Origin of the sequence: Algoriphagus sediminis (assembly GCF_030403435.1) — a bacterium.
Lineage (GTDB): Bacteria > Bacteroidota > Bacteroidia > Cytophagales > Cyclobacteriaceae > Algoriphagus > Algoriphagus sediminis.
The window spans coordinates 1-56,551 of the sequence record NZ_JAUEPH010000009.1 but is presented as its reverse complement, the minus strand read 5'-3'; the positions used below and the strand labels follow the sequence as shown (position 1 = coordinate 56,551).

Below are 56,551 nucleotides of genomic sequence, written 5' to 3'. Positions count from 1 at the left end.
TCAGCATTCGTCTGCTAAGGTAAGGAAAATCAAACTCCTTTCCATTATGAGCGCAGAGGGTCCAGTTTTTCTTTTCCAGCAAGGCTTTGAAATCTTCCAACAATTCTCGTTCAGAAGGAGCTGAAAAAACTTTGGTTCGTAGGGTAAGCAGTTCATTTTCTCTGTCTAGCAAAATATAACCCACACCCACGCTGATCACCTGTCCAAATTCAGCATAGATTCCAGCTCTTTCGAAATATTGAGAACCGGGTTCGTAATCCGCATCGGTCTTGGATAAAAGCTCTTCTTTTTTCAGCCATTCTTCCCGAACTCTTTCCGGTACTTCATCAATGGACTCATAACCTGAGGCCGTTTCGATGTCTAAAAAAAGAATCTCGCTTAAGCTTTCAAAAAAATCTACCATAGACAAAAAATTAGGAATGCAGCACTCCTTTCATACCTAATTCAGGAATCATCCGAATTAAAGAAGGATCAAAACTGCCTGGTGTAAAGATAAACTTTTTATCAAAAATCTGATCCATAATGTAGTAGCTCACCCAAAACTCATTTGTAAGTTCAAAGACTGCAGGATCTAAAGGCTCGATTCTGGCATACTCCTGGGCTCCAAGTTCTTTCAAGTGGTGGCGGAGGACGGAAGTTTTTCTTGGTTCTCCATTGATTTCTCCATATCCTTTTGAGTTGATCAGAATAGTATTCAGCTCGATTAGATTTAGGTTTAGAATATACAAAGCCCAATTAGCCTCGCCCTGTTCTTCCTCTTTTACTATAGCCAGCTTGACCCCTTTGACCTCAGGGAATTCGATGTCTTTCTTCATTTATTTTCTGATAATGATTGGTCAACAAATTTATTGGTTCCTCGAGTTCATATTTTTTATTTGACATTCTTTCAGGGCAAATACTTAATCATGTGCTTGTGGCTGGCTAAAATGAAATACGATCTGAATTCTCTTTCAACTGACTATTCTTTTTCAAGGGTAATTCTATCTGCTTTTGCTCTCACCAGTTATCAAAAAAACTCCTTGGGTATTAGATTAGACTCTTAATTTCGGATTCAGAAATAAAGAAAAATAAATATGAAAAAGCTTCTGACTTTATCTTTTTGTCTCAGTTTATCCCTTCAGCTCTTCGCTCAAAAGAAGGTTCTGGACCATGCAGATTTTGATATCTGGAATTCCATTGAGAATGAGACCATTTCAAGGGATGGAAACTATATCATGTACTCCCTAGAGAGGGGAGAGGAAGATAATTTTCTTGAAATCAGAAACCTTCAAGGGGATTTGGTTTTTACCCATGAACGCGGGTATGATGGAGAATTCACCTTTGACAGTCAGTTCGCTATTTTTACCATTAAGGCCTGGGAAGAAGATATTCGTGAGCTGAAGAGGGCCAAGACTAAAAAGGAAGATATGCCCAAGGATACCCTGGCCATTTATCACCTTAATTCTGAGGAACTGGTAAAAATACCAATGGTCAGTTCTTATCAAATTCCCAAAAAATGGGCAGGAGTATTAGCTTATCAGCTGGACTCTGAGGCAGTGCCGTATGAAGAGAAGGAAGAAAAGCCTGGGAAGGAAAATGGCTATCACACCATCATTAGAAATCTCAATAGTGGAGATCAGGATAGCCTAAAGTATGTCATGAAATATGCCTTTGCTGAAGAAGGAGAGGTTATTACTTATGTCCTTTCGGACAAAGCTGAACAAGGTGCTGGAGTGTATGTATACGAGTTGTCAATTGGTGATCCTCTGCAAATATTTTCAGCTGAAAAAGCAAAGTACCCTCAGATGAATATAAGTAAGTCGGGAGGTCGTATCGCTTTTGTAGCTGACCTTGACACAACAAAGGCCTTGATCAGACCAAATGAACTTTACACTTGGTCAAAAGGAATGAACAGAGCAGAGAAAGTAGTGGACGAAACTTCTGCTCCTGATGGCTACCTAGTTTCTGCCGATGGAAGAATTTCCTTCTCGAAGGATGAAACCAAACTGTTTTTTGGTCTAGCCACCCCACCTATTTTACAGGATACCTCTCTCCTGGAGGAGGAAATTGTCAATGTGGAAGTTTGGACTTATGATGAACCAAGACTTTACACTGTTCAAGAGATGCAGGTGGAAAACGATCTCAAAAGGTCATTTCTTTCAGTAATTCATTTGGATGAGGGGAACAAACTGGTACAACTCGAAACTACCGAGCTACCGAATGCTGAATTGGGGAATGAAGGGAATGCTGACTTTGCCCTGGCAAATACTTCCCTTCCTTACGAATTACAAGGACAGTGGGAAGGTGGATTATACAGGGATTATTTTATTGTGAATGTTTCAAATGGTGAGGTGAAACCTGCATTTGAAAAAGTGAGGGGGCGGGTTAGTCTGAGTCCTGCTGGGAACTATGCCTATGGATATAGCTCCGCGGATAGTACCTGGTTTACATTTAATATTTCAAATGGCTCAAGAGTCGACCTTACCAAAGGAGAAGTCTTCTTTGACGAGCTTAACGACTCTCCAAACTTCCCAAGTGCGTATGGTTCTGCCGGCTGGACTGAGGGTGATAATGCCCTATTGATTTATGACCGATATGACATCTGGAAGTTTGATCCAGACTCTGGGGAAGGTCTAAGGTTAACCGAAGGAAGAAAAAAGACATTAGCTTATCGGTATGTAAAACTGGACGATGAGGCTCGGTTTATCTCTGAGGAAGAACCCTGGCTTTTGTCCACATTTAATGAGAAAAATAAGTATGGAGGCTTCTCTGAGTACAACCCAAAAAGCGGAAGCATCAATCAATTAATTGAGGGGCCTTATAGCTTTGGTCGTCCTAGGATGGCTCAGGCAAGTGATGAAATAATGCTTACCAGAGAGTCTTTTGAGGAATTTCCTAATATTCATGCCACCGACATGAGTTTCAGTAATCTTACTCAAGTTTCGGATGCAAATCCACAGCAATCTGAATATAATTGGGGGACGGCAGAATTAGTGAATTGGATCTCTTTGGATGGAAAAGAGCTGCAGGGAATGCTGATCAAACCGGAGAACTTCGATCCGAATAAGAAATATCCGATGATCGTTAATTTCTATGAGAAAAGCTCTGATGGATTATTTTCTCATAGACCACCGACTGCAGGCCGTTCTACGATTAGCTATAGCTTTTATACCAGTAGGGGCTATGTCATCTTTAACCCAGACGTGCATTACCGAATTGGTTATCCAGGTGAAAGTGCCTACAATTCTGTGATACCTGGGATCACTTCCCTTATTGAAGAGGGTTTTATCGATAAGGATAATATTGGCGTCCAAGGTCACAGTTGGGGTGGATATCAGATAGCTTATCTGGTGACCAAAACAGATATTTTCAAGGCTGCTGAGTCAGGAGCTCCTGTTCCAAATATGATTTCTGCCTATGGAGGTATTCGTTGGTGGACGGGCCTAAGCCGTCAGTTTCAATATGAGCATACCCAAAGTAGAATAGGCGGCACCCCTTGGGAATATCCGGCCAGATACGTGGAAAATTCTCCCATTTTCAATATTGATAAAATCAACACTCCGCTTTTGATCATGCATAATGATGAGGATGGTCATGTGCCCTGGTATCAAGGGATTGAGTTTTTCGTGGCCTTGAGAAGATTGCAAAAACCATCATGGTTCCTGAATTACAACGGTGAACCACACTGGCCACTAAAAAGACAAAACCGGAAAGATTTTAACGTTAGAATGGCGCAATTCTTCGATCATTACCTGAAGGGAGCTCCTAAACCAGTTTGGATGGAAAGGGGAGTTCCAGCCTTGGAGAAGGGAATTAATCAAGGCCTGGAGCTGACTGATAGCAAGTAATTGTCAAATGAATAAAAAACCTCTGTCATTGAAACGACAGAGGTTTTTTTGAAATTGAAAGAATCACTCTTCGATCAGTTCCATTTCAAAAAGATTTACCAGATGCCTCTTCATTTTTTCCTTTACTTCTGCAAGTGGTATCTCCTTACCGATTTCCTTTTGAAGAGAAGTAACGGCTTTGTCATCAATTCCGCATGGAATGATGGACTCAAAATAACTCAAATCAGAATTGATATTAAAGGCAAAGCCATGCATGGTTACCCAGCGGCTAGCTTTTACCCCTAGTGCGCAAATCTTTCTCGGATTTTTCTGCTCAATGTGATCTAGCCAGACTCCTGTGAGGCCTTCGATTCTTCCCGATCCGATCCCGTATTCTAGTAAGGTCAGAATCACAGATTCCTCCAAAAGTCTCAAATACTTATGAATGTCTGTGAAGAAATTATCAAGGTCGAGGATAGGATAACCCACCAATTGACCTGGTCCATGGTAAGTTATATCACCGCCTCGATTTATTTTGTAAAAAGTAGCATCCCTCTGCTTGAGTCCTTTTTCATCCAGAAGTAAATTTTTTTCATCTCCACTTTTACCTAAAGTGTAAACGTGAGGATGCTCAACAAAAATCAAGTAATTCGGGGTGAGTACTTTCTCCTCTTTACTAGCTTTTCGATTTCTGATTTTGAGGTCAACAGTTTTCCCAAAAATTTCCTCCTGATAATCCCAGGCTTTTTGGTAGTCCATTTTACCTAAATCTAGAAAAACTACTTTTTTATTTATAAATTCATTCATTGCGTTAAAGCTTGGAAGTAAACCCATCCGAAAAGGATATCGTTCCTCCGGGCCAAATTTAACTAATACTCATGGCCGAACACAATGAAAAAGGAAGACGAGCCGAGGAACTGGCGGCAAATTGGCTGGTAGGACAAGGCTATCAGCTTCGTGATAAAAACTACAGGTATCGGCATGCAGAAATAGACCTAATAATGGAGCATGAGGGCTTACTTATTTTTGTAGAGGTGAAGTTTCGGTCAGGTACAGGTTACGGTTATTCTGAGGAGTTTGTAGACTTCACAAAAAAACGACTGATCATTAAAGCAGCTGAAAATTATATCTATGAGATCGATTGGAAAAGGGATATCCGATTTGATATTTTGGGGGTTTATAAAGATCGAGATGGAAACTTTAATTACCGTCACTTCAAAGATGCTTTTTATTAAACCTTGAATTCATGAAAAAACTAACCTTAACTTTTTTGACCTTAACCATTTGCCTGGGAATAGCCTTGGCTCAAAACTCAAAAAAAGATCAAAAAATCATTGAAGACACTGCTGAAGCCAAAGCTGAATTTCTTGAAGCTGACCCTGATATGGCTTCTATTTTTAGTAGTTCCTATTGCTACATCATTTTACCCAATGTAGGTAAAGGTGGACTTGGAGTGGGAGCTGCATCGGGTAATGGAGTTGCTTATGAAAAAGGGTCTATGATCGGCTTTGCATCCATGAAGCAGCTAAGTATCGGTTTTCAAGCTGGAGGACAGGCCTAAAGAGAAGTCGTATTTTTCGAAGATGAAGAATCCTTCACTCGATTCAAGACGGGACAGATAGAAATGTTAGCTCAGGTTTCAGCTGTTGCTGCTACCGCTGGAGTTTCAGCTGATGCCAAATATGTGGACGGAGTTATGGTATTCACTATGGCAAAAGGAGGGCTGATGTATGAAGCCTCGGTAGGAGGTCAGCAATTTAAGTTCAGAGCAGATTAATCAGCTGTCGTTTCTGTAAAGTAATTTTCCGTCTTTATCCCATTCTGCTCGGATGTAGGGCCTGAAATTATCTGAGTAGGGTTCTTCCTGATATTGGATTTCGCGTTTACGGACCGCTTTGGTATTTCCTGTGTTCCAGTATTCAGTCCATAGCCCTACTTTCTCTCCATACTTGAATTCACCGGTTACGGCCACTTGACCATTTTCGTAAAAGTAAAAGTAATTCCCCTCCTTGGTTCCAAACTGAATCGGAGTGATCTGCTCTATCGTTTTCGAGCTTCTATCATAATAAGTGATTCGTGACTCTCTAGGCCAACCTTCTTCGAAGTGGTCTTTATCCTGCAGGACGTTTCGTTGGTCGTAAAGCATCCAGGTTTTATGCTTTGTACCATAAAAGTACATACCGGTTTCTACGGTAACTTCATTGAGAAGTCGCTCGTAAGGGCCATGTAATAGGTAACCCTCACCTGCCACGTATCCCTGATTTTTTATGGATTTATCCCCTGGATCATACCAATATACATCACGGATATAAGGGTCTGGTCGGTATTCGGCATCGGTATAATTGAACAGCTGAACGATTTCCTGACCGCGAATTTCATCCACCAAAACACCCTTACGAACTTTAATTCCGAACCACTCGTTTTTCCTGGCTTTCTTCTTTTTCTCTTTTTTCTCTTCCCTTTTACTTTCCTCATCAAAAAGCAATAAGGGCATGGTAGTGGGAAGTAGGGCTGAACTTACCTCACCCACCGAATCTGGATCGGATATCTCTGTATCTGATTTTTTATCATTTTGGCCGTAGGCCAAAGCAGAAATGAATAATAAAGAAAGAAGAGTTAGAATCTTCGTCCGCATAAACTTAGAACGTATTTTTTTACGGGCTATTTTCTTCAAAAATAACAATTCAGAATCAAATCTATCAGATCGTTTAGATTTATAAATCTTCTCTCTATTTTTGAGGAATTTGTAAAAAAATCAAACAAAAAATGAATTCTATTCTATCAGATCGGATAATCAATATGGAGGAGTCAGCTACGCTGGCTATGGCAAAAAAAGCGAGAGAGCTGAAAGCAAAAGGTACAGATATCATTAGCTTGAGCCTTGGTGAGCCAGATTTTAAAACTCCTAAGTTTATCCAGGAAGCAGCTAAGGAGGCAATAGATTCGGGGAATTACTTTTCCTATCCACCAGTTGCTGGCTATCAGGATCTGAGAGAAGCAATTGCTAAAAAACTTAGAGAAGAGAATAATATCTCTGAGGCTAAAGCCGAAAATATCGTTGTCTCTACAGGTGCGAAGCATTCCATCGCCAATACATTCATGTGTCTTTTGAACGAGGGTGATGAGGTAGTGATTTTTTCTCCATACTGGGTGAGCTATGCAGAAATTATCAAGTTGGCCGGTGGTGTTCCTGTTCTGATTGAGGGTACTTTGGAAAATAACTTTAAAGCAACTGCTTCCCAACTGGAGGCAGCTATCACTGATAAAACCAAAGCAGTCATCTATTCTTCTCCTTGTAATCCTACAGGTTCGGTTTTTAGTAAAGAAGAATTGGAAGCTATCGCTGAGGTCATAAAAAAGCATGATAGAATTCGGGTCGTAGCTGATGAGATCTATGAGCTCATCAACTTTGCCGGAGGCAATCATAGTATCGCATCCTTTCCTGGAATGTTCGAAAGAACAGTTACCGTAAATGGATTTTCAAAAGGTTTCGCCATGACAGGATGGAGGGTAGGATACATTTGTGCGCCATTGGAAATCGCCAAAGCTTGCGAAAAAATTCAAGGACAATTCACTTCTGGAAATACCGGAATTGCTCAAAGAGCAGCTTTTGCTGGGATCACTGGTCCGTCTACTGATTCAGAAAAGATGGCTGAGGCCTATTTAAGAAGAAGAGGCTTGGTTCTAGACTTACTTAGAGATATTCCCGGAATAAAGACTCATGTGCCAGAAGGTGCCTTTTATTTCTTTCCAGATGTTTCAGCTTTCTTCGGGAAGTCTATAAATGGAAAAACTATCAAGAATGCTGATGATCTTTGCATTTACCTTCTGGAAGAAGCACACGTTTCTTTAGTAACTGGTTCTGCGTTTGGAGCGCCAAGTTGTGTGAGGCTTTCCTATGCAGCATCTGATGAGCAGCTAAAAGAAGCTCTGAGCAGAATCAAAGCAGCACTTGCTGAACTCAGCTAATTCATAATAAAAGAAGCTCCGAAAGGAGCTTTTTTTGTACTTTCGATTCTGATACTTTTAGAATAAGATTGAAGATGGACTCAACGGTTTTGGTCATTACACCTGTTAAGGATTCGATAGATACTACCTTAGATACGGCCAAGGCTATTGCTGAATCCAGGGTTCCACACCATCACATTATATTCAATGATTTCAGTTCGGATGAGTCTACGAAAGAACTGGAGTCGAATAAGGGGAAAATAGGTTATGAGCTCATAAATCTTGCCGAAATCACTGATACGCCATCTCCTAATTACAAACTCGTGCTTCAACTTTCTCAAAAGAAAGCTTTGAAAATGGGAGTACCCTTGCTCGTAATAGAATCAGATGTAGTGGTTAAGCCTGAGACTATTTCAGGTTTATTGGATTTTACCTCAAAGAATGAAAAATCAGGTTTGGTAGGAGCCGTAACAGTGGATGAAGCAGGAGTGGTTAATTTCCCTTATCTGAAATTCAAGGGAAGAAAGGAAGAAGTGATAAGAACGGAACGTAGTCTAAGTTTTTGCTGTACACTTTTTAGCTCAGACTTTCTTCAGTCTTTTGATTTTCAAGAGTTAGACGATGCGAAGGATTGGTATGATACCTTTATCTCTAAGAAATCTCTGGAGTTAGGTTTTGAGAATTTCGTGCTCATGAATTCTCCAGTTTGGCATAGGCCACATGGAAGTCGACCCTGGAAACAGTTGAAATACAAAAACCCGATCAAATATTACTTCTTAAAGTACTGGAAGGGATTAGATAAGATTTAATCAGAGTTTCCCAAGAAACTTCATCAAGGTATTGTAAGGCTTTGACCAGGTCCTTTGAAATCTCAGAGGACCATTCAACTCCCGTTCGAAAAAGTCCTTGTGCTTACTATTTAGGTAGGCAATCCTTTCTCTTTTCAATTGGCTTGTTCCGGACTTTTTTCTTTTACTCTCAGGAGTTAGTCTATAATGGAAACCCACAAAAGGTAACCGAATTACTTCTCCACCATTTTTGAGCATTTTAATCCAAAACTCCCAATCTTCCCTCCCCATGGTCATATCTTCCGAAAATCCTCCCACCTCTTCCCAGTCCTTTCTTCGAAAAAGTGCTGATACAAAAATCATATTATCTCTAGCCAGGGCATTTATCGAGAAGGGCTTTAAGTTCCAGGGTTTGGTTCCATTTTCATTGAACTTGTCCGCCTGGCAATACACGACTTTGACCTGTGGTTGCTCTTCCAAAACCTTGACTGCCTCAGATATATAGTTAGGTTCGATTAAATCATCTCCATCCAGTGGAAGGATGTACTTTCCTGAGGCTTTTTTGATCCCGGTATTTCTAGCGGAAGTTACTCCGCCATTTTCCTGATCTACGATTTCAAGATTAGGGTATTTTGCCAAAAGCTTCATTGCTACCTGAAGACTGTTGTCTGTTGAGCCATCATTCACAACGATAACCTCTAAAGGTTTAAAGTCCGAGGAGAATGCGGAATGGATGGTTTCTTCAAGATACTTTTGGCCGTTGTAAACGGGAATGATGACTGATACTGAAGGATTCAAAGTGGAAAGTAAACTGAAAACTCAAGACTGAATTTCTAAATTAGATAAATCTTAGCAAATCATTTTGCATGTCAAAAATTCGATTTGTTTTATGTTGAATAAAAATTCAGGATATTTTTATTCTAATTTCACCATCTGGATGGGTCAAAAGAAACTTTTTTTACTTCTTATTTACTTTGGATTGAACTTTGGTTCTTTGGCTCAGGATATCACTTCTGACTTTGATAAAATTGATACGGCCTATTTAACTCCACATCCGGAAAAATTTAATCTTAGACTATATGTTTCGAGGAAGTATACTGATATCGTTTTCAATGGTCCTGAACGTCGTTATAGGTTTGAGCCAAATTCAGGATTGAATCTAGGGCTAGGTTTCACTTATCAAACGTTTACTTTGAATCTGGCGGCTCCTTTAGGTTTTATGAATCCAAACCGTATTGATGACTGGCCATCATTCCTAGACTTACAGTCTCATATTTATCCTAAAAACTGGATAATCGACTTATTCGGTCAATTTTATAGGGGTTATCGATTAGATGAACGCTTTTTGGCGAATTCTGAAGAAGAATATCTCCGGGAAGATATGCGAGTAATGCTACTTGGGGTCAATGCTAATTATGTATTCAATGGAGATAGAATAGCTCTCAGTGCAGCTTATAATCAATCTTCTATTCAGAAGAAATCAGCATTTTCCCCTTTCATTGGATTCGAGGCCTATGGGGGATTTATGAAGGGTGACTCCCTGTTTCTACCTTCCAATGAGGACCTACCCATTAATTATCGGCAGGTTGATTACTTTCAATTTGGGCCAAACGCTGGGTTTTCCAGTACCCTGGTTTTTTTAGGAGGATTTTACCTTACTGCGGTTGCCTCTGCTAATTTAAGTTTTGGGTATTCGGCTTGGGCAAATGATGATAAATTCAGTCGATGGGGATTTGCTCCTACCTATTTTCTGAGAGGTTTTCTGGGGTATAATGGCGAGAAGTTTTCAATCAATGGGAATTATGTCTGGAAAAACCTGAATCTTGTAAAGAACCAGGGTTTTGATCAGGAGCTCAATACAGGAAATTTTAGAATCAACCTGATTTATAAATTGAATCCATCTGAAAACTTTCGAAGGAAATTCAATAAGATTAATCCGGTGGTCTGGATTCCTAGATTATTCGGCAATAAGGGAGAGTCCTAGTATGGTACTTTAAGGCTGAAATCAAACCACCATTACTTTGCGTAAGAGCATAAATTAGTAGCTTTGGCTTAGTCAAAAAACTCAATTAGCATGTCAAAAGAATTCGGAATTGCTCAATCACTTGAGCGACTGGGAATTAAATCTGAAAATCTCGGTACCTCTACGGGAACCCGCTGGATAGATTCAGAAGGTCAATCTTTTTCTTCTTCTTCACCTGCAGACGGAGAGCTTATTGGAAGCGTACAGGCTACGGATAAGGACGGATACGAGCGTGTCATCTCTCAAGCGCAGATCGCTTTTGAAAGCTGGAGATTGGTTCCAGCTCCGCAAAGAGGTGAGATAGTCCGGGAGATAGGTAATGCACTACGAGAAGTCAAAGAAGATCTCGGTAAGCTTGTTTCATACGAAATGGGGAAATCCTACCAAGAGGGGCTAGGCGAGGTTCAGGAGATGATTGATATCTGCGATTTTGCAGTTGGGCTTTCACGTCAACTTTATGGGTTAACCATGCATTCGGAAAGACCTGGTCATAGAATGTATGAGCAGTGGCATGCCCTAGGTGTGGTAGGAATTATTTCTGCCTTTAATTTCCCAGTAGCTGTTTGGTCATGGAATTCAGCATTGGCCTGGGTATGTGGGGATGTTTGTGTTTGGAAACCTTCAGAAAAGGCACCTATGTCGGGGATTGCCTGTCAGCATATCGTTGGGAAAATTTTTGCGAAGCATGGACTCCCTGAGGGGATTTCCTGTCTGGTTAATGGAGATTATAAAGTAGGAGAGATGCTCTCGAATGACTCACGAGTACCTTTAGTTTCAGCTACAGGATCTACCAGAATGGGAAAATTGGTAGGTGAAGCAGTGGGCAGAAGATTGGGTAGATCTCTTCTTGAGTTAGGAGGGAACAATGCGATAATCATTACTCCTGATGCAGATTTGGATATGGCTATTCGAGGAGCATTATTCGGAGCGGTAGGAACCGCCGGTCAGAGATGTACAAGTACTCGAAGGCTAATCATTCACTCGAAGGTTTTTGATGAGGTGAAGAAAAGATTGGCTTTGGCTTATTCAAAGCTTGTGATTGGGAATCCACTGGACGAATCAAATCATGTGGGTCCGCTTATCGATAAAGATGCTGTAGACATGTACCAGAATGCCATAAAAAAGGCAGAATCGGAAGGAGCGATCAAAGTGGTAGAAGGAGGAGTCCTTTCTGGTGAAGGCTACGAATCGGGCTGTTATGTGAAGCCTTGTATTTATGAAGCGGAAAATCACTTTGAAATAGTTCAACATGAGACTTTTGCCCCAATTTTATACCTGATAAAGTATGAAGACTTGAATGAGGCTATTGCACTTCAAAATGGTGTTCCCCAGGGGCTTTCTTCAGCAATTATGACCACTAACATGAGAGAGGCTGAAGCATTCCTATCTGTGGCAGGCTCAGACTGCGGCATAGCCAATGTAAATATTGGTACTTCTGGAGCGGAAATCGGAGGAGCTTTCGGTGGTGAAAAAGAGACCGGTGGAGGAAGAGAGTCAGGTTCTGATGCCTGGAAAGCATACATGAGAAGGCAGACAAATACCATAAACTATTCCTCTGAGCTGCCATTGGCACAAGGAATAAAATTTGATATCTAGATTAGGTCTAATCATCTTTTCATATCGAATTCGTTTCGCAGTTAATTCTTGTTTTAACCTGCAAGCTTGTGAATCAAGTCAATTACTCGAAAAATTTTGGGCTCAGTATCAATAATTTAGAAGGAAGGCTGAGTTAATTGTTTGCCGATTAAGAAATAGCACTTACATTTGCAATCCGTTTCAAGAACACTGGGAGCTTAGCTCAGTTGGTTCAGAGCATCTGCCTTACAAGCAGAGGGTCGGGGGTTCGAATCCCTCAGCTCCCACTTTTCTTTAAACGACACGAATTTTCTTTCGGGAGCTTAGCTCAGTTGGTTCAGAGCATCTGCCTTACAAGCAGAGGGTCGGGGGTTCGAATCCCTCAGCTCCCACATTAAAAAAGCCTCCCATCAGGGAGGCTTTTTATTTTTCTAATTTTTGGGTTACTGAAAATTTATGGAGAATCCAGCTCTAAACCATCTGCCTGGCATTTCTACAAATCCAGCCTCTATGTACTCGGTATTAGTGATGTTTGAAGCTTCTGCGAAGAAACCTATTTTACCGATTCTGTTATAATCAACTCTCATATCTAGGATAAAATATGGATCTTGGGCCATCCTTTCCACTTGTCTCATTTTGATGTTCCACTCGATCTTTTTTCCAATGCCCAATAACACCCCTGCAATGAATTGATGCTTCAGAGCGGTTAAAGAGTATCTTGTTTCCAGCTCGGAAGATTCGTCCTGAATATTAGCATCGATATAGTTATATGATAGCATTAGCTCTTTAACCTGAACAAATTTTCCCGTCGGGTTAACTCTATAATTAAAGGATACCTCAGTTCCCTGAAAACTAACTTGATTGAAGTTTTGAGGCTGCCAGGGGTCCTCCTCATTAAGCCTCGCCCATTCGATCAGGTTATCGGTGTCTCGAACGAAATAAACCAATTCAGCTCGGAAGGGTCCTTTATTCCATTTTGCTCCGATCTCAAAGTTTTGAGCCTCCTCGGGCTGTAAATTTTCATTTCCAATGTTGGTGGGGCCTATGTAGTAAAGGTCGGTGTAGGTTGGAATTCTAAAGCTTTTGCCATATCCCGCGTAAAGTCTCAAATTTTGATTGGCTTGAAAGCCCAATTCTGCTCCTGGGAAATGCTTCCAATCGTATTCTGAATAATAAGTTGAGTAAATTCCTGCCCTTAAATCAACTTTGTCTCCAAACTGAAACAAATGCTCCAAGAATAACCCAAAAAGGGTTCTGTCATGATTCCCCAAATTTGAACTTTCTATGCTCTCCTCACGAAGTTCCAATCCAAATCCAGTGGTCCCCAGGCTATTTTCTATGGATCCATTGGTTTCGATAGCCATCACATCTGTGGTGTGATTATTCTGAAAGAATTCCGGTTCCTCTCTTCTCAATCTGAATTCATCCACATTTCTCCTCCAATAAGCTCTTGTATTCAACGAAAATCCTCCCGCATTATAGATGTGGGAAAGAGAAGCTAAAGTGGTCTGAATACTTTCCCATTGATCTGGGAAAGAACTGGTGTAAAATCCATTTGCTCCAAAAGTTCTATCGGTGTAGGCAATCATTCCTCTCAGGCTATTATTTTCATTTAAATCCAGTCCTCCCTCATAGAAGATATTGCCTACCTGATAGTCAGAATTATACCAATGTCCATTTGAGTCATCATGTGAGATGGCTAGGTTCTGTTTATAACTTCCTACGGGTAAGGATCCAGCGAATGAGATTCCTTTCATCCCAAAGTCTCCGGCATAACCTTGAAGATTTAATCTTTTTTCATCGGATAGCTTCGTAATAACGTTGATTGCTCCGGCATATGCATTTTGTCCGAAAATTCTTGAAGCAGGACCTTTTAATACCTCAACCCTGTCAATTTCCAACATCGGAACCGGAATATTCATCATATGATGCCCAGTCTGAGGATCGCTTAGTTTGATCCCATTGAGAAGCATTAGCGTTTGCTCAAACGAACCACCTCTAATTCCGATGTCAGCTTGCACCCCGGTAACACCCCTTTGACGGACATCCACTCCAGGAACGAAGGTCAAAACCTCCTGAAGGCTTCGGGCTGGGGTGGTTTCCAAGACCATTCTATCGACCACAGAGATATTTCGGTTTTGCTTCGAAAAAGGAATTTGAATTCTGTTCTCCTGAATGATTACCTCGCTTAGGTTCATTTGGATGCTATCTTCCTGTGAGAAAACAGGTGACACTAAAAAAAGCCAAAAAACAAATAGGAAGTTAGATTTCATTTGGTTTAGTCATTTGCTGAGCAAAGTAATCGCAAAATGCTCCTAATTCCAATCTCTTGTATTTCTAAAAAAATGTGAACACCACACCGTTCAGCCTTACTTTGCATTTGTCAGCAAAAGCAATTGATTATTTTCGCAAAAAAACAACACATCGAATGAGGAAGTATCTCGCGGCCATACTTGGGTCTGCTATCATGAGTTTAGTTGCATTTGACGGATTTAGTCAAGAAACACGTGAAACTAATCAGAGTAAATTTGGGGAATTTAGAGACAGAACCAGCTCATATTACAGATCTGCTTCTGGAAAGCCTGGAGAAGGATATTGGCAAAACAAAGCTGATTATGTCATAGAGGCTACTCTGGATGATGAGGCGCATAGATTGAGTGGTACAATCACCATGAACTATACCAATAATAGTCCGGAGGAGCTTGAATTTGTATGGATGCAAATGGAGCAAAATAGATTCACCGAGGAATCCAGGGGAACTCTAACCACACCCATTCAAGGAAATCGATACAATGGAGATGTAGATGGCGGATATGAGATCAGTAACCTTACATCGAAGGTAGGCAAGAAAGGCGACAGCTCTTCTGAATATTTGATTGATGATACCAGAATGCAGGTTTGGTTTGCAGAACCTATTCCGGCAAGAGGAGGAACGGCTACTGTATCCATGGATTTCAGTTACAAAATCCCTACCGATGGAATGGACAGAATGGGAAAACTGGAGGTTCAAGATGGATACATTTATGCCATGGCCCAATGGTATCCCAAGGTGGCTGTTTTTGATGATGTAGAAGGGTGGAATGTGGAGCCTTATTTGGGGGCTGGAGAGTTTTATCTTGAGTATGGAAATTTTGACTATAAGATCACCGTTCCTTATGACCATATTGTCGTTGGGTCCGGAAAGCTTATGAACCCAAAAGAGGTCTTAAGTTCCGAGCTAATGGATCGATATGAAAAGGCCATGAACTCAAAAGAGACGGTTTACCTGATTTCTCCTGATGAAATTAAAAATCATGAATTGACCAGACCTAAGCAGGAGGGAATGATTACCTGGCATTTCAGCATTGAAAATAGCCGAGACGTGGCCTTCTCCTCTTCTGATGCGTTTATTTGGGATGCAGCCAGAATTAATTTGCCTTCCGGCAAAACAGCTTTGGCACAGTCTGTTTACCCAAAAGAAAGTGATGGTCAAGACGCCTGGTCAAGGTCAACAGAATACAGCAAAGCTTCCATTGAGCACTATTCAGAGAAATGGTTTGAATTTCCATATGCCACTGCTACCAATGTTGCGGCAGACATAGGAGGGATGGAATACCCAGGTTTGAACTTTTGTAGTTATCGCTCAAAAGGTTCAGGGCTATGGGGAGTTACGGATCATGAATTTGGGCACAATTGGTTTCCGATGATCGTAGGCAGTAACGAAAGAAGGTATGCCTGGATGGATGAAGGATTCAATACATTTATTAATCATTACAGCTCAAATGAGTTCAATAATGGAGAGTATCCTTCCAGCCTTAATGAGACCAGAAGATATCTAAATTGGTTTACAAATGAGGGAAGAGAAGGTATAGACACCTATCCAGATGTATCAAACCTTAGTAACCTTGGAATGATCGCCTACAACAAACCCGCAATGGGTCTATTAGTACTTCGGGAATACATTCTGGGACCAGAGCGATTTGACAATGCATTCAAGTCCTATATCAATACCTGGGCTTATAAGCATCCTACGCCTGATGATTTCTTTAATCATATGGAAAATGTAGCGGGTGAAAATTTATCATGGTTCTTTCAGGGTTGGTTTTACGGCACGGGAAATATTGATATTGGTCTGGCCACAGTGGCTCCGTATGCTGGGAATTATGTGGCTGTGTTGACAAATGAGGGAGAAATTCCGATGCCTGTTCTTCTGGAAATCACCTATGATGATGGAAGTACAGAACGGCAAATGGTTCCTGTGGAGGTTTGGCAGAGAGGAAATACCTGGAATCACATGATCCGTACTGATAAAACGGTAACTAAGGTAGTTATAGACCCAGATAAGATTCTTCCAGATATTCAAATAGGGAATGACAGCTGGCCTACTGTGATTTACGAAAAGAAATAACTAAAAAATGCTCGAAGAAATTCGAGCATTTTTTTTAATAATCGTCATTGATTTCAAGCCAATATCCGTCGGGATCCTGAATATAAATTTGTTGGACTCCATCGACTCTATTTGTAATTTTCCCTTTTTCACCCTCCCAGCTTTCAAATGGATATTTGGTGGAATTTAGGCTCTCAATAAAGGTATCCATATCCTGCATGCTAAAGCAGAGGTGATTCACCTTAGATAAATCTTCAGGTCGTTCAGCACTTTCTATCAAATGTAGAGCAGCTCCTCCGCCGATATCATACCAGGCATGCAGCCCATCTTTGAAGGGCTCTTCAATCTCCTGGAGTTTAAGAATTTCATCATAGAAAGCCATGCTGGCTTCTAAATCTGAAACATGTACAGCAATGTGATTTACTTTAATCTGTGCATGCGACTGAGTGAGGAAAAGGATTAATACAAAGGAGGTAAATACGTGTTTCTGCATGGTTTTAAATCTAAATTATTTGAAAAGATAGGAACTTGAGCAAAAAAAAGAGCAACCAGTCGGCTGCTCTTTTCATATAGTTTTTAACTTTTAATCGATGTCTTCGGTACTGAGGTCCTCGGCCATTGCGATTCGATTGGCTTCATCAAATAAATTTAAGGCTTGTAGATATACTTCATTGATATCATTTACCACTTTATAGAAAGCACTGTCATCATATAGCTGTCTTCCCAAATGGGCCTTCATAAGGACCTTTAAGTAGTCTTTAGATTTAGTGAAATCTGCTTCATCAAATTCTACAGAATTTTTCTCGCCTACCTTCACTAGATCATTTAGCATTGCATCCGAAACCTCATAGTCTTCATAATAATCCAGCATACTCATCGATGCGAAATCATCCTTATTCTCATTTACAAAGTCGAGAATGTATTCTCTTGAGGCAGAAGAATTAAATAGTCGGGTAACATATGCGCTGGCATTTGTGGTGTCCAGCGGAACGAAATAATCCGGCATAATTCCACCCCCACCATACACAGTCCGACCTTTCTTAGTCTCGTATTTCAGGCTATCGTTGAATTGGATGCTGTCTGCTGAGAAAAATTCTCCATGCTCGTATCGCTCTAGCCAATCTCTTTCATAGGCCTCATAATCATCCCCATATGGTTTTTGGATGGATCGGCCTGATGGAGTGTAATATCTGGCAATGGTTAATCTTAATTCGGCACCGTCAGAAAGGTCGATTGGGAGTTGCACCAGTCCTTTACCAAATGATCTTCTTCCTACGATCAGTCCTCTATCGTTATCCTGAACAGCTCCTGCTAAAATTTCAGATGCAGAGGCAGATCCCTCATTCACCAGAACAATCACAGAGCCATCCTCAAACATACCTGGACGGAACGCATATGCTTTTTGACTGTATTGCTGAACTTTACCTTCCTGAGAGACAATTAAAGCTCGATCTCCCAACAGTTCGTCTGCCATATTTATTGCCGCCCCCATGTAACCTCCTGGATTTCCTTGGAGATCGATGATGAGCTTGCTCATTCCCTTATTTTTGAGTTCCGTCAGAGATTCTTTAAACTCTTCATAAGTATTAGCTCCAAATCGGGTTACCTTGATGTAACCAATCTCATCATTTACCATGTAGGTAGCATTAATACTGTACTGAGGGATTTTATCTCTTGTAATGTCGTAAGTGATCAGGTCCTTTTGGTTTTTTCGCTTGATATCCACTGTAACCACAGATCCTTTCGGACCTCGAAGCTTGTCGAACACATCTCGGTTAGTAACTCCAACCCCTGCTACTTTTTCTCCATCTACGTTTATAATTTGATCACCTGATTGAATACCCAAGGCTTCAGAAGGCCCTCCGGTTAAAGGTGCTACCACATAAATGGTGTCACGAATGATTCCAAATTCTACTCCTATTCCATCAAATTCACCATCCAGCTGGGATTGTGCAAGTTCAGCATCTCTGGGAGGGATATAGCTTGAGTGGGGGTCAAGATTTTCTAAGATCTTGGTGATTCCATATTCAACCAATTCACCGCTATCTACGCTGTCTACATAATCGCGATTGATATAGGTCATAATTTCCTGCATTTTATACAGGGCTGCTCTTAGATCATTTTGGTTGTTTTCGGGCTCGGCAAAAGTCGCTCCTATCCATATTCCTGCTGAGATTGCTATTGCTAGAATAATGGGGAGTCGAATTTGATTTTTGCTGTTTCCTGTACTGCTCACGTCGTCAATATTTTTAATAGTCAGAATAGTAACTCATAAAAATGCAAAAAGTCTTCAGCATAATTGAGCCATTTGTTAAAGTTAACAATTGTTTATACGAGAAAGATTGATAATGATTGAAAATGTCCTCTTTTTTTCTGTTAAAAAACTTAATTTTGATGGATGGAGTCAAAAAGAATAATGCATGATGCTTCTGTTTCTGATCTTGTGTCAGAAAACTACGTTTTTGCATCGGTTTTGCATTATTTCGGTATTAGCTTCTATCAGTACTCCACGGACTCTCTTTCCAAAGTTTGCAAAAAGCACAAGGTCCATCCTTCCCAGCTGATTAGTCAGCTTGAAGATTGGGCAGCCCAAAAGGAACCCACTCCCGAAGAACTTTTCCTTAATCCCATAGAAGTTCTGGTGGCTTACTTGAAGCAAAAGCATTACTACTTTGTCCGACAGGAGCTACCTTTTTTATCCAATCTCATAGAGGGAATCAAACCAGAAGGAAAGTATGCGCCACTTATGGCTGACTTGAGGATAATGTTTCCCATGTTTGTGGAAGATTTTATTCATCATATCCATGAGGAGGAGAGCAGGCTTTTTAAGCGCATTGAGATGCTTCAGGACATAGAGAATCAATTGTATTCTCTATCGGATGCACTCACAATCCTAGAAAAGGATCCAATTATCAGTTTGGCCGACCAGCACGAAATTCATGATGATGAAATGGAGGGGATTCGGAAGCTCACTTCAGATTATGAATTGTCAGAGGGTGCGCCGTTGACCATGAAGGTTCTTTATCATGAACTTCAAAAATTTGAAAAGGAACTTACCATTCATGCTCAAATCGAGGATGACTTACTTTTTCCGAAGGCGGTACAATTAGAAAAGGAAGCCTTGAGACTCATTCGCAAAAAAATAATGAAGTAATGGGTCGTATCATTGCGATCGATTTAGGAACAAAACGTACCGGTTTAGCTGTTACTGATCCACTGAAGATTCTGGCTAATCCATTGGAAACTGTTCCTACCGCTACTTTGATTGATTACCTCAAAAAGTATTTCAAAAAGGAAGAAGTAGAAACGATCGTTTTGGGATACCCTATCAGGTTGGACGGGTCACATAATGAAATGACGCCTAGAGTGATATCTCTGAAAGACCGATTGTCCAAAATGTTCCCCAAAATCAAAATTGAACTGGTGGATGAGCGGTTCACATCCCGAATGGCTATGCAGAGCATGATTGAAATGGGAAGCAAGAAAAAGGATCGAAAGGAAAAGGCTGGTAATCTGGATAAAGTCAGTGCAGCCATAATTTTACAATCGTATTTAGAAAGAAAATGATTTACCCAATAGTCGCATATGGCAATCCAATTTTGAAGCAGGAAGCTTCAGAAATAGAGGAAGGAACCCAGATGGAATCCTTGATCAGCGACATGTTTGCCACAATGGATCATGCCTCAGGGGTGGGACTTGCAGCACCTCAAATTAATAAGGGGATTAGGCTCTTTGTAATTGATAGTTCACTTATGCTCGATGAAGATTCTGAAGAAAAAGGTATTCGCAGAGCTTTCATCAACCCAATCATTCTAGATGAGTACGGAGATAATTATTCATTTGAAGAAGGCTGCCTGAGTATTCCTGAAGTTAGAGCAGAAATTACCCGGCCTGAGACACTCACCATTGAATACTTTGATGAAAACTGGGTGCTGAAAGAGGAGGAGTTTTCCGGAATGACCGCCCGGGTGATACAACATGAATACGACCATCTAGAGGGCGTTCTTTTTGTCGATTACCTGAAAGGTTTGAAAAAGAGACTTTTGAAGTCGCGACTCCTTGAAGTGAGTAAGGGAAAGGTGGCAACAGATTACCGAATGATCTATCCCACTAGCTAATGCCAGAGCAAAACCTGCGAATAGCGCTGGTTCAGACCAATCTGGTTTGGGAGGACAAAGTTGCGAATCTAGCAAACCTTGAAGAGAAACTTTGGTCCATTACGGAAGGAGTAGATTTAATTATCCTTCCTGAGATGTTCCCAACAGGTTTTAGCATGAATGCCGAAAAGCTGGCTGAGCCGATGAATTTCCATGCGACTAAATGGATGAAACAAATGGCCGGTCAAAAAAAGTGTGTCATCACTGGCTCGCTCATAATTCAGGAAGGAGATGATTTTTTCAATCGGATGCTTTGGGTAACTCCTGAAGGGGATGTCGATTTTTACGATAAAAGACACTTATTCCGAATGGCTAAAGAAGATGAAACATTTAGTCCGGGGCTGTCAAAAAAGATTTTTGAATTAAAAAGCTGGAAGATTCTTCCACAGGTTTGCTACGATCTTAGGTTTCCTGTTTTTTCAAGGAATAAATGGAAAGATGGAAAATCAGAATATGATCTTTCCATTTACATCGCTTCATGGCCTGCGGCAAGGTCTTCAGCCTGGGAGACACTTTTGCCCGCCAGGGCCATCGAGAACCTAAGCTATTCGATTGGAGTGAATCGAGTAGGAACTGATGGAAATGGTATAGCCTATAAGGGGAAGAGTGCGGCATACGATTTCAAAGGACAAGCCTTAGTGGAACATGAATCAGAGGAAGTCATTTCAATAATCGAACTGGATGCCAAAGCTTTAGGAACTTATCGTCAAAAATTCCCTGCCTGGCAGGATGCCGACCAATTTTCTATTCGGGACGACAATATGCCTTAGATGAATTTGTTAACCTGATATTTTCCGTAATTTAGGCGCGAAATTTCATCATCCAGAGAGAAACAGATAGGTTTCTCTTTCTGAATTTTATTTCCCAAACTCTTTTTTTATCCCATTTGAATATGAGTACTACCTCTCCAAAAATATTTTACACGTTTACAGATGAAGCGCCAGCACTGGCCACTTACTCTCTTTTGCCGATCGTTCAGGCTTATACGAAATCGGCTGGGGTGGCGGTCGAGACAAAAGATATTTCGCTTTCAGGAAGGATTTTGGCGAACTTCTCAGAGTTCCTCAGCGATAATCAAAAGATTTCTGATGCTTTGGCAGAACTCGGACAATTAGCTAAAAAACCAGAAGCTAACATCGTAAAGCTACCTAATATTTCAGCCTCCATACCCCAGCTGAAAGGGGCAATTAAGGAGCTGCAGGAAAAAGGTTTCGCAATTCCTGATTACCCTGATGAGCCGAAATCCGATAAAGAGAAATCTATTAAGGATACTTATGACAAGATCAAAGGTTCTGCCGTTAACCCGGTTTTGAGGGAGGGAAATTCCGACAGGAGAGCGCCAAAGGCGGTGAAAGCTTATGCTCAAAAACACCCACATAAAATGGGGGCATGGTCAGCAGACTCTAAGTCTCATGTAGATAGTATGAGCGAAGGTGACTTTTACTCAAGCGAAAAATCATTGACCATGGAAAATGAAACTACAGTGGATGTGGTTTTAGTGTCTAGAGGAAATGAAACTATTTTGAAATCAGGGCTTAAGCTTCTGGAAGGAGAAGTGATCGATTGTTCCAAGATGAGTATAAAAGCATTGGTGGATTTTTTGGCTCAGGCCAAAGCTGATGCCAAACCCAAAGGAGTTCTTTTCTCTATTCACTTGAAGGCAACGATGATGAAGGTTTCTGACCCTATCATTTTTGGTCACGCGGTTAAAGTTTTCTTCGCCCCGGTTTTTGAAAAGCACGCTGATACTTTCAATGCACTAGGCGTGAATCCAAATAATGGTTTCGGAGATGTTTTAGCGAAGATTCAGAATCTTCCTTCTGAAAAAAGGGCTGAGATTGAAAAAGATATTGAGCTTTGCTATGAGCAAGGGCCTGATTTAGCCATGGTTAATTCAGACAAAGGCATTACCAACCTTCATGTACCAAGTGATGTGATTATCGATGCTTCTATGCCCGCAATGATCCGTACTTCCGGCCAAATGTGGAATGGAGAAGGTAATTCTCAGGACACAAAAGCCATCATTCCAGATCGTTCCTATGCTGGAGTTTATCAGGCCACTATTGATTTCTGTAAAGAAAATGGGGCATTAGATCCGGCGACCATGGGAAGTGTTCCAAATGTAGGCTTAATGGCTCAGAAAGCGGAAGAGTATGGTTCACATGATAAAACCTTTGAAATTCCAGCATCTGGAACAGTGGAGGTCAGGGATGCATCCGGGGAAGTATTAATCAGCCATGAAGTAGAAGCAGGGGATATTTGGAGAATGTGTCAGACTAAAGATGCACCCATAAAAGATTGGGTGAAATTGGCAGTGACCAGAGCAAGACTTTCGGAAACACCAGCAGTTTTTTGGTTAGATGAAAATAGAGCGCATGATGCTGAACTGATCAAAAAAGTGAACATTTATTTACCTGAGCATGACACAGATGGGCTGGAAATTCACATCATGTCTCCCATTGATGCCACCAGATTTTCCTTAGAAAGAATCGTGAAAGGCCAGGATACCATATCTGTGACTGGAAATGTTCTGAGAGACTATCTCACAGACTTATTTCCTATTCTTGAAGTGGGGACCAGTGCTAAAATGCTTTCCATCGTTCCGCTCATGAACGGGGGAGGTCTGTTTGAAACCGGTGCCGGTGGATCAGCTCCTAAGCATGTGCAGCAGTTTGTTTCTGAAGGACATCTGCGCTGGGATTCTTTGGGTGAGTTTTTGGCACTTGCTGTATCCTTGGAGCACTTGGGAAGAATGTACTCAAACGAAGAAGCGATGCTTCTTTCAAAAACCTTAGATGCAGCAACCAGTGTTTGGTTAGAAGAAAATAGGTCTCCTGCCAGGGTGGTTGGCAAGTTGGATAATCGCGGTAGTCATTTTTATCTGGCGAAATACTGGGCGGAAAAACTAGCTGATCAGAATGAGAATGCTTTGTTGAAAGAAAAATTTCAGGCTATTGCTAATTCACTTTCCCAAAATGAGGAAAAGATTTTAACAGAATTGAATGGAGCACAAGGCAGCCCTCAGGATATCGGAGGTTATTTTAAACCGGAAGAGAAACTAGCTTCTAAGGCAATGCGACCAAGTGAGACTTTCAATGAAATAATCGCATCTCTTGTGTGAGCCTTTTTGATCAAGATAGAAGCCGGATTTACCCGGCTTTTTTTATTGCTGAAAAAAACTGACTCCTTGATCCTTGAGAAAAGATTTGATAACGGAAACATGAACGCATTGGCCTAAATGAATGAAGGCGTAGTCGTTTACTTTTTTCTGTTTTCCATGGGCTACGATCTCTTTGTCCTCAATATCAAAACCTAGATGTAAATGCTTGGTCATGCTTTGCATGCCAATGATTCTTCCTTCAGTATCAAAAAGTGGCCCACCACTTTGTCCTCTGAGCCCGGGAGTACTCATTTCTATCCCGAAAATTCTACCTGTCTTATCCCCGGCAAATCTCGTAACCATACCTTCGATAGGGAATCGAGGTGATTTTTTCATCCCATTTTGAGTCCAATTGAGAGTGTTGGTCTCCTTATCCAAATTAAAATTGCTGAATTCGGGGAAAGGGAAGCCTAGCCTGCAGCCCATCATTCCTGGCTGAATATTAGATTCATCTTCAAGAAAAATAGCTTTGCCCTGATACAGGGCCCTATTAAATCCTTCAAATTTCAGCAAAGCAAGATCATAGGTCGGATGCAATGTGAATTTGATGTTTGTAATTTGATCTACACAGTCTACAAAAGTGAGTCGCATTTCTGCAACCCGTTCTTTGGATAGGCCTAAATCCCGGGCGATTTTTTCCTTCTTGTGGTCAGGCTGATGAGCACTTTTTCTTAAATATTCATCGTATTTAAGATTAATCTGATTGGCATTTGTGATCCATTGAGCTACGTGTTTGCAAGTAATTGCATAGCCCTCATCATTGATAAAGAAAAGAGTTGCTGAACCTTTGTTGATCTGATTTTGCCCAAAATTTCTAGAAATAGAATGAATGGCTCTAACAAAACCTGAGACTCGCTGAATAGCATTTACAAACATGAGAGGAAATTTGACTTGAGTGAAGATATAAAACCAGAGGAGACCCTACTAACAGAAACATAATTATCCCGGTTTGGGCGAGATAAATAATTGTAATAACTTAGGCCTGCTTTCAGGATTTTTGATGTTAAAATGAAAGTTAAAATGTAATTTTTGAATCAAACCTATTTTAAATAATCAAAGTAATTATGAGTAAAATTAAAGTCGGAATTAATGGATTTGGGCGTATCGGAAGGCTAGCTTTCAGAGTGGCTCAGGAAAGAGATGATATCCAGGTTGTAGGCATCAATGACTTAATTGATGTGGATTACATGGCTTATATGCTTAAATATGACTCCACTCATGGAAAGTTCAAAGGATCGGTGGAAGTTAAGGATGGAAACCTGATTGTGAATGGAAACTCCATTCGAGTGACGTCTGAGCGTAACCCTGCCGATTTGAAGTGGGGGGATGTAGGTGCAGAATATGTGATTGAATCTACGGGGATTTTCCTTACAGCAGAAAAAGCTCAAGCTCACATCGATGCAGGTGCCAAGAAGGTAATTATGTCAGCTCCTTCAAAGGACGATACCCCAATGTTTGTGATGGGAGTGAATGAAGACAAGTACACTGATGATATGGTTTTTGTATCCAATGCATCTTGTACTACTAACTGTCTCGCACCGATCGCTAAAGTTCTTAATGACAACTTTGGAATCGAAGAAGGCTTAATGACTACGGTTCACGCCACTACCGCTACTCAAAAAACAGTTGATGGCCCATCCGCTAAGGATTGGAGAGGAGGACGTGGCGCAGGCCAAAATATCATCCCTTCTTCTACTGGAGCGGCTAAAGCCGTTGGTAAAGTGATTCCAGAACTAAATGGAAAACTTACAGGTATGGCTTTCCGAGTTCCTACTCCGGACGTATCAGTGGTAGATTTGACTGTAAGATTGAAAAAACCAACTTCTTACGAAGAGATCTGTGCAAAAATGAAGGAGGCCTCTGAAACTTCAATGAAGGGAGTTTTAGGATATACTGAAGACTCTGTGGTTTCCAATGATTTTATCGGTGACCCAAGAACTTCCATTTTCGATGCAGGAGCAGGTATCCAATTGAGCGATACTTTTGTGAAGGTGGTATCTTGGTATGATAATGAATGGGGTTACTCCACAAAAGTGATTGACTTATTGACCTACATTGCTAATAAGTAAGATATAAGTGAATTTATTTCATTAAGTCTCCCTGAGAAGGGAGACTTTTTTGTTTAACCCCCTTAATAAATATGACTTTTGTCGTAAAAGGGCCAAAACGGATAACCTATTGGTCTTTTCGAGGTTAAGAAAGAAACGCCACAAAATGTACTTACCCTTATTCCCTCTTAAACTAGTGGCTTTCCCTGGCGAAAGTCTGAACTTACACATCTTTGAGCCGCGCTATAAGGAGTTGCTTGCTGATGTGGAGACGTTCGGCACCAGTTTTGGGGTTTGTGTTTTCACTGATAAGCTGACCGGATATGGTACGGAGGTAACCCTGGAGAATGTTTACCATCGCTATGAGGATGGGAGGTTAGATATTAAAACTAAGGGAAGTAGAGTGTTCAGGCTGACTTCATTTGACAATCCTGCGCCTGAAAGGAATTATGCAGGTGGGAATGTAGACTTTATTGACTTAGATATGACTACCCACGAAAGGAAGCAGAAGGAGTATACTTTTTACTTGAAAGAGATGCTCAGGCTTCTGAATCATGAAATAGACCCTGACCCAATGAGTATAAATAGTTTTAGCTATGCCCATAAAATAGGACTTACCCTTGAAGAAGAATTGGAGTTACTTTTGATTCCCAAAGAATTAGATCGTCTGGACTATCTCATCAAACATTTCAACAGGATGATTCCTGCCTTTAAAGCAGCAGAGAGTGCGAAGAAAAAGATCAAAATGAATGGGCATTTTAAGCACCTAGATCCATTACAATTTTAAACGAAAAAAACAGCCCGAAAAGCTGCTTTTTGTGATCCCGCTGGGGCTCGAACCCAGGACCCTCCCGATTAATCGGGATGCTCAACTAGCTGAGCTAATTAGCTTTTCGATATACTTTCTGGATTTCATTTTTTTTAGTTGCCTTTCTCTTTGTTTTGCAGATTCTAAGTTCAGGAACTCTTCCTTATGCATCAGCTTCCAAGGGATGCCTGTGGATGTAAATTTTGAATGGCCTATAGAATGTTCATAGAGTCTTCGATCTAAATCGTTACAAGCACCTATATAGTATTTGTTAAGCTTTTCCGAAAAAATAATATAGAGAAATGCCATAATTAAAAATACAAAAAAAGCAGCCCGAAAAGCTGCTTTTTGTGATCCCGCTGGGGCTCGAACCCAGGACCCATACATTAAAAGTGTATTGCTCTACCAGCTGAGCTACGGAATCAATCCCATGAAAATAAAAAGCGGAAATAAATTCCGCTTCTGTGACCCTGTCAGGACTCGAACCTGAAACCTACTGCTTAGAAGGCAGTTGCTCTATCCAGTTGAGCTACAAGGCCAAAACTATGTCGGGGTGGCAGGATTCGAACCTACGACCTCCTGCTCCCAAAGCAGGCGCGATACCGGGCTACGCTACACCCCGATCAATTTTTCAACTCCTTAAAGTCGATGAGAGTAACCTCTACAGTGATCCCGCTGGGGCTCGAACCCAGGACCCATACATTAAAAGTGTATTGCTCTACCAGCTGAGCTACGGAATCATTTTCAGATTTTTTAACCCTCTGAAGGGGTTTTTACCTCTTTCAAATCGACTCCCTAACCTTGCTTTTTGCTAGATCATTGCCGTAATTGGACTGCAAATTTAAGCTCCTTATCTATAAATGCAAAACCGAAAACCAAACTTTATTATAAAACTTTCCTTTACCATTTTTTTGCTAAGCCAAAGCTTTGTTGCTCAGGCAGATACGGATCAGTTGGTGATGGCAGACTCCCTGTTTGATCTTCGTAGTTATAAGGAAGCGATGTCTATTTATCAGGAAAACTATGCAAATGGGATCTATTCACCAGCCATGTTATTGAAAATGGCATTTATAGCGGATGGTACGAATGACAGGGAAAACGCAGCGCTTTATTTGGGTAAATATTATGACCTAAATCCCGATCCTCAGATTATCACGAAGATTAAAGCATTGACTGCTCAGCCAGTGCTAGAAGGATATGAAGTTTCAGATGGTGCTAGATTTTTTCTGTTTTTGACTGAGAATAGAGAGCTTATCGTTTTGATCCTGACAGGATTACTGTTGGTCTCCCTTATTCTGGTCCTTGTCAATACATTGAAAAGTAAAAAAAGCCCTGTCTATTGGCCCAGCTTTTTTTTAATTGTCTGCCTTTTTTTAGCCAACAATTTTCTGGAACAGTCTAATTTCGGATTAATTACAAATAGCCCAACCTTAATACTTTCAGACCCCTCTGGTGCAGGAGAATTAATTCAAAGAGTAGAACCTGGACACAGGGTCAAAATTAAAGGGAGCAGGGATATCTGGTATGAGGTGGAATGGAAAAACTCCAAAGCCTTTATCAAAAAATCTAATGTGACTAGACTATAAAAAAAGCCTCCAATTGGAGGCCTTTTTGTTAGAGTTTCTTGAGTTGGATATTCCGGAAATAAACCACATCTCCGTGATCCTGCAGGCCAATTTTTCCCTTTTTAAAGGTTCCAAAACCTGGCATGTCTTTAAATTTGCTGTTGGCAACCATCTCTTCCCATTCCGGAGTCCACATGGTAGTGTTTACCACGCTTACCCCATTTAATCGAAATTCAAGAGAGCCATTATCAGCGATAATCTCTGCCAGGTTCCATTCACCAGCGGGTTTTACAGTCTCTGGCTCAGAAACAACCAAGTCATAAAGATCTCCGGCTCGGTGACTCACGATTTTTGCATCTGGATGGCCTTCATTGTCCAAAACCTGCATTTCAGGTCCTGTTTGCCAAGGATATTGATATTCATCGGATTCATTGATGTAGAAAATTACTCCACTGTTTCCATTCTCGGCGATTTTCCACTCATACTTTAAATGGAAGTTGTCAAATTCTTCATCAGTTACGATGTCTCCACCATCACCCGTTTGCCAACCATCTTTGTTCGCGGCATCCAGATAAATGGCACCATCAGCAATTTTCCAAGCTGCGCCAACTTCTCCACCTCCATACTTATGCCATCCGGCAAATGAGGTTCCGTCGAATAAATCAATCCACTCGCCATTGGTGCTTTCTGTAGCTTCTGCCATAGGTTGGGCGGTGTCTGCTTCTTCTGAGGACTTTTGTTCTGCACAAGCCATCAGGAGTCCGCAGCAAACAGCCATTGATAAATATGCTTTTTTCATAGTTTTATATTTGGTGATTTTAAGCCTATAAAAAGCGGGATATTAAATCCCAAGAACTTTTTTATTGAAATCCTCATCAGCTCCGCTTCCGGCAAAGTCATCAAAGGCTTTTTCAGTTACTCTAATGATATGAGCATCAATGAACGGAGCTCCTTCAGCTGCACCTTGTTCTGGATGTTTGATTGCACATTCCCACTCCAAAACTGCCCAGCCATCGAAATCATATTGAGAAAGCTTGCTGAAAATGGCTCCGAAATCAACCTGACCATCGCCTAGGGATCTAAATCTTCCAGCACGTTCCACCCAGCCCTGAAAGCCTCCATAGACACCTTGTTTCCCTGTTGGGTTGAACTCAGCATCCTTTACATGAAACATTTTGATTCTGTCATGATAAAAATCAATGAATTGGACGTAGTCCAAACACTGCAAAACAAAGTGACTTGGATCATAAAGGATATTTGCTCTTTTATGTCCATTTACTTTATCAAGAAACATTTCAAAAGTCACTCCATCGTGTAAGTCTTCCCCTGGGTGAAGCTCATAGCAAACGTCCACTCCTTGACGGTCGAACTCATCAAGAATTGGAGTCCATCTTCTGGCCAATTCCGTGAAGCCTGTATCCACTAATCCTGCAGGTCGCTGGGGCCATGGGTACACTGTATGCCACATAAGAGCTCCAGAAAATGTAGCGTGAGCGGTTAGTCCGAGGTTATTTGATGCCTTGGCTGCATACATTAGTTGCTGGGTAGCCCATTCAGTTTTTCCTTTTAGATCACCTTTAAGTTCTGCTGGAGCAAAGCCATCAAAAAGCTCATTATAAGCTGGGTGAACTGCCACCAATTGACCCTGAAGGTGGGTAGAGAGCTCGGTAATTACCAGTCCCGCATCTTCCACCGTCCCTGCTATTTCATCTGCATAAGTCTTGCTTTCAGCAGCTTTTTTTAAATCAATCATCCTAGGGTCCCAAGAAGGGATTTGTACTCCCTTATAGCCTAGATCTGCCATGTATTCGCAGATATTTTTCAGATTGTTGAATGGGGCCTTGTCATCAGCAAATTGAGCTAAAAATATTGCTGGTCCTTTGATCGTTTTCATTTTTTTTAGGTTTGGGTTTGAATTATTTTTCTACAATGAACGGAGTCCATTTTTGCTCAGATTTATTACTTGCAAGCACATGGTCGATAAAGGCCATTCCACGAATTCCATCCTCAGCGCCTGGAAAATCCTTCCATTCTGGTTTTGGTGTTTCTCCGGCCCGTTCGGCATAAATGCAGCGAGCAAAATTTCTATACAGATTCGCAAATGCTTCTACATAACCTTCTGGATGACCTGCAGGAGTTCTGGTATTTTCATTGGCCAAAGATCCGAGGTAACCTGTTCCGGCCCGATAGATTTCATCTGGACGGTCAGGCCATCTTACTAGAAGGGTATTATGTAGCTCCTGCTGCCACTCAAGACCTCCTTTTTCTCCATAAACTCTGACTTTAAGATTATTCTCGGTTCCTGTGTCTGTTTGGGATGCCATCAGAACGCCTGATGCACCATTTTCAAATCTCATCAGAACGACCCCATCATCATCTATGGGTCGTCCAGGTATTTTTATATAAAGATCAGCACAGATCTGAGAAACTTTTTCCCCGGTAAGATATTCAGCCATATGGAATGCATGGGTACCTATATCTCCCATACATCCTGCTTTACCATTTTTATTGGGATCCGTTCGCCAAGCAGCCTGTTTGTTGTTTTCATGCTCGAGGAGCTTATATAGCCACCCCTGTGGGTATTCTACATAGACCTTTCGCACCTTGCCAATTTCGCCATTAGAAATCATCTGCTTGGCTTGCTTGATCATCGGATAGCCTGAGTATGTATGGGTAAGCAGAAAGTGCCTGTCCGAGGCCTTAATGGCATGATATAATTTTTTGGCCTGATCATAATTCAGTGTCAGAGGCTTATCCAAAGCCACATGAAAGCCATGCTCCAGTGCTTTGATAGTGGGGTCATAGTGAACGTGATTTGGAGTCACAATACAGACTACGTCTATCCTTTCCTCCTCTGGTAGCGCCTTCTCCTTTTCAAACATTTCATCGTAGCTCGAATAGGTTCGCGAGGGGTTTAGCATTAATTCCTCTCCTCGAAGCTTTGACTTTTCTGGGTCTGAGCTAAATGCCCCAGCGGCCAGTTCAAAAAGCCCGTCCATAAGGGCCGCATTTAAATGAATAGCTCCAATGAAGGATCCCGGTCCTCCACCAACGAGTCCAATTTTAAGTTTTTTCTTTTTCGACATTTGTTGAAGAAATTGGGTTTATAGCTTGAAGTAATTAATTCTCTGAAAGAATTTTTAATTTCTACTTAATCAATTTCAGATTTCTTGATTAACAGTGGGAAATCCATTTAGACGGAATTCTTATTTCGATCTTACTTTATGCGAATATTCCCTTGAAATTAAATCAAATTGCTCAAAAATTGAATATTCATCTTTAAATAGCAGAATTAATGATGTAATATTTCAGCTTATATGAAATTTAACACGAGCCTTCGTCTTTCCAGCATGATGTTCTTAGAGTTCTTTATTTGGGGCTCCTGGTACGTCACAATGGGAACCTTTCTAGGATCCAATCTCCAATCTTCTGATCAGGATATTTCCTTAGCTTTCTCCACCCAGTCCTTCGGAGCGATCATTGCCCCATTTATCGTCGGTTTGATCGCTGATCGATATTTTGATGCTCAGAAAATTCTAGGAGTCATTCACTTGATCGGTGCCGGGCTAATGTTTTTTCTCTTTCAATCTCAAGATTTCTCGGGCTTTTTCCCTGTGCTTTTGATGTACATGATTCTTTTCATGCCTACACTAGCTCTGGTTAACTCTATTTCATTTAATCAGATGAAAGATCCAGCCAAAGAGTTTTCGGTAATCCGAATTTGGGGTACTATTGGATGGATTGCAGCAGGCGTATTGATCAGTTTTCTGGGGTGGGATAGCCCAGCAAGTCTGAAAGATGGACTTCTTCGAAATACTTGGCTGGTATCTGCTATTTTTTCTGGAATTCTGGGTGTCTATAGCTTCACCTTGCCGAAAACCCCGCCTAGAGCAATTGCAGGGGATAAATTCAGTCTTTCTGAGGCACTTGGTCTTGACGCTTTGAGCTTATTAAAACATAGAAACTACGCGATTTTCTTTCTTTCATCCATTCTTATCTGCATTCCCCTGGCATTCTACTATCAAAATGCAAACCCTTTCCTGACCGAAATCGGAGTGGAGAACTCTACAGGGAAAATGGCCATCGGGCAGGTGTCGGAAGTCTTGTTCTTGCTTCTACTTCCGATTTTTTTCAAAAGATTTGGGCTGAAGAAAACTCTAATCGTAGCTATGGCAGCTTGGGCTATTCGCTATGTGTACTTTGCATTTGGCGATGCGAATGAAGGAGCCTGGATGCTTATTGTGGGTATATTTTTACACGGGATTTGTTATGACTTTTTCTTTGTTAGTGGACAAATTTACACTGACAGCCATGCAGGCGAGAAATTTAAATCCTCTGCTCAAGGTCTAATCACCCTTGCCACCTATGGTGTGGGAATGCTAATTGGCTTTTGGGCCGCAGGCCAAATTTCAAATTATTATCTGAATTCGGAGAATCTTCATGACTGGCAATCCATTTGGCTTATTCCCTCTGGTATTTCCGTGCTAGTTTTGTTATTTTTCATGCTATTCTTCAAAAACGAAGAAATCAATCAACCCGAATAATCCCAAGCTATTATGGCACATAACCCTGGAAGAAGGACTTCCTTCAAAAAAATGATACTTGGAGGAGCTGCAATAGGTTCTCTTTCATCCTTTGAAATGAAGGAAAAGTATCAGCTCAAAGGCAATATCACCCATGGTGTTTGTGCATGGTGTTTTCCCCAATATAGTCTGGAAGAACTGTGCGTGGAGGCAAAAAAAATTGGAATAAAAGGAATTGATTTAGTTGGACCAGGAGGCTGGGAAACTTTAAAGAAACATGGTATTCATTCCTCGATGTGTAATGGAGCCGAGATTAATCTGGTGGATGGATTTGGTGAAAAAAAGTTTCATGATCAGTTAGTTAAGAATTATTCTGAATTAATCCCACTTGTTGCAAAAGCAGGTTACACTAATCTAATTTGCTTCTCGGGAAATAGGAGAGGAATGGATGATGAGACTGGATTGAAGAATTGCCAGGAAGGTCTGGAAAAGATTATTCCCATAGCGAAGAAGCATGGAGTTATTCTGCAAATGGAACTGTTGAATAGTCGTGTAGATCATAAGGATTATCTCAATGATAAGTCCGCTTTCGGAATTGAGTTGTGCAAAAGACTTGATTCTGAAAACTTTAAGCTCCTTTTTGATATTTATCATATGCAGATAGACGAAGGAGATTTGATTAGAAGTATCCGAGATAATCATCAATATTTTGGGCACTACCATACAGCAGGAAATCCTGGTAGAAATGAATTAAATGAATCCCAGGAGATTAATTATCCAGCCGTAATGGAAGCGATAAAAGCCTCAGGCTTTAAGGGTTTTGTTTCCCATGAATTTATCCCTAAAGCAGAAAATAAAATGGCTTCTTTGGCCCAGGCCGTAGAAGTGTGTGATGTTTAAAATCAATAAGTAATAATATAGTTAATATGGCGAATCAACAGTTTGACGCAATCGTAGTAGGGTCAGGAATAAGTGGAGGATGGGCTGCAAAAGAGCTGACAGAAAAAGGGCTTAAGGTTCTCATGCTTGAGCGGGGACCTAATGTGAAACATGTCGAAGATTACGACACAGCTACCCTTCCGCCCTGGAAGGTGCCGCACCGGGGTCGAAGGACTCAGGAGATGCTGGAAAATCACCCTAATCTCAGAAGAGATTATGTATTAAATGAATTAAACCTTGATTGGTGGGCGCATGAAGATACCGATCCATATGTGGAGGAAAAACCTTTCACCTGGTTCAGAGGGTACCAGGTAGGTGGACGTTCTCTACTTTGGGGTAGGCAGTCCTATCGCTGGGCGGATGTGGATTTTGAAGCTAACGCTAAGGAAGGAATTGCGGTAGATTGGCCTATTCGATATAAAGATTTAGCTCCGTGGTACAGCTACGTTGAGAAGTTTGCCGGAATTTCTGGGAATAAGGATGGATTGGATATTTTACCTGATGGAGATTTTCTTCCGCCTATGCCGATGAACTGCGTAGAAGAGGACTTTGCAAAGCGAATCAAAGAGCATTACAAAGGAGCAAGGCACTGGATCATGGGAAGACCAGCCAATATTACTGAGCCTCTTCCAGGAAGAGCAGGCTGCCAGTATAGAAATAAGTGCTCCCTAGGTTGTCCATTTGGCGGCTATTTCAGTACTCAGGCTTCTACCTTGCCTGCAGCAGTTGCTACCGGAAACCTTACCCTTCGACCGATGGCGATTGTCCGTAGACTTATTTACGATAAGGATACCCAGAAGGCAACAGGTGTAGAGATCCTTGATGCTGAGACTAGGGAAACAGTGGTATTTGATGCAAAGATCATTTTCTTATGCGCATCAGCTTTGAACTCCAGTGCCATTCTGATGAGATCTGCTACAGATATTTGGCCTGAAGGTCTTGGTAGTAGCTCAGGCGAACTTGGTCATAACGTGATGGATCATCACTTCCGACTAGGAGCTCGCGGAGAAGTCGAAGGATATGATGACAAATATTATTTTGGCCGAAGGCCAACGGGACTTTACATTCCAAGATTTAGGAATTTAGGTGACGAAAAACGAGACTATATCCGAGGCTTTGGTTATCAGGGAGGAGCAAGTCGAAGTGGTTGGAGCCGTGATGTTGCAGAAATAAACTTTGGGGCTCCACTGAAAGATGCCCTTACCAAACCAGGACCTTGGAGTATAGGATTCACTGCTTTTGGTGAGATTCTTCCATATCATGATAATACAGTAAAGCTCAGTAAGGATGTCAAAGACTCATGGGGTATGGAAGCCTTAGTGATGAACGCTGAGATCAAGGATAATGAAAAGAAGATGCGTGTGGACATGATGAGTGATGCAGCAGAGATGCTTGAGGTAGCTGGCGCGAAAAATATTCAGACCTATGATGCAGGATATACATTTGGTCAGGGTATCCATGAAATGGGTACTGCCAGAATGGGTAGGGACCCAAAGACTTCTGTCCTGAATGGAAATAATCAGGTTTGGGATGCGAAGAATGTGTTTGTAACAGATGGGGCATGTATGACTTCTGCTGCTGCACAAAACCCTTCGCTCACCTATATGGCGCTGACAGCAAGAGCTGCTGATTTTGCGGTGAGTGAATTAAAGAAAAGAAATCTCTAACCCATAAATAGAATTACCATGAGTATTAATAGAAGAGACGCACTGAAGAGTATGGTTTTGATGATGGGTGGAACCATGGTCGGATCTACAGCCATCCTCACGGGATGTGCACCTGAAAATCAGATTGAAGGATTAAATTTCGGTCCAGAAGATATCGCATTACTAGATGAGATAGGCGATACTATTATTCCAGAGACCGATACTCCAGGAGCTAAAGCAACCGGTATCGGAGCTTTCATAGTAATGATGGTGAAGGATACCTACGATGCACAAAATCAAAATGCATTTGTTAGCGGTTTGAATGCACTGAGATCGAACTTTAAGTCTGAAAATGGATCAGATTTCACTGAAGCATCTGCCGAAGATCGCTTAGCATTTTTAAATAAACTGAAATCAGATGCAGACTCAGGTGTAGAGGATGCAAAAGTGATTTACATGCTAAAAGATTTGACTGTACTTGGTTACTTTACTTCTGAAATAGGAGCTACCCAGGCTTTGAATTATGTGGAAGTTCCGGGTCGGTACGATGGCTGTATCCCATATAATGAAGGGGATAAGGCATACGCGATATAGCAGAAGATTAAATAAGGTAAAAGGCTGGATCAGAATTGATTCAGCCTTTTTAATTTTAGGAGATTACCCCTTTATTTCTTTTCGAGTCTCTAAAAACCAGTAGGTACATAACTACCATCAGGACAAGGAGTAGGGCAACTTCAAATTGAGCCCAAATCTGAGATCGATTCAATAATTTTTTAGACCGGCGAGTAACTATTTCACCTTCTGAAACCTGAATTTTTGACAGTTTATCCAGATCGTCATGCGCCCTGGAAATCCTCGAATCATAGAGTTTGACCTGATCAACATTTACGCCTGCAGAATCTGAGAATAATAATTCATAGTTTTCTATTCGTAAATCATTTTCTATGATCGACTTGAAATCTGCCAAAAGTACACTTTCTTCTGGAGTCAATTTTGTCTGTTCAAAATCTGCTATGATCGCTAAAATTTTCTCCTCTTCAGAATTAATCTCCTGAATGGCCTCGGAGTAATCGTTATCGATGTCGCAATGATCTACCAACTCCTGAATTTTAAATAACCCTTCAGAAATAGTAAAAATATATCCATTTACCACAAGTCGATCTTCATAAACCTCATTGAAAGCTCGCCCCATTTCTTTAAAGTTCTGGCGTTCGATATGGTTTTTAGCATAGATCAAGCCAAGCAAGATGGCTATGACGACTAAAGCTTTGATTTTCTTTCGTTGTACACTGGGATCGCTCATGAGGTATGTATTACTAACTGGAGATTTACTACAATTAATGGGCAAAAAGACAATTTGCCAAACCTTGATAAAGATAAATCTCCGTGAGAGTCAGCACCTGAGAAAACTTTCTCCAATTAGCCCCTGTTAATTGCATAGAATTTAGTCTTATAAAAACTGGTGCAAATTGAATTTTTGTAATTTGCGCGAGTATAAACCCAAACAATAAATATGGCTTATTATCACCGGATGGGTAAAATCCCTCCAAAAAGACATACTCAATTCCGACAGCCTGATGGTTCGCTCTATAAAGAGGAACTGGTAAGCTCGAAGGGGTTTTCAGGCATTTATTCAAACCTCTATCATATTCATAATCCAAATGAGGTAACCTCCATAGGCGAACCCAAACCATTTAAATGGGAGCCTGCAAAGGATCATGGTTTAAAGCAAACGCACCTCAAAACAACTGGAGTGCAAACCACAGGGGAGGATTATTTATCAGCAAGGAGGATTCTTATGATGAATAGCGATGTGATGATGGGGATTTGTTCTCCAAAGCAAAGGAAAATGGACTATTTCTTCAAAAATGCAGATGGTGACGAATTAATTTATATCCATGACGGAAATGGTTTGATGTATAGTCAGTTTGGTGTTCTGGAGGTGAAAAAGGGAGATTACATTGTAATTCCGAGAACTACCATTTACAGATTTGAATTTGATGAGGAAGGCCCACTTCGTTTATTGGTGATTGAGGCTAAGGGTCCGATCGAAACGGTGAAAAGGTACCGAAATGAAATTGGTCAGCTGTTGGAGCATTCTCCATATTGTGAAAGGGACATAAGGCCCCCTCATGAATTGAAAGTGGAGGAGGAGAAGGGTGAATATCTCGTTCAAATCAAAAAACAGGATATGCTTCACCAATATCATTATGGACACAGTCCAATGGATATAGTGGGATGGGATGGATATTTGTACCCATATGCTTTGTCAATTTATGATTTTGAGCCTATTACTGGGAGAATCCATCAGCCACCCCCTGTTCACCAAACTTTCCAAGCTTGGGGATTCGTGATATGCTCTTTTGTTCCACGCTTATTTGATTATCACCCGCTTGCTATACCTGCACCCTATAACCATTCAAATATTGATTCTGATGAGGTGCTTTACTATGCTGAAGGGGAGTTTATGAGTCGTCGAGGAATAGACCGGGGCTCATTTACGATTCATATGGGAGGTTTGCCTCATGGACCACATCCAGGTACAGTAGAAAAATCAATTGGTGCCAAGTCCACTGAAGAATACGCGGTAATGCTTGATACCTTTAAATCACTTTACATTACTACTGACGCACTTGACTTTGTGGATGAAAATTATCCAATGAGTTGGACAGATTAAAAAAAAGGCCCACTGGGCCTTTTTTACATTCCAAGGAATTTTAACTCCTCTTTCAGACTCATTTCTTTATGCTTGATGTCTTGTCGACTGATCAGGCTTTTTTCAATTTCAAGCCTGTTCAAACTTACTGAATGAGCATGGTAATTTGTCTCCCAATTTATATTGGTAAGATGCCCTTGCTGTCTAAGTCTGCCAGAAATCAAGTCCTGCACTTGCTTGGCCAGGGCATTAATAGATAAATCCGGAGGAAGCTTTACTAAAAAGTGAATATGTTCGGGCAAAACGCAATAGGTTCCCTGATGATTCGGGATCTGGGAAATATAGTCTTCAATGGCCTGCTCAATCTCAGGAATCATTTTTAGGGTGAACACAGGTTCATGCATTTTGGTACTTATGACCAAGTGTGTCCAAATATCTGAGTGTTGGTCTCGCATGGCTTAATAATTATAAATCTTAATACACAACGTACATGTTTTTATGATCTTTCCTACAAGTTCATCAAAAAATGCCCAAATTCAGCTGGTTTTTACCCATTATTGACTCATTTTTTCATCTTACTGAAGTATCTCCAAAATTGGGTTTCCAGTGGACCCGTTGGGAAGACGGATGTCAAGCATCATGGATAAAGTTGGAGCAATGTCGGTAATGGAAACTTTTTTACTGCTTTCACCTGCTTTGACATTCCAGCCATAGAATAAAATAGGAACATGGGTATCATAAGTGTACCCGGTTCCATGGGAGGTGCCCTTTGCACCACCAGTGAGCCATCCGGGTTCAAGGATTAACAACAATTCTCCAGATGCCTTTTGATTATATCCATTTTGGAGGAGACTTGCTCTGCCTTTTGTGAACTCTGTGTTTCTCATGGCAGTACTGGTGTAAACCTCCTTTATACCTGGTAATTTTATTAAGAATTGAGCTAAATCCTCCTCTAGGTCATCTAAGTCCACATCCATTTCCTTGGCTAATTCCCGATTCAGAAATATTTGTTCATTGGATACATTGATGATCCAATCATCTTCTCCGTAATTTTGATTTAGGTAGGTTTTTGCTGCACCGCTTGCATAAGCTAGCCGCAAATTACCGGCAGGAATATTTTCACTCATCATGTAGGTAGCTATTTCCGCAACACCATGATCTGCTGTGAGAAATATCAGATAGTTCCCCTTTCCAAACTTGCCATCAAGATGATTCAGGAATTTCTCCATCTCCTGATCAAGCCTAAGATAATTATCCTCTAATTCTATGGAGGTAGGTCCAAATCTATGGCCGATATAATCTGGTGAAGAGAAACTTACCGCCAAGAAATCTGTTGCTTCGCCCATGCCCAGGTTTTCCCCCTCAATAGCCGCATAGGCAAAATCAAGGGTCAAAGAATTACCAAAAGGAGTGGTAGAAATTAAGCCTAACTCCCCATTCATCTCCTTAAGTTCAGGCAAAATATATGGGAAGGTTGGGGATTCTTTTCCGGCAAATGCTGCTTCGAATTCATTGTTGTCATCTATGCTATTTACATACGTTTCGAGGGGGTATAAAGTATTCCAAGTTTGCTCAAGGTACTTCGCGGGAAGCTCCTTTGAATTAAATTCCTGAACCCAAGATGGAAGCTCATCATAATAATAACTAGAGGTCATAAAATTTCCCGTACCACTGTCATACCAGTATGCATCTCCAAGGTGACCCGCAGGTAAACTTGCCCCACGATCTTTTATGGCAATTCCCACCACTTTTGATTTCTTGTTGTTTGACAATCGCAGCTCATCAGTTATGGTAGTTGTGAGTAGGTTTCTGGGAGAAATTTTTCCACTGCTTGAACTGCCTCCTACTGCGATCACGGTGGTATCCTCCGCGCAGTAAATGGAGCGATTAAGTTTTCTGGAGTACCAATTGTTTGCAATCACCCCATGTGTGGAAGGTGTTGTTCCGGAGTAAACCGATGCATGTCCAGGGCCGGTATAGGTTGGGATATAATTGTAATGGGCATTCTTCATCATGAAGCCCTCATTCATTAATCGTTTGAATCCTCCTTCACTAAATCTGTCCTGAAACCTATACAGATATTCCTGCCGCATTTGATCCACGACAATTCCTACAATGAGTTTTGGTTTAGTATTTTGGCATAATGCTATCGTACATGTGGTAAAGACAAACCCTGCCAACATCAAAATTTTTTTCATTCAGGTTAATTTTTGTTTTTAAAGATAAGTATATCCTAGTTTTGAACGGTTAAGACTTTGTTAAATGCTCAAAAGTCCTGAATTTCAAGTTTTATAATATCAAAAATGAAAAAATTTATAATTGCCCTAAGTTTACTTCTGATTTCATCTTTTGGCTTTGCCCAATCTTACTTTGAAGATGGGCTATCCCCAGAGTGGCATGAAGCTAGAAGGCAGGCGCTTAGAGAGCGTATGGCGCCTAATACCATGGCCATATTTTTCAATAATTCGGTGAAAAATCGAACGAATGATGTGGACTATGTCTACCATCCGGATACAGATTTCTTTTATATGACTGGGTTTCGTGAACCGAATTCAGTTTTGATCATCTTCAGTGAAGAAAGAGATTTTGGAGATTTTAAGGCCGATGAAATTATTTATGTTCAAAACCGGGATCCCAGGGCTGAAATGTGGAATGGAAAGAGGCTCGGGGTCGAAGGTGTGAAAGAAATTCTTGGGTTTGAGCATGTTTTCATAAATGATGAGTTTGGAAAAACTCCTGAATTGAAAACTGAAGATTTTGATAAGTTTTTTAGCATGGATCTTAGCAATGGAGTAGCAGGAAGCCGGTCAAATCTTGCTTTGCGAAGAATGCTTTCCCAGTACAAAGACTTATCAGGTTATCCTGAAGAAATTAGCCCGGCAAGTCTCCAAGCTTATGAATTGATCCGGTCTACCGACATAGAAAATTCTGCGAATGTGGCCCAAATTCTTGGCAGGATGAAGCAGCGCTTCCCAGATATTGAAGAAGATGAGCTGATCAACGATTACTTAAGTGCCACAACTCCTGAAGAAAGAATAAAGGTCAAGGAGTCTATTCCTGAAACCAAGGCAGATGTACAGACTTTATCACAAGTAATGGATGTGCTCAGAGAAGTAAAAACTGAGGAGGAAATTGAGCTTTTGGCTAAAGCCGTAAAAATTTCGGCTATTGGCCAGATAGAAGTAATGAAAGCAGCGAAAGAGGGAATGTCCGAACGTGAGATCCAAGGCATCCATGAATTCATCTGGAAACGATATGGATCAGAGGAAATAGGATACCCATCCATCGTAGGTGCAGGTCATAATGGTTGTATACTTCATTATGTGGAGAATGATATGCCAAGTATAGATAATCGTCTTGTCCTAATGGATTTAGGAGCAGAGTGGAGAGGATACACAGCTGATGTGACCAGGACCATACCTATATCGGGTAAGTTTAATGAAGAAGAAAAAGCTATCTATGATTTGGTATTTAAATCTCAAGAAGCTGGTATTGCGCTTTGCAAAGCTGGTGTTGAATTTGGTGAAATAGGAAGAGTCACCAGACAGATTATAAATGAAGGACTTGTCGAATTAGGTATTATTAAGCCTGGAGAACGCCATAATTATTTCCCTCATGGAACCAGTCACCACCTCGGTTTGGATGTTCATGATCGGGGAGGATATGGGGCCTTAAAACCTGGAGTAGTTTTAACGGTAGAGCCTGGAATCTATATTCCTGAAGGCAGTGACTGTGATCCCAAATGGTGGAATATAGCTGTTCGAATAGAAGATGACATACTTGTCACTGATAGCGAGCCGGTGAATCTTTCTGCCGATGCACCCAGGACTACCGAGGCAATTGAAGAATTGATGAAACAGCCTAGTGTATTGGATAACTGGACTCTTCCAGAAATCAATTAAAAAAAGGAGAGACTAATTCTCGTTAGTCTCTCCTTTTTAAATCTCCTCGTTTGATGGACCGTATGAATTGCGACCAGGCAAATGGGTCGAGAATCCTTAAGGGTCTAGGTCCGTATAAATCTTGATTTTGAAGCATTTGCCCTTGCTGGAAATAACGGAAATTTTCATTTCCAGAGGCAGGCATCGATTCGGCCCATCGTAAAAGCATTTCAGGGCTCATGTTTGCCCGGCTGATGGACATAGGATCCACCACATTCATTGCTATGACAGCCTGCTTAAACTCTTCTTCTGTAGGATAAGGCATTACTTCTATTTCTGCCAAAGCTATTTCATCCACCTCCATGGTTAGGATCAAGCTTACCCGATCTTCTTCTACATTTTCTGGGACTTTGAAAGTTTGTCGCTTCAATCCGATAAAAGAAAATACTACACTATCCCCTTCTAAAACTGGCATAGAAAAGTAACCAAAGCGGCCAGAACTTGTACCTCGGCCTTTTTTTGGAACATAAATATTTACTCCTGCGACCGCATCGGTACTATCTGCATTGAGGATAATACCTGAAAGCTGGATTACTTTTTTTTCTCCTTGATCCTGTGCCGTAGCGGAAAAAGAAATGAAAAGAAAACCCAAAAAGAAAAGGGCTAAATTTTTAAAGGAATAGAGTTGCTGCACAATTAATATAACTTAGGTGCAAGGCCTTGGTTTCAAATTCTCTAACAATATTATATAATTTGGGAGGATTTTCCCGATTTGTTTCTACGTTTTGAGTTAAATCTTACAAATGCGTCTTAAAAACATAAGTTTGAATTATGGGCAGAGGATTTTCAAAGCCCTCTCTGATGAATCAAGAATACGAATGCTTCACTTGCTTCTTTCTAACAAGGAATTGTCTATTTCGGATTTTGAATTGATTCTGGATTACACACAAACCAAAACCAGTCGCCATCTTATTGGTTTAAAGAATGCCGGTTTATTGGGAAGCAGAAGGGTAGATCAATGGGTTTTCTATTACATCCTTGAAGAATACCTGGAAATTCTCCAGCAGATTTTCAAGTTTATCCAAAAAGATGCGAGCCTGATCAAAGATCAGGAGACCTTTGAGATTCTTAAGTCTAATCGTGAGTTGGCCATTAATAAAATTCAGAACAATCAGTACAGACGCTAAAATTGAAACGCTACCAACATCTCTTCTTCGATCTTGACCATACGCTTTGGGATTATGATCGAAATGTAACCGAATCCCTGAATGAGCTTTATGATCATTACGATCTAAAAGGTAGGGGTATTTCTTCCTTTCAAATCTTCTTCGATTCATTTCATCATATCAATTTTCAGCTTTGGGACTGGTATAACGTCGGTAAAATTGACAAAGAAAATCTTCGTAAAAAGCGATTTGAGATGATTTTCGAGCATGCAGGAGCCTCAAAAAATAATATCCCTGTTCCCTTTGAGGCTGACTTTATGCATAGGACTTCTTCAAAACCGCATGTGTTTCCTTACACTTTTGAAATTCTTAATTACCTAAAAGAAAGGTACGAGCTTCATATAATTACAAACGGCTTTGATGAATCGCAGGCAAAGAAAATCAGGTCAGCTAAACTGGAACCATATTTTGATTTAATAGTGACTTCTGAAACTACTGGTCATAAAAAACCTGATGCCAGGATTTTCCATCACACCGTAGAACGCTTGGGTACAAGTCACGACCTTTGCTTGATGATTGGGGATAATCCCAAATCGGATATATTGGGAGCAATAAATGCTGGGATTGATCAGGTCTTTTTTAATCCAAAATCAGAGAAAATCGACTTGAAACCCACTTATACTATTGGACATTTGCAGGAGTTGGAAAAGCTTCTGTAGACAACTGGTCATTTTTGTCTCCTCAATGGACTGTTTGATTATCTTTGCGAAGCAGAATTCAAATAAACACCAAATATCATGTTAAAAGGATTTTTCAACGTGCCAGAACCTGTGAATGAGCCGGTGAAAGCATATGCGCCTGGAAGCGCAGAAAGAAAGGAACTTAAAGCGGCCATTGCTGAAGCAAGATCCAAGCAAATCGATGTTCCCATGTACATAGGTTCTGAGGAAGTAAGGACTGGCAAGACTAGAGTGATGTCTCCACCTCATGACCATAAGCATGTTTTGGGTCATTTCCATGAAGGAGATGCCTCTCATGTAGAGCAGGCCATTAACGCTGCCATGGGGGCGAAACCTGCATGGGAAAATATGGCTTGGGAACAAAGAGCTGCTATTTTCTTAAAAGCTGCTGACCTAATCGCTGGTCCTTATCGCGCCAAAATCAATGCAGCCACTATGCTAGGTCAGTCCAAGAATGCCATGCAGGCTGAGATTGATGCAGCTTGTGAATTTATAGACTTCCTAAGATTTAATGTGAAGTACATGACTGAGATTTATTCTCAGCAGCCTCCTGTTTCAGGAAATGGAGTTTGGAATCGAGTGGAACAAAGACCTCTTGAAGGATTTGTCTTTGCTTTGACTCCTTTTAACTTCACTGCAATCGCAGGAAACCTTCCTTCGTCCGCCGCAATGATGGGTAATACCGTTGTTTGGAAACCAGCATACACTCAGATTTATTCTGCTAATGTCCTTATGGAAGTATTCAAGGAAGCGGGTGTTCCTGACGGTGTGATCAATCTTATCTTCGTAGATGGACCAACGGCCGGAGATGTGATCTTTAACCATGCGGATTTTGGAGGAATTCACTTTACGGGTTCCACTGGAGTTTTCCAGACCATTTGGAAAACTATCGGTTCTAATATTAATAAATACAAATCTTACCCAAGAATCGTAGGAGAGACCGGAGGGAAGGACTTTGTGATCGCTCACAAATCTGCAGATCCAAAAGCTGTCGCAGTTGGTTTGGTCCGTGGTGCATTTGAATACCAGGGGCAGAAATGCTCTGCAGCTTCTAGAGCTTATATTCCATCCAATCTTTGGGAGGACGTGAAGAAATATATGCTTGAAGATCTTGCTACCATCAAAGTGGGAGGTACGGAATTCTTCAGCAATTTCGTGAATGCGGTTATTGATGAAAAAGCATTTGATAAAATCACGAGCTACATCACTTCCGCGACTACCAATCCAATCACGGAGATTATTGCCGGGGGTAACTTCGATAAATCAAAAGGCTACTTCATCGAGCCAACAGTAATTCTGACTAAGGATCCAATGTATACCACCATGTGTGAGGAGATTTTTGGTCCAGTCTTGACGGTTTATGTTTATAATTCAGAACACTTCGAAGAGGCTCTGGAGCTAGTCGACCAGACTTCTCCTTATGCCTTGACTGGTGCTGTTTTCTCCAAAGACAGATATGCCATCGAACTGGCTACGCAAAAGTTGAAAAATGCTGCGGGTAACTTCTATATCAACGACAAACCAACTGGAGCGGTCGTTGGTCAGCAGCCATTTGGTGGAGCTAGAGCTTCGGGTACTAATGATAAGGCCGGTTCCATGATTAATCTTCTGCGATGGGTTTCTCCACGAACCATAAAGGAAACCTTTGATTCACCAAAGGATTACAGATATCCTTTTTTGGGTGAAGATTAATCTTATTGACCTTTAAGGTTGTTTTAGAAGCCTCGGATTTTCCGGGGCTTTTTTTATTTCCACAGATTTTCACATAAAGAGGCCTAGATATGGCAGATTTTCATTTTAGTCTTTGAAGAATAAAAAAGGCTAAGTCGCCCCAGCCGTTTGCATGACCTTTGAGGTTTAAAAGAACCTCGAAGGTCTTTTCAACTGTTTCAAACCTTCGAGGTCTGGAAGACCTCAAAGGTTCTTTATCCTTTTTTGACTAAAAAAATACCTAAATTAAAGCAATTGGTTTTTCAAGATGAATGACTTTTTACCTGGCCATTTTTACCATGTTTTCTCTAGAACTGTAGGTAGGGAGTTGCTTTTTCGAAGCGAAGAAAATTACAAGTATTTTCTTCAAAAGTTTCAATCGGTTTGCTCTCTTCATTTTTCCACTTTGGCTTATTGTCTTTTACCGAACCATTTTCATTTCTTACTTGAAGTAAGGCAAGATTCTGAAAGCCAAGCTGCACTTCAAGCTTTCTCTAATTTCTTAAATGGGTATTCGAAAGCTTACAATAAGTTGTTTAATCGTCACGGAGCATTGTTTCAGAGAAAGTTTAAAAGAAAGAAAATAGATCAAGACTCTTACTTTTCTCAAGTGATTATCTATATCCATCAAAACCCTCAAAAACATGGATTAACAAATGATTTCAGAAGCTGGAAGTTTTCATCTTATCCCTCCCTGTTGTCTCAAAAGCCAACCAATCTCAAGAGGGAACTTGTTTTAGATTGGTATGGAGGAATTGAAGGGTTCCAGAAATCACATCAATTGAAACAGGACATCAATTTGCCAGAGGAATTTTCATTGGAATGAAAAAGCCCTTCTGAGTATTTTCAAAAGGGCTTTTAGAAAAAAATAAACCTTCGAGGTCTGGAAGACCTCAAAGGTTAAGTATACATCGCACCATTAATGTGAAGAGTTTGGCCTGAGATGTAAGTGCTCATATCCGAACCAAGGAATACACAGAGATCGGCTACCTCCTCAGGTTTTCCTCCCCTTTTCATAGGAATACCATCTCTCCAGCCCTGAACCGTTTTCTCGTCAAGAACTTCAGTCATCTCTGTTTCGATGAACCCAGGAGCAATCGCATTACAACGGATGTTTCTGGAACCTAGCTCCAAAGCTACCGATTTGGTGAAGCCGATGATTCCCGCCTTGGAGGCTGCATAGTTGGCCTGACCTGCGTTTCCTTTAGCTCCTACCACAGAAGTCATATTGATGATAGAGCCGGATTTGGCTTTCATCATAGTTCGAGTGGCTGCTTTGACAGTATTAAAACAGGATTTTAGGTTTACATTCATGATTTCGTCCCAAGATTCCTCAGTCATCCTCATCAATAGATTGTCTCGCGTGATTCCAGCATTATTAATCAAGATATCCAATGCGCCGAAATCTGCTACCACATTATTGACCAGTTCCTCGGCAGCCTTGAAATCAGAGGCATCTGATCTATATCCTTTGGCTTTCACTCCAAATTCAGCCAATTCCGCCTCCAGAGCCTGTCCCTTTTCTACAGATGATAAAAATGTAAAGGCCACGTTTGCGCCTTCCTGTGCATATTTGATGGCGATGGCTCGTCCAATGCCTTTAGATGCGCCCGTAATCAGGGCAGTTTTACCGGATAGTAATCCCATGGAATTTCTTTTTTGTTTACTCAAAATTAGAAAAAAAGCTAAGAGTTTATCCCAGATTATGGAGAGAGCGGTGATCAATTATCAAAAATGGAATTTAAGTCATGATTTTTAGTAACTCGAAATTATCTAATTCTTAAATTACTTTTGACCAAAGTTCCTTTTGGTGATACAATTAAAAAGCACTTCGAGACTGATTATTACTCGGATTTTGGCTTTTCATTGAAATTTTTTTCTGAATCCAAAAGGCCTATTTTTGCATAGTTTCAAAGGAAAATTAAACAACAAAACTATGTCTTCAACCAAATATGATCTGATAGTATTAGGAAGTGGTCCGGGAGGATATGTGGCTGCCATTCGTGCATCCCAATTAGGCTTAAAAACCGCAATTGTGGAAGCTGAAGAATTGGGTGGAATTTGCTTGAATTGGGGCTGTATTCCAACCAAAGCTTTGCTGAAAAGCGCTCAGGTTTTTGAATACATCAATCACGCTGAAGACTATGGAATTAAGGTGAAAGAGGCCGATGCTGATTTTGATGGAATGATCAAAAGAAGTAGGGGAGTGGCCGATGGAATGAGTAAAGGCGTCACCTTTCTGATGAAAAAGAATAAAATAGATATTCTCGCCGGTTGGGGAAAGGTCCAGCCGGGAAAGAAAATTGAAGTAGCGGATAAGGACGGTAAGAAGACTGTTTATTCTGCTGATAATATTATCATAGCTACTGGAGCAAGATCAAGAAATCTGCCTTCCATGCCACAGGATGATAAAAAGATCATTGGCTACAGAAAAGCCATGACTCTTGAGAAGCAGCCTAAGAAAATGGTGGTTGTGGGTTCTGGTGCGATAGGTGTTGAATTTGCTTATTTCTATCACTCTATTGGTACAGAGGTGACCATTGTAGAATACATGGACAGAATCGTTCCAGTGGAGGATGCTGAAGTTTCTAAAGCATTAGAAAGAACCTATAAAAAAGCCGGAATGACTATCATGACATCGGCTGAGGTTACTTCTGTAGACACTAAGGGTAGAGGATGCAAAGTCACGGTGAAGACCAAAAAAGGAGAAGAAGTATTAAACTGTGATGTGGTACTTTCCGCAGCGGGTGTAGTTTCAAATCTTGAAGACTGTGGCCTTGAGGATGTGGGAGTCATGGTGGAGAATGGAAAGATCAAGGTTGATGAATTCTACAAGACCAATATGCCAGGTTATTATGCGATTGGGGATGTGGTTTCAGGACCAGCTTTGGCGCACGTAGCTTCTGCAGAAGGAATTATTTGTGTGGAGAAAATAGCTGGACATAATCCCGAGCCTTTGGATTATGGGAACATCCCAGGTTGTACGTACTGCTCACCAGAGATCGCATCTGTGGGAATGACAGAAGCCAAGGCTAAGGAGGCTGGTTATGAGTTACGAGTAGGGAAGTTTCCTTTCTCTGCCTCAGGCAAAGCTTCAGCAGCAGGAGCGAAGGATGGTTTCGTGAAATTAGTCTTTGATAAAAAATATGGTGAGCTGTTAGGTGCACACATGATCGGGGCTAATGTAACCGAGATGATCGCGGAGATCGTTGCGATTAGAAAGCTGGAGACTACGGGACATGAATTGATTAAGACGGTTCATCCTCACCCAACGATGTCGGAGGCAGTAATGGAAGCAGCTGCAGCGGCTTACGACGAAGTGATCCACCTGTAAGAATTAAAGTATCGATGAAAAGCCCACTCCTTTGAGAGTGGGCTTTTTTGTTTCTGTCTTAAAGCTATTTCCTTTTATATTTGAGCATGGAACTCGAACTCTCCACGCCGGCATTACTTTTTTCGGCTATAACACTTTTGATGCTGGCATTCACGAATCGCTTTCTGGCCATAGCCAATTTGATTCGCAGCCTCCATAAAACCTATATGGATTCCATGGAACAGGAAATTCTGGTAGAGCAGATCGCCAATCTGAGGAAAAGACTTTCTCTGATTAAAAACATGCAGCTCTTCGGGATCATCAGCTTTCTGCTTTGTGTGGTCTGCATGTACCTTTTGTTTCGTGGGTTTACCGAGGCTGCCAATTGGGTTTTTGTTGGGAGTATGGGAGCTCTTCTGGTGGCTTTGGCACTAAGCCTGATAGAAATCCAGATATCCACGAAGGCTTTAAATCTGGAGCTGAAGGATATGGAGGAAGTTTTTGACAAGCGATCCAGTCTGGATTTTATATTTAAAAAAGATTCCAAAAAAAATGAATAGCACCCGAATAGTAGTAGTGGGTATTGGGCTGTTCTTTGCTTTGTCTTGCGGACAAAAAGTAAAGGAAACTCAAATAAATGGCTCAGGGCTTCATCGAATTGATGTGGAAAGTACTCAAGGTGCAAGAGAATTTTACAGCTGGTCCGCCGATCGCATCCCTTTGGTTTCGGCTCATCGAGGTGGTGCTTATCCAGGATTTCCAGAGAATGCAATTGAGACTTTCGAACATGTGTTGAAATATACTCCTGCGATTATCGAGCTGGATGTGGCTATGACCAAAGATTCTGTGCTCATACTCATGCACGATGATGATCTGGAGCGAACCACGAATGGACAGGGGAAGGTTGATGAAGTTGACTTCGCCTATATCCAAACTTTGCAACTGGAAGATAATGATGGGAAGCTGACTAATTTTAAGGTTCCCACTTTGGCAGAAGCACTTGACTGGGCAGAGGGGAAAGCCTTGTTGACAGTAGATATCAAAAGGACTGTGCCTTTTGAGAAAGTGGCCGAAGAGGTGAAAAATGCCGAAGCGGAGCCTTTTGCAGCCTTGATTTCTTATACTTTCCCAGCTGCTAAAAAATTACATAATCTGGCCCCAGAGCTGATGCTTTCAGTGACGATTAGAAATCAGGAAGAAATCAAAAGATTCGAAGAAACTGGGATTCCTTGGACTCGGGTGATTGCATTCACCGGCTTGGCTGAAAGGCCATTGGAATTTAATCAGGCGATTCATGAGAAGGGAGCATTTACAATTTTGGGAGTTTTGGGCAATTTGGATCGACAAGCTATAGCCAGAGGGGATGAAATTTATGCTGGTTTTGTACAGAGAGGGGCGGACATATTAGCTACTGACCGTCCCATAGAAGCAGCCCAAGCCATTTCAGGTTTGGTTCCTGGAAATAGTTCTAAAGCCAAATTCTTTATTCATGATAATTGATCTTAGAAGCGATACCGTGACCCGGCCCACACCCGGCATGAAAGAAGCGATGTTTTCTGCATCTATTGGGGATGATGTGTTTGGGGAAGACCCAACCGTAAATGCCCTAGAAGAAAAAATCGCGGGAATGTTTGGAATGGAGGCGGCTATCTTTTGTCCCTCTGGGACCATGACTAATCAAATCGCCATTAGGCTTCATACCCGGATTCAAACCGAGGTGATCTGTCACAAAAATTCGCATATCTATCTCTATGAAGGCGGAGGGATAATGGCAAATTCCTTGGCTTCTGTGAAGCTTCTGGATGGAGACCTAGGTAAGATTTCGGCAGAACAAGTTCAGTCTTCGATCAATCCGGATGATGTGCATGCACCTGAAACAACTTTGGTTTCTCTGGAAAATACCATGAATAAAGGTGGAGGAAGTATTTATAGGCTGGATGAAGTCCGGCCCATTAGAAAGGTCTGTAATGAATATGGATTAAAGTTACATCTGGATGGTGCAAGATTTTTTAATGCGCTGGTAGAAACCGAAGAAAGCTCTAAAGATTGGGGTGCACAATTTGATACTATTTCAATTTGTCTAAGTAAAGGACTGGGCTGTCCTGTTGGGTCGGTTTTGCTGGGAAGCAAAGCTGATATCAAACGAGCCAGGAAGGTTCGAAAGGTCTTTGGAGGCGGAATGAGGCAGGCCGGATTCCTTTCGGCAGCTGGGATCTATGCCTTGGACCATCAGGTGGAAAGGTTAAAAGAGGATCATTTGAGAGCGAGAGCACTTGGTAAAATTCTGGAAAAGCTAAGCGTAGTTTCTGAGGTATTTCCTGTTGCAACGAATATTGTCATTGCGAGACTTGATGGAGTTTCGCCAGCAGAATTTCTAAGTAATCTGGAAGCTAAAGGGGTGAGAGGAGTCAAGTTTGGACCTGACTTAGTTCGATTTGTGACGCATTATGACTTTGGAGATGATCATCTCAACGAGTTCGAGAAAGTCATGGCTGCTTTCTAGAATCTTACCGTCTTTTGTCAAAAACTTAAAGGTCAAAAATGGCCTTTTTCTTTTTGTCTAAATTTGTGTCAAACCATAATCCGAATGAACCCTACTCCCTTAGCCGAGCGAATGCGCCCCACCCGATTGGAAGACCTGATTGGACAGAGTCATTTATCCGCTCCAAGTTCTTTTTTGTATAAGGCCGTCAAATCAGGAAATGTCCCTTCCATGATTCTTTGGGGACCTCCGGGTGTTGGGAAGACTACGATTGCAAATATCATCGCCAATGAGATCAAGGTTCCTTTTTATACCCTCTCGGCAATCAGCTCCGGGGTTAAGGATATTCGTGAGGTAATTCAAAAAGCTAAGTTTCAGACGGGCGTCGTTCTCTTTATCGATGAGATTCATCGCTTTAATAAATCCCAGCAGGATGCCTTGCTTGGAGCCGTAGAAAAAGGAATTATCCGGCTGATAGGTGCCACCACCGAAAATCCATCGTTTGAAGTAAATGCTGCTCTGTTGTCCAGATGTCAGGTTTTTACTCTGAATTCTCTGGGTAAGGAAGAATTGCTCGAAATGATAAATCAGGCACTTACACAGGATTCCGAATTGAAAAAGCTCTCAGTTGAAGTTAAAGAGAGTGATGCTTTGCTAAGGATTTCAGGAGGAGATGGAAGGAAGCTATTGAATTTGCTGGAAATTGTACTGGATGGATTAGAAGAGGAGCCAAAGGTAATCACAGATGAAAAAGTGATGAAGATTGCTCAGCAGAAAGTGGCACTCTATGATAAGTCCGGTGAGCAGCATTATGATATTATATCGGCATTTATCAAGTCCATTCGGGGATCTGATCCGAATGCAGCCGTCTACTGGCTTGCCCGAATGATAGAAGGAGGGGAGGATGTAAAATTCATTGCCAGACGTTTGGTTATCCTTGCCTCTGAGGATATAGGCAATGCAAACCCCAATGCCCTGCTGCTGGCAACGAATTGCTTTGAAGCTGTGAAGATTATTGGTTACCCAGAAGCGCGCATTATCCTTTCTCAATGTGTGACTTATTTGGCCTCTTCGGCCAAAAGCAACGCGGCTTACATGGCTATATCCAAAGCCCAGTCTTTAGTGAAGGAAACGGGAGACTTATCCGTTCCCCTCCATCTAAGAAATGCTCCCACCAAGTTGATGAAAGACTTGAATTATGGAAAGGCCTATAAATACTCTCATGATTTTCCCGGAAATTTTGTGGAACAGGAATTTCTGCCGGATGAAATTTCGGGGACTAAACTTTACGATCCAGGAGAAAACGCTCGTGAAAACGAGCTTCGAAAAAACCTAAAAAGAAACTGGGGGGAGAAGTATGGGTACTAAATTATTTTACTGGTAAGCCGTGTAAATTACGAGTAGATCGTCATCAGCATCGGTTACAAAAATTTGAAAACCATTATCGAGAAATCGAAAAAATCTGGCCTCGGTTGTACCTAATAAATTTCCAGGCTGATCGGCATATCTTATGGCTATACATCTTCGATTTTCCGAAAAGCGTGATATTTCATCGATGGAGCTACCGCTGCCTCCCACAAAAACCACTTGTTGGTCAAAGGATACCACCCCGGTTCTTTGAGCGAAACCTGTCATCCAGCCAAAGGTACTTTGGATACTATTATCATTGTCACTAGTTCCATTGTCGGAGTTTAAATTTACTGCATCGACATTTGAAACCGCTTTGAATTCAACTCTGCTGGGTGAAAAAGGCACATTTGTAACAGATATAAATCCGGTATTTTCAATCGTTATTACTCCACTATAAGTTTTTTGTTTTGTATTCACCCATTGACTGCCATCACGAAGGAATACCGCCTTGCGCTCCGGGTTATAAACCAGCGTTCCTTCTATGGCTGTGTTAAGTGAATTGAGATCTGAAATAGAAAGCGCTCGGAGTTGAAATAATTCATTGGCCTCAGGAGTCTGGGCTGCGAGAAACTTGGGTCCTAGGAGCCAAATCGGAAGTAGAAATAAGATTCTAATAACTGTCCAAGCCTTCATGATAAATTGATTAGCTATTTCAGGTTTATTGATATGCCGTGTAAATGATGATTACCGCATCAGTTCTGGCCGTAGCATTCAGGATAAATCCATCATCCTCAAAAGAAGTGAGAGTCGCCGTGGTTAGCCCTAAATTATCTCCATTTTGGTTCGCATACCTGATACCAATGCATTGGGAATCCGAGGCATATCTCGAGATGTTGTTTATGGAGTTCCCATTACCACCACCAGAAATCACTTGCTGAGAAATAGTGGTTCCATCTGGTTCTATTTGAGCAAAGCCAAACATAAAGCCAAAGCTATTTTCTTTTGTATTATTGTTTCGGCCTCCTGAACTATTATCGTTTAGTCTAACGGCATCCACGTTGTTTGCAGCGCTAAATTCCACCCGGCTAGGTTTAAAAGGTAGGTTGTCCACCGTAATTTGTTGAGCAGATCCGCCTTCTGGAATAATGAAGGTTCCACTTACGCTGATCTCTTGCTCCGTATTTACCCAATTGGTACCATCGAAATAGAAAAGTGCATCCTCCGTAGAATTGTAGATTAGCGTTCCTTCTATCGGATTCTGGACTCCATTCATTTCATTGGTTGTCAGGGTTCTTAACGTGAATAGCTCACCGGCTTCAGGAGTTTGAGCCCAAAGGCCCAGGGGAGCAAGTAATAAAATCAATAGTAGTTTTTTCATTTCCCTTGCTATAATTTGGTTATCGAAGCATTAACAAATACTGCATTTAAGGTGGCGCCACCTGCATTTAAGACATATCTGAACCTCACTCTGTCCTCAGCAGATAAAACATATGATAAGGTTCCGGAGGCACCCCAGAAGTCCCGACCAGGCAATGTTACAAATCCTCTTGAAAGATAGCCAATGAGTGTGCCATTTAGAAAAACACCCAGAATAAACTTCGTATTTCCAGCCGGCAAGTTACTTGTTGATAAGCTAGCCGATAGCTGGTATATCCCATCTTCATTGATCCGGATCTCTCCATTTCCAGTAACAGAATAGGTACTTCCTTGATTTACCTGAACATGTGAAGAATTGATAGGGAAATCGAAATACGTATTGGTGGCTGTTGGGAGAATGTTATTTCCACCTTCTCTATTGAGAATAATGGTCGATGAAACTCTGTTGGGTTTCCAGGAATTGCCATCAAAAAAAAAGATGACCTTTTCGTCAGAATTGTAGATAAACGTACCTTCCACAGGAGAATCTATATTGTTCATCTCACTGGTGGTTACCGAACGAATTTGGAAAAGCTCGCCTGCCTCAGGTGTTTGGGCCTTAACCGCTAAAGGTACGAAAAGAAGAAGGAATAAGAGCTTTCTCATTTTTTCTTACTGATATGCAGTAAAGAATACCAAAAGATCATTCGGTGCAGTTACATCCAGAACAAAACCATCAGATGTAAAGCTTGTCAGAGAAGCACTGGTAATGGTAGCAGTTCCATCATCTTCGATAAACTGAATTCCAATACACTGGCTGTCACTAGAATATCTTGAAATTAAATTGACTGGTGAAGGAGCTTGGCCAAAACCAGTAAAACCAATTGTGTTGACCGATATGGTCACACTCTCGGAAGGTGTACTCTTTCCGGAGGAAATCACTCCCTGATTGACATTGTTGCCATCTGCCTGGGCAAAGCCATTCATTGCAGCAAATGCTAGTGGGCCATTCGTATCATCGAGTTCATCCACCTCATTCAAACCAAATTGATCCACATTTGCATACGCAGTGAACTCCACCCTGCTTGGTTTGAAGGGAAGGTTTTCAATAGTTTCATTTCCGGAGCCGGATAAGACCACGGAACCAGAAAATGAAGGGGACTGAGCAGCAAACCAGTCCTCTCCATTGAAAACAAATAGAGCCTTTTGGTCTATATTATAGACCATGGTCCCTTCAGCCAAATCATTATTACTCTTCAATGCCTCAATTTGATCATTGGTTAGCATTCGCAATTGAAAAAGCTCACCTGCTTCTGGATCAGGTTCCGAGCCTTGGGCGAAAAGGCCAAACGGAAAAAACAGAATTAAATAGATGAGCTTTTTCATATTAAAGATCGATTACGGTGAACATAAATTCTATATCTCTCAGGAATCTGTCGGTACCGCCGTTATCATTATCCCCTGTTTCTACAGTAAAGCCAGCGGCAGTTTGATTAATATAGTTGATATCCGGGTCATCATTTCCGGCTCCATTAAGACCAGTGATCGTAAGCTGGATGATGTAATTGGCGTCTCCTCTCGGAGATAAGTTTCCGTCAGCATCTTCAAACAGCACTTCATATGTTCCTGCACCAGTTCTAGACACCCTGGCTCTAAATATTTTAGCTGCGGTTCCATTGGCTGCTACTTTACCGAAAGCCTTAATAGGACTGACGGGGATAGCTTCTATTGCTTCTTGCACAGTAGTTTCATTGGTGCCATCACCGTCTACATCTACTGCTGGGCTTAGATCTACTTCGGTGGCGTCCTGGTCGTCAGTTGCTGGATCACCTTGCGGCCCTTGTGGTCCAGCAGGTCCCTGGGGTCCAACTGCACCATCAGCTCCGTCTGCTCCGGCAGGTCCGGCTAGGATTATATCCGTAGTCGTCGTCCATGCTACCGTTGCATTTGCATTACTCTCTATCCATTCCACTCCTAACACATCTGGTGGACCAGGGATTATACCAATCACTCGAACATATCCCGATAATGTTGCAGTACTATTATTTACAAACAAAACTGAACCGACCCCGACATTTCCAGATTGATCAGAAAAATCTACAAACATTCCTACGCCACCTGAGGAACTGACAGAGTTTGGATCAGTAGGATTGAAAATTACGTACTCACCTGGGTCACCCTGAGGTCCTTCTAGAGAGGCCAGCCATTCAGCTTCGGTACCTAAAAATCCGTTGGCAACAGCTACTTCATAAGCCGAATCACCGTCTACTCCATCTACTCCATCTACACCATCGGCTCCAGCAGGTCCTTGCGGTCCCTGTGGTCCGCTAGCACCTTGCGCTCCGGTAGGTCCAGTTTCACCTTGCGCTCCGGTTGCTCCGGTTGCTCCGGTTGCTCCAGTTGCTCCAGTATCCCCTTGAGGTCCGGTTGCTCCAGTTTCTCCTTGTATTCCTTGAGGTCCGGTAGGTCCAGTTTCACCTTGTATTCCTTGAGCACCAGTTGGTCCAGTATCCCCTTGAGGTCCGGTTGCTCCGGTTGCTCCGGT

At 41.4% G+C, this 56,551-nt stretch carries 55 protein-coding genes and 6 tRNA genes (1 of these 61 cut by a window edge); 34 read left to right on the top strand and 27 right to left on the bottom strand.

Annotated elements, in window-relative coordinates; genetic code table 11:
- Positions 1-403, bottom strand: partial view of a 3'-5' exonuclease gene (locus QVH07_RS17130; protein WP_290002864.1) — the 5' portion only. The gene continues 326 nt to the left of window position 1, outside the view; only the first 403 of its 729 coding nucleotides appear in the window; its start codon is at positions 401-403; its stop codon lies off the left edge, out of view.
- Between the two features lie 10 nt (positions 404-413).
- Positions 414-815, bottom strand: coding sequence for a hypothetical protein (locus QVH07_RS17125; protein WP_290002863.1), 402 nt, complete (start codon positions 813-815; stop codon positions 414-416).
- A gap of 258 nt (positions 816-1,073) precedes the next feature.
- On the opposite strand from QVH07_RS17125, the gene QVH07_RS17120 reads away from it, so the two are divergent.
- Positions 1,074-3,827: an alpha/beta hydrolase family protein gene (locus QVH07_RS17120; RefSeq protein WP_290002862.1), complete on the top strand. Its 2,754-nt coding sequence runs from the start codon at positions 1,074-1,076 to the stop codon at positions 3,825-3,827.
- Between the two features lie 63 nt (positions 3,828-3,890).
- On the opposite strand, the gene lipB is transcribed toward QVH07_RS17120, so the two are convergent.
- Positions 3,891-4,613, bottom strand: coding sequence for a lipoyl(octanoyl) transferase LipB (lipB, locus tag QVH07_RS17115; RefSeq protein ID WP_290002861.1), 723 nt, complete (start codon positions 4,611-4,613; stop codon positions 3,891-3,893).
- Positions 4,614-4,684: 71 nt separating this feature from the next.
- Between lipB and QVH07_RS17110 the strand changes: the two genes are divergently transcribed.
- From QVH07_RS17110 to QVH07_RS17100, 3 genes are all read left to right on the top strand, one after another.
- Positions 4,685-5,041, top strand: coding sequence for a YraN family protein (locus tag QVH07_RS17110; protein WP_290002860.1), 357 nt, complete (start codon positions 4,685-4,687; stop codon positions 5,039-5,041).
- A gap of 11 nt (positions 5,042-5,052) precedes the next feature.
- The gene (locus QVH07_RS17105; protein WP_290002859.1) at positions 5,053-5,367 is read left to right on the top strand and encodes a lipid-binding SYLF domain-containing protein; all 315 of its coding nucleotides are present in this window, start codon (positions 5,053-5,055) and stop codon (positions 5,365-5,367) included.
- Between the two features lie 63 nt (positions 5,368-5,430).
- A complete protein-coding gene (locus QVH07_RS17100) occupies positions 5,431-5,583 on the top strand; it encodes a hypothetical protein (RefSeq protein ID WP_290002858.1) in 153 nt (50 codons plus the stop codon).
- On the opposite strand, the gene QVH07_RS17095 is transcribed toward QVH07_RS17100, so the two are convergent.
- Positions 5,584-6,441: a toxin-antitoxin system YwqK family antitoxin gene (locus QVH07_RS17095; protein ID WP_290002857.1), complete on the bottom strand. Its 858-nt coding sequence runs from the start codon at positions 6,439-6,441 to the stop codon at positions 5,584-5,586.
- A gap of 131 nt (positions 6,442-6,572) precedes the next feature.
- Here QVH07_RS17095 and QVH07_RS17090 point away from each other — a divergent pair, with 131 nt between their 5' ends.
- Together QVH07_RS17090 and QVH07_RS17085 are read left to right on the top strand one after the other, a co-directional pair.
- Positions 6,573-7,775, top strand: a complete 1,203-nt coding sequence (locus QVH07_RS17090) for a pyridoxal phosphate-dependent aminotransferase (RefSeq protein WP_290002856.1) — start codon at positions 6,573-6,575, stop codon at positions 7,773-7,775.
- 74 nt (positions 7,776-7,849) lie between these two features.
- On the top strand, positions 7,850-8,563 hold the full coding sequence (locus QVH07_RS17085; protein WP_290002855.1) for a glycosyltransferase family 2 protein: 714 nt from the start codon (positions 7,850-7,852) through the stop codon (positions 8,561-8,563).
- On the opposite strand, the gene QVH07_RS17080 is transcribed toward QVH07_RS17085, so the two are convergent.
- The gene (locus QVH07_RS17080; protein WP_290002854.1) at positions 8,564-9,340 is read right to left on the bottom strand and encodes a glycosyltransferase family 2 protein; all 777 of its coding nucleotides are present in this window, start codon (positions 9,338-9,340) and stop codon (positions 8,564-8,566) included.
- Between the two features lie 91 nt (positions 9,341-9,431).
- Between QVH07_RS17080 and QVH07_RS17075 the strand changes: the two genes are divergently transcribed.
- The 4 genes from QVH07_RS17075 (at position 9,432) to QVH07_RS17060 (ending at position 12,532) form a co-directional block, all read left to right on the top strand.
- Positions 9,432-10,526 carry a DUF4421 domain-containing protein gene (locus QVH07_RS17075; RefSeq protein WP_290002852.1) on the top strand — a complete coding sequence of 365 codons (1,095 nt, stop codon included), beginning with the start codon at positions 9,432-9,434 and terminating at the stop codon, positions 10,524-10,526.
- Positions 10,527-10,616: 90 nt separating this feature from the next.
- A complete protein-coding gene (gene amaB, locus QVH07_RS17070) occupies positions 10,617-12,161 on the top strand; it encodes an L-piperidine-6-carboxylate dehydrogenase (protein WP_290002847.1) in 1,545 nt (514 codons plus the stop codon).
- A gap of 191 nt (positions 12,162-12,352) precedes the next feature.
- A tRNA-Val gene (locus tag QVH07_RS17065) sits at positions 12,353-12,427 on the top strand.
- A gap of 30 nt (positions 12,428-12,457) precedes the next feature.
- Positions 12,458-12,532: transfer RNA gene (locus tag QVH07_RS17060), tRNA-Val, on the top strand.
- Between the two features lie 51 nt (positions 12,533-12,583).
- Here the strand turns inward: QVH07_RS17060 and QVH07_RS17055 are convergent.
- Positions 12,584-14,413 (bottom strand): TonB-dependent receptor plug domain-containing protein, encoded by a 1,830-nt coding sequence (locus tag QVH07_RS17055; protein ID WP_290002844.1) that lies wholly within the window; start codon positions 14,411-14,413, stop codon positions 12,584-12,586.
- 194 nt (positions 14,414-14,607) lie between these two features.
- Between QVH07_RS17055 and QVH07_RS17050 the strand changes: the two genes are divergently transcribed.
- Positions 14,608-16,527: a M1 family metallopeptidase gene (locus tag QVH07_RS17050; protein ID WP_290002891.1), complete on the top strand. Its 1,920-nt coding sequence runs from the start codon at positions 14,608-14,610 to the stop codon at positions 16,525-16,527.
- A gap of 34 nt (positions 16,528-16,561) precedes the next feature.
- Here QVH07_RS17050 and QVH07_RS17045 read toward each other — a convergent pair whose 3' ends face one another.
- Complete coding sequence (locus QVH07_RS17045; RefSeq protein WP_290002842.1) at positions 16,562-16,999, bottom strand: VOC family protein; 438 nt, start codon at positions 16,997-16,999, stop codon at positions 16,562-16,564.
- Between the two features lie 90 nt (positions 17,000-17,089).
- Positions 17,090-18,742, bottom strand: a complete 1,653-nt coding sequence (locus QVH07_RS17040; protein ID WP_290002839.1) for a S41 family peptidase — start codon at positions 18,740-18,742, stop codon at positions 17,090-17,092.
- Positions 18,743-18,904: 162 nt separating this feature from the next.
- On the opposite strand from QVH07_RS17040, the gene QVH07_RS17035 reads away from it, so the two are divergent.
- The 5 genes from QVH07_RS17035 (at position 18,905) to QVH07_RS17015 (ending at position 23,784) form a co-directional block, all read left to right on the top strand.
- On the top strand, positions 18,905-19,660 hold the full coding sequence (locus QVH07_RS17035; protein ID WP_290002837.1) for a hemerythrin domain-containing protein: 756 nt from the start codon (positions 18,905-18,907) through the stop codon (positions 19,658-19,660).
- Entirely contained in the window at positions 19,660-20,073 is a 414-nt protein-coding gene (gene ruvX, locus QVH07_RS17030) for a Holliday junction resolvase RuvX (RefSeq protein WP_290002835.1), read from the top strand. The genes QVH07_RS17035 and ruvX overlap by 1 nt, the downstream gene beginning before the upstream one ends.
- Entirely contained in the window at positions 20,070-20,624 is a 555-nt protein-coding gene (gene def / locus QVH07_RS17025) for a peptide deformylase (protein ID WP_290002832.1), read from the top strand. Before ruvX ends, def begins: the two co-directional genes overlap by 4 nt.
- The gene (locus QVH07_RS17020) at positions 20,624-21,433 is read left to right on the top strand and encodes an amidohydrolase (protein ID WP_290002829.1); all 810 of its coding nucleotides are present in this window, start codon (positions 20,624-20,626) and stop codon (positions 21,431-21,433) included. Before def ends, QVH07_RS17020 begins: the two co-directional genes overlap by 1 nt.
- A gap of 122 nt (positions 21,434-21,555) precedes the next feature.
- Positions 21,556-23,784: an NADP-dependent isocitrate dehydrogenase gene (locus QVH07_RS17015; RefSeq protein ID WP_290002827.1), complete on the top strand. Its 2,229-nt coding sequence runs from the start codon at positions 21,556-21,558 to the stop codon at positions 23,782-23,784.
- 42 nt (positions 23,785-23,826) lie between these two features.
- Here the strand turns inward: QVH07_RS17015 and QVH07_RS17010 are convergent, their stop codons facing one another.
- Positions 23,827-24,699, bottom strand: coding sequence for a S1 family peptidase (locus QVH07_RS17010; RefSeq protein ID WP_290002824.1), 873 nt, complete (start codon positions 24,697-24,699; stop codon positions 23,827-23,829).
- A 188-nt stretch (positions 24,700-24,887) separates the two neighbouring features.
- On the opposite strand from QVH07_RS17010, the gene gap reads away from it, so the two are divergent.
- Both gap and QVH07_RS17000 read left to right on the top strand, forming a co-directional pair.
- A complete protein-coding gene (gap, locus tag QVH07_RS17005) occupies positions 24,888-25,892 on the top strand; it encodes a type I glyceraldehyde-3-phosphate dehydrogenase (RefSeq protein WP_290002820.1) in 1,005 nt (334 codons plus the stop codon).
- A gap of 145 nt (positions 25,893-26,037) precedes the next feature.
- Positions 26,038-26,658, top strand: coding sequence for an LON peptidase substrate-binding domain-containing protein (locus QVH07_RS17000; RefSeq protein WP_290002816.1), 621 nt, complete (start codon positions 26,038-26,040; stop codon positions 26,656-26,658).
- Positions 26,659-26,739: 81 nt separating this feature from the next.
- On the opposite strand, the gene QVH07_RS16995 is transcribed toward QVH07_RS17000, so the two are convergent.
- The 5 genes from QVH07_RS16995 to QVH07_RS16975 form a co-directional block, all read right to left on the bottom strand.
- Positions 26,740-26,988: a GIY-YIG nuclease family protein gene (locus tag QVH07_RS16995; protein WP_290002813.1), complete on the bottom strand. Its 249-nt coding sequence runs from the start codon at positions 26,986-26,988 to the stop codon at positions 26,740-26,742.
- Between the two features lie 42 nt (positions 26,989-27,030).
- Positions 27,031-27,103: transfer RNA gene (locus QVH07_RS16990), tRNA-Lys, on the bottom strand.
- Between the two features lie 41 nt (positions 27,104-27,144).
- Positions 27,145-27,218, bottom strand: a tRNA-Arg gene (locus QVH07_RS16985).
- Between the two features lie 9 nt (positions 27,219-27,227).
- Positions 27,228-27,301: transfer RNA gene (locus QVH07_RS16980), tRNA-Pro, on the bottom strand.
- A gap of 45 nt (positions 27,302-27,346) precedes the next feature.
- Positions 27,347-27,419, bottom strand: a tRNA-Lys gene (locus QVH07_RS16975).
- A 120-nt stretch (positions 27,420-27,539) separates the two neighbouring features.
- On the opposite strand from QVH07_RS16975, the gene QVH07_RS16970 reads away from it, so the two are divergent.
- Entirely contained in the window at positions 27,540-28,265 is a 726-nt protein-coding gene (locus tag QVH07_RS16970; RefSeq protein ID WP_290002811.1) for a tetratricopeptide repeat protein, read from the top strand.
- Positions 28,266-28,293: 28 nt separating this feature from the next.
- Here QVH07_RS16970 and QVH07_RS16965 read toward each other — a convergent pair whose 3' ends face one another.
- The 3 genes from QVH07_RS16965 to QVH07_RS16955 are packed head-to-tail and all read right to left on the bottom strand — an operon-like array spanning position 28,294 to position 31,330.
- Positions 28,294-29,043, bottom strand: a complete 750-nt coding sequence (locus tag QVH07_RS16965; RefSeq protein ID WP_290002810.1) for a 3-keto-disaccharide hydrolase — start codon at positions 29,041-29,043, stop codon at positions 28,294-28,296.
- Between the two features lie 42 nt (positions 29,044-29,085).
- Positions 29,086-30,138, bottom strand: coding sequence for a sugar phosphate isomerase/epimerase family protein (locus QVH07_RS16960; RefSeq protein WP_290002809.1), 1,053 nt, complete (start codon positions 30,136-30,138; stop codon positions 29,086-29,088).
- A 22-nt stretch (positions 30,139-30,160) separates the two neighbouring features.
- On the bottom strand, positions 30,161-31,330 hold the full coding sequence (locus QVH07_RS16955; RefSeq protein ID WP_290002808.1) for a Gfo/Idh/MocA family protein: 1,170 nt from the start codon (positions 31,328-31,330) through the stop codon (positions 30,161-30,163).
- A gap of 231 nt (positions 31,331-31,561) precedes the next feature.
- Between QVH07_RS16955 and QVH07_RS16950 the strand changes: the two genes are divergently transcribed.
- Genes QVH07_RS16950 through QVH07_RS16935 form a run of 4 tightly spaced genes read left to right on the top strand, consistent with a single transcriptional unit; the run spans position 31,562 to position 35,946 of the window.
- Positions 31,562-32,788 carry a nucleoside permease gene (locus QVH07_RS16950; RefSeq protein WP_290002806.1) on the top strand — a complete coding sequence of 409 codons (1,227 nt, stop codon included), beginning with the start codon at positions 31,562-31,564 and terminating at the stop codon, positions 32,786-32,788.
- Between the two features lie 12 nt (positions 32,789-32,800).
- Positions 32,801-33,667, top strand: coding sequence for a hydroxypyruvate isomerase family protein (locus QVH07_RS16945; RefSeq protein WP_290002804.1), 867 nt, complete (start codon positions 32,801-32,803; stop codon positions 33,665-33,667).
- Between the two features lie 26 nt (positions 33,668-33,693).
- A complete protein-coding gene (locus QVH07_RS16940) occupies positions 33,694-35,373 on the top strand; it encodes a GMC oxidoreductase (protein ID WP_290002802.1) in 1,680 nt (559 codons plus the stop codon).
- An 18-nt stretch (positions 35,374-35,391) separates the two neighbouring features.
- On the top strand, positions 35,392-35,946 hold the full coding sequence (locus QVH07_RS16935; RefSeq protein ID WP_290002801.1) for a gluconate 2-dehydrogenase subunit 3 family protein: 555 nt from the start codon (positions 35,392-35,394) through the stop codon (positions 35,944-35,946).
- A 55-nt stretch (positions 35,947-36,001) separates the two neighbouring features.
- Here QVH07_RS16935 and QVH07_RS16930 read toward each other — a convergent pair whose 3' ends face one another.
- Entirely contained in the window at positions 36,002-36,655 is a 654-nt protein-coding gene (locus tag QVH07_RS16930) for an MCP four helix bundle domain-containing protein (RefSeq protein ID WP_290002800.1), read from the bottom strand.
- A 210-nt stretch (positions 36,656-36,865) separates the two neighbouring features.
- Between QVH07_RS16930 and QVH07_RS16925 the strand changes: the two genes are divergently transcribed.
- A complete protein-coding gene (locus QVH07_RS16925) occupies positions 36,866-38,029 on the top strand; it encodes a homogentisate 1,2-dioxygenase (protein WP_290002798.1) in 1,164 nt (387 codons plus the stop codon).
- A gap of 23 nt (positions 38,030-38,052) precedes the next feature.
- On the opposite strand, the gene QVH07_RS16920 is transcribed toward QVH07_RS16925, so the two are convergent.
- Together QVH07_RS16920 and pafA are read right to left on the bottom strand one after the other, a co-directional pair.
- The gene (locus QVH07_RS16920) at positions 38,053-38,463 is read right to left on the bottom strand and encodes a transposase (protein WP_290002796.1); all 411 of its coding nucleotides are present in this window, start codon (positions 38,461-38,463) and stop codon (positions 38,053-38,055) included.
- A 120-nt stretch (positions 38,464-38,583) separates the two neighbouring features.
- Positions 38,584-40,206, bottom strand: a complete 1,623-nt coding sequence (gene pafA / locus QVH07_RS16915; protein WP_290002793.1) for an alkaline phosphatase PafA — start codon at positions 40,204-40,206, stop codon at positions 38,584-38,586.
- Positions 40,207-40,311: 105 nt separating this feature from the next.
- Between pafA and QVH07_RS16910 the strand changes: the two genes are divergently transcribed.
- Positions 40,312-41,910, top strand: a complete 1,599-nt coding sequence (locus QVH07_RS16910; protein WP_290002791.1) for an aminopeptidase P family protein — start codon at positions 40,312-40,314, stop codon at positions 41,908-41,910.
- Between the two features lie 22 nt (positions 41,911-41,932).
- On the opposite strand, the gene QVH07_RS16905 is transcribed toward QVH07_RS16910, so the two are convergent.
- Positions 41,933-42,583 carry a carboxypeptidase-like regulatory domain-containing protein gene (locus QVH07_RS16905; protein WP_435367069.1) on the bottom strand — a complete coding sequence of 217 codons (651 nt, stop codon included), beginning with the start codon at positions 42,581-42,583 and terminating at the stop codon, positions 41,933-41,935.
- 109 nt (positions 42,584-42,692) lie between these two features.
- Here QVH07_RS16905 and QVH07_RS16900 point away from each other — a divergent pair, with 109 nt between their 5' ends.
- The 4 genes from QVH07_RS16900 (at position 42,693) to QVH07_RS16885 (ending at position 46,331) form a co-directional block, all read left to right on the top strand.
- Complete coding sequence (locus QVH07_RS16900) at positions 42,693-43,076, top strand: ArsR/SmtB family transcription factor (protein ID WP_290002789.1); 384 nt, start codon at positions 42,693-42,695, stop codon at positions 43,074-43,076.
- 2 nt (positions 43,077-43,078) lie between these two features.
- Entirely contained in the window at positions 43,079-43,774 is a 696-nt protein-coding gene (locus tag QVH07_RS16895; protein ID WP_290002788.1) for a YjjG family noncanonical pyrimidine nucleotidase, read from the top strand.
- Positions 43,775-43,852: 78 nt separating this feature from the next.
- Positions 43,853-45,487, top strand: a complete 1,635-nt coding sequence (gene pruA, locus QVH07_RS16890; RefSeq protein ID WP_290002787.1) for an L-glutamate gamma-semialdehyde dehydrogenase — start codon at positions 43,853-43,855, stop codon at positions 45,485-45,487.
- 286 nt (positions 45,488-45,773) lie between these two features.
- Positions 45,774-46,331 (top strand): transposase, encoded by a 558-nt coding sequence (locus tag QVH07_RS16885; protein WP_290002785.1) that lies wholly within the window; start codon positions 45,774-45,776, stop codon positions 46,329-46,331.
- A gap of 74 nt (positions 46,332-46,405) precedes the next feature.
- Here the strand turns inward: QVH07_RS16885 and fabG are convergent, their stop codons facing one another.
- Positions 46,406-47,152, bottom strand: coding sequence for a 3-oxoacyl-[acyl-carrier-protein] reductase (gene fabG, locus QVH07_RS16880; protein WP_290002784.1), 747 nt, complete (start codon positions 47,150-47,152; stop codon positions 46,406-46,408).
- A gap of 289 nt (positions 47,153-47,441) precedes the next feature.
- Here fabG and lpdA point away from each other — a divergent pair, with 289 nt between their 5' ends.
- The 5 genes from lpdA (at position 47,442) to QVH07_RS16855 (ending at position 52,668) form a co-directional block, all read left to right on the top strand.
- The gene (gene lpdA / locus QVH07_RS16875) at positions 47,442-48,839 is read left to right on the top strand and encodes a dihydrolipoyl dehydrogenase (RefSeq protein ID WP_290002783.1); all 1,398 of its coding nucleotides are present in this window, start codon (positions 47,442-47,444) and stop codon (positions 48,837-48,839) included.
- An 86-nt stretch (positions 48,840-48,925) separates the two neighbouring features.
- Positions 48,926-49,378: a DUF2721 domain-containing protein gene (locus QVH07_RS16870; RefSeq protein ID WP_290002782.1), complete on the top strand. Its 453-nt coding sequence runs from the start codon at positions 48,926-48,928 to the stop codon at positions 49,376-49,378.
- Positions 49,371-50,318 (top strand): glycerophosphodiester phosphodiesterase family protein, encoded by a 948-nt coding sequence (locus QVH07_RS16865; protein ID WP_290002780.1) that lies wholly within the window; start codon positions 49,371-49,373, stop codon positions 50,316-50,318. Before QVH07_RS16870 ends, QVH07_RS16865 begins: the two co-directional genes overlap by 8 nt.
- Positions 50,308-51,321: a threonine aldolase family protein gene (locus QVH07_RS16860; protein WP_290002778.1), complete on the top strand. Its 1,014-nt coding sequence runs from the start codon at positions 50,308-50,310 to the stop codon at positions 51,319-51,321. Before QVH07_RS16865 ends, QVH07_RS16860 begins: the two co-directional genes overlap by 11 nt.
- A gap of 84 nt (positions 51,322-51,405) precedes the next feature.
- The gene (locus QVH07_RS16855; protein ID WP_290002777.1) at positions 51,406-52,668 is read left to right on the top strand and encodes a replication-associated recombination protein A; all 1,263 of its coding nucleotides are present in this window, start codon (positions 51,406-51,408) and stop codon (positions 52,666-52,668) included.
- 6 nt (positions 52,669-52,674) lie between these two features.
- Here QVH07_RS16855 and QVH07_RS16850 read toward each other — a convergent pair whose 3' ends face one another.
- The 5 genes from QVH07_RS16850 to QVH07_RS16830 form a co-directional block, all read right to left on the bottom strand.
- Complete coding sequence (locus tag QVH07_RS16850; RefSeq protein ID WP_290002776.1) at positions 52,675-53,343, bottom strand: hypothetical protein; 669 nt, start codon at positions 53,341-53,343, stop codon at positions 52,675-52,677.
- A 25-nt stretch (positions 53,344-53,368) separates the two neighbouring features.
- A complete protein-coding gene (locus QVH07_RS16845; RefSeq protein ID WP_290002774.1) occupies positions 53,369-54,028 on the bottom strand; it encodes a phage tail-like protein in 660 nt (219 codons plus the stop codon).
- Between the two features lie 8 nt (positions 54,029-54,036).
- Positions 54,037-54,672 (bottom strand): phage tail-like protein, encoded by a 636-nt coding sequence (locus QVH07_RS16840; RefSeq protein WP_290002772.1) that lies wholly within the window; start codon positions 54,670-54,672, stop codon positions 54,037-54,039.
- Between the two features lie 6 nt (positions 54,673-54,678).
- Positions 54,679-55,392, bottom strand: a complete 714-nt coding sequence (locus tag QVH07_RS16835; RefSeq protein ID WP_290002770.1) for a hypothetical protein — start codon at positions 55,390-55,392, stop codon at positions 54,679-54,681.
- Position 55,393: 1 nt separating this feature from the next.
- Positions 55,394-56,551 (bottom strand): collagen-like domain-containing protein (locus QVH07_RS16830; RefSeq protein WP_493340830.1); only part of this gene is annotated, 1,158 nt, incomplete at its 5' end.

Bases quoted from the DNA above. Each gene is read 5' to 3' on its own strand.
- QVH07_RS16995 (WP_290002813.1), bottom strand. From the start codon at position 26,988: ATGGCATTTCTCTATATTATTTTTTCGGAAAAGCTTAACAAATACTAT.
- QVH07_RS17000 (WP_290002816.1), top strand. From the start codon at position 26,038: ATGTACTTACCCTTATTCCCTCTTAAACTAGTGGCTTTCCCTGGCGAA.
- QVH07_RS16970 (WP_290002811.1), top strand. From the start codon at position 27,540: ATGCAAAACCGAAAACCAAACTTTATTATAAAACTTTCCTTTACCATT.
- QVH07_RS17085 (WP_290002855.1), top strand. From the start codon at position 7,850: ATGGACTCAACGGTTTTGGTCATTACACCTGTTAAGGATTCGATAGAT.
- QVH07_RS16910 (WP_290002791.1), top strand. From the start codon at position 40,312: ATGAAAAAATTTATAATTGCCCTAAGTTTACTTCTGATTTCATCTTTT.
- QVH07_RS16940 (WP_290002802.1), top strand. From the start codon at position 33,694: ATGGCGAATCAACAGTTTGACGCAATCGTAGTAGGGTCAGGAATAAGT.
- QVH07_RS16960 (WP_290002809.1), bottom strand. From the start codon at position 30,138: ATGAAAACGATCAAAGGACCAGCAATATTTTTAGCTCAATTTGCTGAT.
- QVH07_RS16860 (WP_290002778.1), top strand. From the start codon at position 50,308: ATGATAATTGATCTTAGAAGCGATACCGTGACCCGGCCCACACCCGGC.
- QVH07_RS16845 (WP_290002774.1), bottom strand. From the start codon at position 54,028: ATGAAAAAACTACTATTGATTTTATTACTTGCTCCCCTGGGCCTTTGG.
- QVH07_RS17010 (WP_290002824.1), bottom strand. From the start codon at position 24,699: ATGTTTGTAAATGCTATTCAGCGAGTCTCAGGTTTTGTTAGAGCCATT.
- QVH07_RS16950 (WP_290002806.1), top strand. From the start codon at position 31,562: ATGAAATTTAACACGAGCCTTCGTCTTTCCAGCATGATGTTCTTAGAG.
- QVH07_RS17120 (WP_290002862.1), top strand. From the start codon at position 1,074: ATGAAAAAGCTTCTGACTTTATCTTTTTGTCTCAGTTTATCCCTTCAG.
- QVH07_RS17050 (WP_290002891.1), top strand. From the start codon at position 14,608: ATGAGTTTAGTTGCATTTGACGGATTTAGTCAAGAAACACGTGAAACT.
- QVH07_RS17035 (WP_290002837.1), top strand. From the start codon at position 18,905: ATGGAGTCAAAAAGAATAATGCATGATGCTTCTGTTTCTGATCTTGTG.
- QVH07_RS16955 (WP_290002808.1), bottom strand. From the start codon at position 31,330: ATGTCGAAAAAGAAAAAACTTAAAATTGGACTCGTTGGTGGAGGACCG.
- ruvX (WP_290002835.1), top strand. From the start codon at position 19,660: ATGGGTCGTATCATTGCGATCGATTTAGGAACAAAACGTACCGGTTTA.
- QVH07_RS17100 (WP_290002858.1), top strand. From the start codon at position 5,431: ATGTTAGCTCAGGTTTCAGCTGTTGCTGCTACCGCTGGAGTTTCAGCT.
- QVH07_RS17110 (WP_290002860.1), top strand. From the start codon at position 4,685: ATGGCCGAACACAATGAAAAAGGAAGACGAGCCGAGGAACTGGCGGCA.
- QVH07_RS16855 (WP_290002777.1), top strand. From the start codon at position 51,406: ATGAACCCTACTCCCTTAGCCGAGCGAATGCGCCCCACCCGATTGGAA.
- QVH07_RS16945 (WP_290002804.1), top strand. From the start codon at position 32,801: ATGGCACATAACCCTGGAAGAAGGACTTCCTTCAAAAAAATGATACTT.
- lipB (WP_290002861.1), bottom strand. From the start codon at position 4,613: ATGAATGAATTTATAAATAAAAAAGTAGTTTTTCTAGATTTAGGTAAA.
- QVH07_RS17015 (WP_290002827.1), top strand. From the start codon at position 21,556: ATGAGTACTACCTCTCCAAAAATATTTTACACGTTTACAGATGAAGCG.
- QVH07_RS16930 (WP_290002800.1), bottom strand. From the start codon at position 36,655: ATGAGCGATCCCAGTGTACAACGAAAGAAAATCAAAGCTTTAGTCGTC.
- QVH07_RS16865 (WP_290002780.1), top strand. From the start codon at position 49,371: ATGAATAGCACCCGAATAGTAGTAGTGGGTATTGGGCTGTTCTTTGCT.
- QVH07_RS16885 (WP_290002785.1), top strand. From the start codon at position 45,774: ATGAATGACTTTTTACCTGGCCATTTTTACCATGTTTTCTCTAGAACT.
- QVH07_RS16920 (WP_290002796.1), bottom strand. From the start codon at position 38,463: ATGCGAGACCAACACTCAGATATTTGGACACACTTGGTCATAAGTACC.
- QVH07_RS17020 (WP_290002829.1), top strand. From the start codon at position 20,624: ATGCCAGAGCAAAACCTGCGAATAGCGCTGGTTCAGACCAATCTGGTT.
- QVH07_RS17095 (WP_290002857.1), bottom strand. From the start codon at position 6,441: ATGCGGACGAAGATTCTAACTCTTCTTTCTTTATTATTCATTTCTGCT.
- def (WP_290002832.1), top strand. From the start codon at position 20,070: ATGATTTACCCAATAGTCGCATATGGCAATCCAATTTTGAAGCAGGAA.
- amaB (WP_290002847.1), top strand. From the start codon at position 10,617: ATGTCAAAAGAATTCGGAATTGCTCAATCACTTGAGCGACTGGGAATT.
- QVH07_RS17105 (WP_290002859.1), top strand. From the start codon at position 5,053: ATGAAAAAACTAACCTTAACTTTTTTGACCTTAACCATTTGCCTGGGA.
- QVH07_RS16835 (WP_290002770.1), bottom strand. From the start codon at position 55,392: ATGAAAAAGCTCATCTATTTAATTCTGTTTTTTCCGTTTGGCCTTTTC.
- QVH07_RS17045 (WP_290002842.1), bottom strand. From the start codon at position 16,999: ATGCAGAAACACGTATTTACCTCCTTTGTATTAATCCTTTTCCTCACT.
- QVH07_RS16925 (WP_290002798.1), top strand. From the start codon at position 36,866: ATGGCTTATTATCACCGGATGGGTAAAATCCCTCCAAAAAGACATACT.
- QVH07_RS16965 (WP_290002810.1), bottom strand. From the start codon at position 29,043: ATGAAAAAAGCATATTTATCAATGGCTGTTTGCTGCGGACTCCTGATG.
- QVH07_RS16935 (WP_290002801.1), top strand. From the start codon at position 35,392: ATGAGTATTAATAGAAGAGACGCACTGAAGAGTATGGTTTTGATGATG.
- pruA (WP_290002787.1), top strand. From the start codon at position 43,853: ATGTTAAAAGGATTTTTCAACGTGCCAGAACCTGTGAATGAGCCGGTG.
- fabG (WP_290002784.1), bottom strand. From the start codon at position 47,152: ATGGGATTACTATCCGGTAAAACTGCCCTGATTACGGGCGCATCTAAA.
- QVH07_RS17075 (WP_290002852.1), top strand. From the start codon at position 9,432: ATGTTGAATAAAAATTCAGGATATTTTTATTCTAATTTCACCATCTGG.
- pafA (WP_290002793.1), bottom strand. From the start codon at position 40,206: ATGAAAAAAATTTTGATGTTGGCAGGGTTTGTCTTTACCACATGTACG.
- QVH07_RS16870 (WP_290002782.1), top strand. From the start codon at position 48,926: ATGGAACTCGAACTCTCCACGCCGGCATTACTTTTTTCGGCTATAACA.
- QVH07_RS17090 (WP_290002856.1), top strand. From the start codon at position 6,573: ATGAATTCTATTCTATCAGATCGGATAATCAATATGGAGGAGTCAGCT.
- QVH07_RS16900 (WP_290002789.1), top strand. From the start codon at position 42,693: ATGCGTCTTAAAAACATAAGTTTGAATTATGGGCAGAGGATTTTCAAA.
- QVH07_RS17055 (WP_290002844.1), bottom strand. From the start codon at position 14,413: ATGAAATCTAACTTCCTATTTGTTTTTTGGCTTTTTTTAGTGTCACCT.
- gap (WP_290002820.1), top strand. From the start codon at position 24,888: ATGAGTAAAATTAAAGTCGGAATTAATGGATTTGGGCGTATCGGAAGG.
- QVH07_RS17125 (WP_290002863.1), bottom strand. From the start codon at position 815: ATGAAGAAAGACATCGAATTCCCTGAGGTCAAAGGGGTCAAGCTGGCT.
- QVH07_RS16840 (WP_290002772.1), bottom strand. From the start codon at position 54,672: ATGAGAAAGCTCTTATTCCTTCTTCTTTTCGTACCTTTAGCGGTTAAG.
- QVH07_RS16850 (WP_290002776.1), bottom strand. From the start codon at position 53,343: ATGAAGGCTTGGACAGTTATTAGAATCTTATTTCTACTTCCGATTTGG.
- lpdA (WP_290002783.1), top strand. From the start codon at position 47,442: ATGTCTTCAACCAAATATGATCTGATAGTATTAGGAAGTGGTCCGGGA.